Origin of the sequence: Neobacillus terrae, from assembly GCF_011393025.1 — a bacterium.
In the GTDB taxonomy this organism is placed as follows: domain Bacteria; phylum Bacillota; class Bacilli; order Bacillales; family Cytobacillaceae; genus Neobacillus_A; species Neobacillus_A terrae.
Window position 1 is genome coordinate 1 of the sequence record NZ_JAAOEO010000028.1, and the last position, 44,284, is coordinate 44,284.

The following is a 44,284-nucleotide window of genomic DNA, read 5'->3' on the forward strand; positions in this document are numbered from 1 at the left end:
TCAGACTAACGGATGGGCTCTAACGCACCATAGTTCATCGACCTTCCTCATCCAGCCGTAGAATCAGTATTGACGGATTGTGACCATTTTCATTCTCTGTGGTGAAGCGCCGATTTTTGCGCTTCATGGATGGCTAACGGGTGCTTTAGTTTAAGAAAGATAAACAATAATACTATAATTTAAACTGCCTAAAACCTCGTCGTATTATATTCCGGCGGGGCTTTCTTTTTTTATGGCTATAAAAATTCCTCTTGACTTTTCCTCAGAAATGGTTATGTTCCTTTTGCCGGTGGGTGAACTACCGAACATAAAAAAACAAATGGAGGAATAAACACCATGAAAACAACCACGAAAAAAAATCGTGAAAATAAGATCCGCAACAATACACAGGCTGCAATCCGGCGTCTGAGAGATAGGGGTATGCTTTCATGAGCGCCAACCACTCCCCCTTTATCAGCAAATTAAGAAGACCTTTGGAAAAAGGTACTCTTTCACCCTTTTTATATGAGGGCTTTAAAGAGTACCAGAATCAAAGGAGGCTTAGAAATGAAAAAACAGCAAATATCCAGTAACCCTTTCCCTGGCCGGAACCGTGGACTTATTACCGTTGTAATTAAAAAAGGCGGCCAGGAAGGGAGTGTCCAGCTCTCCTTTGACCTTTTCGAGGAGCACCTATTAAAAGAATAGCGGAATAATTTATGCCTCTGCCTGAGAAAGATAACGGGTGGAGGTGATTTAAATGAGACGACGAGTACAAATAAGCTCTATCCCCGAATCAAATCCGGTTTCAAAAGTGTGGATTCAACACTTGATAACACGCCTTCTAATTGGAGAGCTTAATATTCCACACAGAATGCAGGCAAAATTGCTTTATGAATTATCCAGAGAAAGAAAGGATGTACATTAGATGCAATCTATTGACACTCAGAAAAAACATGTTTTCTTCCGGCGAGTAAGTACAGCAGGACAAGATATCATAACACAGGAGGCAGCTGACCTCCCCTACCGAGAGAAATTGCCGGATGAGGAAATTATAATTATCAATGAAATAGCCACTTCCGCAAACAAAAAAGCCATCAATGAAAGGCCAGAGATGCAAAGGCTCATTTCTTTGATAAAGGATACTAAAGTCCACACTATCTATGCCTTTGACCGCAGCCGCTTGTTTCGTGATTTTTACGAAGGCATGGAGTTTAATGACTTACGTGCTAAGTATAATGTCCAGGTGATTTACACATCTGTGGGGAATGGAAACATGCCAGCAAGTGATGACGTTTTCGTAGAAGGATTACTGAGCATGTTTAGTGACATTGAGGGGAAAAACATCGCCCGCAGAAGCCGGGAGGCAAGATTAAGATATCCCGCGAAAAAATTTGGTTACCAAAAACAAAAAGAGACAAAGCATTTCTTACATGACTCCTCCAAAAAGGAAAGCGTACAACAATACTTTGCTGCTCTTAAGGAAATTGGTTCCCTTGATGATTTATATAAGATCACGAAGGAGTATCGGAAAAGATTCAAAAAAACAGATGAGCAATTAATCTCCATGGCTACAGATCCATTTTACGCAGCATATGACCTGGAAAGGGGAACAAACAAGCTCCATCATGTCACCTCTTATATTTCTATTGAAGAATTTTTACAACTCCAGAGAGCCAAAGGAGAATTTTTTAAATCTTTTCTTGAACGAAAAAAATCGCTTAAGGCCCAAAACGTTTACATTCCCTATTGCGGTTACTGCCGGAAGCCTCTTATTTACAAGATTGAAGAAGAATCTAACGGCGCACATTATATTTGTTCTTCCAAACTGCATCCCCATGTAAATATTTCATTTTCAGACCTATCTAAATTAGTTGGGTGCATTTTGAGTGAAATCATTCAAAACCTCGATGAAGAAAAACTTATCGACCACTCTATCCGTTGTTACAGAACAATTAAAAAGAAATTGAAAGCGGAAATGGATATCATTGACCTAAATCTTAGTGGGATTACGGAGAAAATAGTCCTTGAATCTGATGAGTATTCTGCCGACTGGAAGCAAGACCCTTTATATAAACGACAACAGCTTTTAAAACAGGAGTATTATAATTGCCTGGAACAAATCCAAGAATATCAAAGCGCACTCCAGAAAAACAAATCCGTAATAAAAATTATTGAAGGGACACTAAAAAACCAAACTAAAACCAATCCCTTAATGCTCTGTGACATGCTCATAAATGCAATTTATATTTATGGGGATAACATTCAAGTAGATGCTTTCTATTTTGATTACCTTGAGGATATGGGAAAGGCAATTGTTTTCGAAGGAGATGATACAGTATGACTTTAGCATTTGGTTATGTCCGCCGTTCCTCTTATAAACAGCAGGAAAACAATAGTGTTGAAATACAGAAAGCCCACATCCTGGAGTATGCACGGAGAAAAGGACTAAGTGTCCCGGATGAATTTATCATTATCGAAGATGTTACGAGCGCATATAACAAGCGAGCCAATCAGCGAAAAGAGCTGATGCGACTCAAGGAAATGATGATCGAAACAAAAATTCCTACCGTAATCTTTTATGAAGAATCCCGAATGGACCGGACAGCTTACACGTTTGTACTGGACTTTTATCGACCATTAAAGGAAGTTATTCCGGATATTTTAGTATATACAACCAATTCCGAAAATCCCTTTAATCCAGATAATGAACAAAACAAAATCGCTCTTTTACTTTACCGACAAGAGTCAGAAATTAAATCAAGCCGCGCTGTTGGAAACTTGATTGCCCATTTAGAAGCCGAGGAAAAGACACGGCCAGGCTCCAAAGTTCCCTTTGGATATAAGCAGGTTAATAAAACGCTTATTCCTAATGAAGATTCCGAGATTGTCACTTTTATCTATTACCTTCATAGCTGGGGTGTATCAATGGGAAAAATAGCAACCATTCTGAACGATTCTGAAGTTCCTTCACCATCTGGCAAAGCATGGAGATCAAGCACGATAGAAAACATTTTAAAGAACCCTGTCTACACCGGAACGCTAATATGGGATATTCAAAAATCAAAGACTGAAAGGAAATACGAATTCCAGGATTTCCATGAACCCTTAATTGATTGCCTTCTTAAACAAATTAGTGACATTAATATTCAGCTTCAAAGTAATTATGGCCGCCTGGATACACCTTTCCTCTTTTTAAATAAACTTAAATGCGCTGATTGTGGTGATAAACTAGCCACCCAAAACGGCTCAACTAAAAGAAACGGCATTGCATATCAATACCAATATTACGTATGTCGGACCTGTAATTACAAACTAGCCATCGATGAATTACACGAAAAGCTTTTACCTCAAACTTTCAAGCATGTGCAATCTTCTATAACTGCACAAACAATGAAAACAACATCAGAAGCATACCTTACACAATTCCAACAGACCATCAAAAAAAATATAGCCAATTTAAAAAACTCTATTGACAAAGCCCATTCAAAGGGTTGTATTGCAAAAGAACAAGGTGACAAGGAGCTCGAAGAAGCAGCAGCCTTCTTGCAGTTAAAGTACAAAACCTCAATTGATAACCTTGTTTCCTACTCAAAGTCAGTCGATGAATTGAAAGGAGCGCTCGATTCAGATTTCTTTTCCCATCGCTTCAATCAACTACTAGATGCTTCTCTGGCGATTACAGAGAAGCGGTTAATCATTCTTTACTTTGTCGATGAAATTTTAATATCGCCGGAAAAGCCACCAAAGCTTATCTTTTGCGAGAACTTCTTTGAACAATTACTTCCACTGGATAAACTCCCGAAACAACGAGGGCTACAAATGGATAAACTACCGAATCATATTCAAACCACCGGAATACAAAATACCGACATTTCTTAAGCGCCCTGTCTACAGGGCTTTCCTTTAAGAAATGTTCGGTAGTTCATCCGTATTGGTATACCAATATGGATGAAAAACAGAAACTGATATCCATAGTATGGACGAAAAACCGAAAAATAACCAACATAGAAAAAATACTGGGAGAGGGAAATAATGAAGGTAATAAGGTCATATGCAGGGCCTGAAAAAGCTGTTGATGTAAGGACGGTTCTGCAGCAACTTTTAACATTAGAAATAGAAAAAATGGTGAATACTAATTCTGTAAACTCACCAGCATCTCATGAAAAAATTACTCTAGGTGGTGATTGTGCATGAGATGTGTAATATATGCTCGTGTTTCAACAGAATTGGATTCCCAACGGACGTCTATTGAAAATCAGATCGATATTTTCCGGGACTACACTTCCAAGCAAGAAAATTGGGAGATTGTTAAAGTCTATACGGATAAGAAATCAGGGACTAAGGAAAATAGGCCCGGATTAAAAGCTTTGATTGAAGATGGAAAAAACGGATTGTATGATGTGATTTTATCCAAAGAGTTATCTCGTCTGGCGCGTAATGGTAAGCTTTCATACGAGTTACGGGATATGTGTAACGACCATGGAATTCACATCGTGTGCATGGACAATTCCATAAATACTATTGAAGGCAATACCAATAACTTTGGATTATATGCCTGGTTATATGAAAATGAATCAGCCAATAGCAGCCGGAGGAATAAGCAGGCCAAGCGCGTTAAAGCGCAAAGGGGAAAGTTTGTAGGTTCACATCCTCCTTATGGATATGGTTTGGAAAATGGAATGCTTAAAATAAAAAACGATGATACTCCCAATGTCGTCCGCCGTATATTTCAGGACTATTTAAGCGGAACGGGTATGGATACCATTGCAAAAAATTTAACAGCAGAACAAATCCCTACTCCCGCTCAGGCAGCAAACAAAGCCAATGCTTCGGACCTATGGCATTCTTCTACTATCAAAGGAATCTTAAGTAACCAGCACTATGTTGGTGACCTCGTCCAAAGAAGGTCTGAAACAATATCGGTAACCTCTTCTAAACGACGCCAAACAAGTGAGCAGGAATATATCATTACAGAAGATGCCCATGAAGCAATCATTGCCAAGGAACTTTTTAATACAGTACAAGCAATGATGGCAAATAGAACTAGAACTGGTACCGCTCCACAGAAGCATCTATTTACCAATGTCCTTTATTGTGAAGAATGCAATAAAGGAATGTGGTACAAAGCAAACCAAAAAGGCTATAGGTGCGGCGGCAACATTAAACATGGAGCTCATTTCTGCCAAAGTAAAGTCGCCATTCGGGAAAAGGAACTTAAGAATGTGATTTTGGAAGACCTAAAGGAACTGTTCACTACAATAAGCAACGGGACCTTTATGGAAACAATGCTTGGTAAACTAAATTCAAAAAAACAATCCGTTCAAAAAGAATTGAAATCCATCTTAAAAGAGATTGAAATGTCCCGGAATCAAAAGCTTAAGCATGTGACTCTGTATACCGAAGGCATCATAACGAAAGAAGATTTAATGGAATTAAAGCAAACACTTGATGCCAAAGTAGAATCCCTCCTGATTAAACAGGCGCAACTAAATGAAGACTTGATTGAGTGCGAAAATAAGGATTATATTGCGACCCTTAAAGAAAAGCTTAGTGACTTGCTTAACCTTAAGGATTTGACGCCTCAAATACTTAATTCATTAGTGGAAAAAGTAACCTGTCAATTAGATGGAACAATTCACATCAAATATAGTTTTGTAAATCCATTACAAGAAACATGAGAGGCAACTCCCATAAGGGTTAGTTGCCTTCTTTTAAAATGAGTTGCGAGACACACTCAACATGAGTAGTCTGCGGGAACATGTCTACCGGCTGCACTTCAATTGTCTTGTATCCTCCATCTTCAAGGATACGAAGATCCCTTGCAAGTGTAGCTGGATTGCAGGATACATAAACGACTTTTTTAGGCTTCATTTCAATGATGGTCTGGAGCAAAGCTTCATCACAGCCTTTGCGGGGCGGGTCGACGACGAGAACATCAGCTGTGTTTCCTTCTTTGTACCAATTAGGAATTACAACCTCGGCTTCTCCCACTGCAAATTCAGCGTTTTCAATTCCGTTCAATTCTGCGTTTCGGCGGGCGTCTTCTATAGCCTGTGGCACGATTTCAACTCCAAATACTTGCTTCGCTTTTTGGGCCAAAAACAACGAGATGGTTCCGATTCCGCAATAAGCATCAATTACATTTTCTTCGCCACTCAGCTCTGCATATTCAAGGGCTTTTTCATAAAGCACCTTCGTTTGGTCCGGGTTCACCTGATAAAAGGAACGTGCTGAAATAGCAAAGCGGACGTTTCCTATATAGTCATAGATAACTTCATTTCCCCAAAGAACGGTTGTTTTATCTCCCATAATGACATTGGTCCGCTTCGAGTTAACGTTATGAACGATGGATTTCACATGAGGGAGACGCTCAATGATTTGTTCCACCAGTTGATTCTTATGTGGAATATCCGGTGTTTTGGTAATCAGTACAACCATTAACTCACCAGTTTGTTTTCCGTAACGGGCCATAATATGGCGGAGTACACCTTTATGAGACTCTTCGTGATAAGCAGGAATACCAAGCTTATCAGCTATATTTTTTACAGCCTGAATGGCCTCATTCACTTCACGAATCTGAATTAAGCTTTCATCTGTATCAACGATTTCATGGCTCCTCGGTTTAAAAAATCCAGCAATCAGCTTTCCATCCTTCTCTCCGACTGGAACCTGCGCCTTGTTCCGATAATGCCAAGGATCTTCCATCCCCAATATAGGGTGGACCTTTACATCATCGAGCTTCCCGATTCGGGTAAGAACCTGTTTCACCATGTTCTCCTTATACTTCAGCTGTCCCTCATAGCTGATATGCTGAATTTGACAGCCTCCATATTTATGAGCATTCTCCCTTGAAATCTCTATGCGAAAATGGCTTCTCTCAAGGATTTCAATTAGCTTGCCTGCTGCATAGCCCTTATTAACTTTTATAATTTTAATTTTAGCCCTTTCTCCCGGCAGTCCTCCCGGAACGAAAACCGGATAGCCATCAACCTTGGCAACACCTGCACCATCGTGGGTCAAATCCTCAAAAACAGCTTCTATATAATCATTTTTTTGAACTGGAACGGTTCTAGTCATTTTCTACTTCCTTTTCCTGATTGGATAAAAGGATTTTAACATAAATAAAAGTACATTGCGAAACAGTGGATAGTCTATTGAAAACAAAAAGCTGACCCTTCTAGGCCAGCTCACTACTAATCTTCGCTTTTCATTGCATCTACTTTTTCTTTTACTTCTTCGATGTTGCGCATTTTGTTTTCCCAGCAGGTTTTACTAAGGTCAACTGGATATTCCTCTGGATTCATGGTCCTCTTGTATTCATCCCAAAGTGAATCTAAATTCGCCTTCAGGTATTCCCTTGATTCTTCAAGGCATGGATTTTCATAGACAAGCTCACCATTTTCGAAAATATTCTCATGCAATTCCCTTGCAGTGAAATTAGTAACAACCTTGTTAATATAAGTATGCGTTGGGTGGAACATTCTCAGACGCTTTTCAGGAAGCACTTCGTTTTCCAGCGCGATATAGTCCCCTTCTGCATGGTGATTTACGTTATTGATGATCCGGTAAATTTTCTTCAAGCCCGGTGTTGTTACTTTTTCAGGATTGGAGGAAATTTTAATCGTATCCTCCATTTCTCCCTTCTCACTTTCGATCGAAACTAATTTATAGACCGCCCCAAGAGCTGCCTGGTCATAAGCAGTGATTAGTTTCGTACCGACTCCCCAGCTGTCAATTTTAGCACCCTGGGCCTTAAGATTTAAGATGGTATACTCGTCCAAATCACTTGATGCTACGATCATAGCATCCTTGTATCCAGCAGCATCCAGTATTTTGCGTGATTCCTTTGAAAGATAGGCAAGGTCTCCACTATCAAGGCGGATTCCTTTAAAGTTGATTTTATCGCCCATTTCATTGGCTACTTTAATTGCATTTTCCACTCCGGAACGAAGAGTGTCATAGGTATCAACAAGGAAAACACAGTCCTTATGGCTTTCAGCATATTTTTTGAATGCCTGGTACTCATCCCTATAGGCCTGAACCATTGCATGTGCATGCGTACCGGCAACTGGAATATTGAAGAGCTTACCCGCCCTCACATTACTAGTTGCCTGAAAACCCGCAAGATAAGCAGCGCGTGTTCCCCAAATAGCTGCGTCCATTTCCTGAGCCCGGCGTGTTCCAAATTCCATTGCAACAGCGTCTCCAACAACCTGCTTAATGCGTGAGGCTTTGGTTGCAATCAATGTTTGGTAATTCACAATGTTTAGCAAAGCCGTTTCAACAAGCTGTGCCTCGGCAAGGGGAGCATCTACCCTAAGGATTGGCTCGTTTCCAAAAACAAGCTCGCCTTCCTTCATGGAGCGGATACTTCCGGTGAAGCGAAGATCCTTCAAATATTCTAAAAAATCTTCCTTGTAGCCGAGTTCATCTCTTAAATAATGAATATCATCTTCCGTAAAACGGAAATCTTTTATATATTGGATTACTCTTTCCAAGCCGGCAAACACAGCGTAGCCGTTTCCGAACGGCAGCTTGCGGAAAAAGAGTTCAAAGACTGATTTTCTATTATGGATTCCGTCTCTCCAATAGGTCTCTACCATATTGATTTGATATAAATCCGTATGTAAGGTAAAACTATCATCCGAGTATATATGTTTCATGACTGACCTCCAGAATGCTAACCAGGTTATTCAACATTTTAACCCATTTTAACATTAATTAGCCTATTTAACCACCGCGCCGAGCGATTGCTCGAAATGACCCAATGCCCAGTCATGTCCAGGAAGGTTAAAAGAAGCTACTGCTTCTTTATAGACAACAATTTTAAAACCTTTATTGTAAGCATCTACTGCTGTATGAAGAACACAAATATCGGTGCAGACTCCTACAAGATGGACCTCGGTAATTCCGCGTTCCCTCAGTTTGATTTCAAGGTCTGTACCGGCAAATGCAGAATATCGAGTCTTATCGATGTAATGGAGATTTGAAAGATGCTTGTTGGCATCATAAAGAGGCTGCAATTCCCCAAATAAATCCCGTCCGCTGGTACCGCGAATATTATGAGGCGGAAACAGTTTGGTTTCCGGATGGTACTCGTCACCTTTGTCATGAACATCAATTGCGAAAACCGTGTAATCTCCATTTTTAATAAACTCTTCAGTCAATTCTACTATCTTTTTTTCAATAGCCTGTCCGGGTTTGCCGCATGTAAGTTCCCCGGCATCTGCAACAAAATCAAAAGTATAATCAATATTGAATAAAGCCCGTTTTTCCAAACTAAATCCCCCTTATCCGCAGTAAATATGTACCCTGTCTTGAATGGTGTCATTATACCATTTAATTCTCTCTTTATAAGAATATTTCCTTTATAAAGAGAGATAAAGACACATCCAGATTCCCGGAGTTCTTCGGTTCTATCGATGACCTTTAAAGTCTATCCATTACTTTTTCCCATCTATCCAATATTACTGAAGATTTCTATATAAAAAGCCCGCTTCATCACGGAGCAGGCTTACTTTACATTTTATCAGCTATATCTTGTTCCCGGGACCCAGTCAGTCGGCTTATCGAGCGGCCTGATATCATCAATTGGAACATATACCTCCAAATGGCGGTATAGGTTTTCGAATTCTGATGGCAGAAATCCGCCAAACTCACCATCCAAATTAAGCTGAACAGATTCAGTTGTACTAACTTTAATTCGATTGGCCTGTGTGTAAATCACATTTTCATCATTAACATGCTCGCCACGAACGGCAAGAGAGGCAATGCGGATAAAATCGGCCAGATTTATTTTTTTCAAGATAAGCAAAGAGAAAAGTCCATCATTAATTGACGCATCCGGTGCCAATTTTTCAAACCCGCCGATTGAGTTGGTCAGTCCCACAAGGAAAAGCATCGCTTCACCTTCAAAAAGCTTTCCGTCGTATTCGATTCTGACGTGGGAGGCTTTAATTGAAGGGAGCATCTCCATGCCTTTTAAATAGTAGGCAAGCTGCCCAAGCATTGTTTTCAGTTTGCTCGGCACCTCATAGGTAAGCTCGGTAATTCGGCCGCCGCCGGCTATATTTATAAAATATTTTTCATTGATTTTTCCAATATCTACTGGAATCGTGTCGCCCTTAATAATGATGTCAACTGCTCCTTCAATATCCCTTGGAATTTGAAGGGCACGTGCAAAATCATTCGTTGTTCCCATTGGGATAATTCCGAGTCTTGGACGGTATTCCTGTTCTGCCAAACCATTTACTACCTCATGGATTGTTCCGTCTCCGCCAGCAGCAATGACAACATCGTATTGGCGTTCAACAGCTATTTTTGCTGCGCTCGTTGCGTCCCCAGCTCCGGTTGTAGCATGGCAGGAGGTTTCGTAGCCCGCTTCTTCAAGTCTTTGAAGCACCTCCGGAAGCTTACGCTTAAAAGCCTCCCGCCCCGATGTTGGATTATAAATAATTCTAGCTCTTTTCACATTTCATCATCCTATTATCGAAATAAATTTATTCTTCGGATGCCCTGTCAATTGCATATTCTTCCAATTATTATCTTATCTCAAAGGGAGCCTTCCCGCAATGCTCCACAGGCATAAATTATAGTGTTTACTTTTAAAATCCCGTTTACTATGATAACCTTTTTTTCTTTTTTTGCAAAAAAAGAAAATCCGCCGGCTGTATTCCGACGGAAGACTTTCTTGATCGTTTGGCTTAAGTTTATTCTTTTCCTGGTGAATTCAGGTGTAGAGGAGGCGGAATGAGCCATCCTTTTTCTTTATTCAGTCTTAAAAATTTTGCTCCAAGCATCGCTTTAGCGGTATGAAATTGGCCAAACATCATCGCAATGTCCTCGCGAATGGATTGTCCGATAATGGTACTGCAGGCTACAAGGCCGGCAGCAATATCCATGGAGACTCCGGCGCTAATTTCAGGATCCATAAACCTTGCTCCAACAGGAATGCTTTCCAGATCAGCTGCTGGACGGTCTGGCGGGGTTGGCGGAAGTCCCACGCCATTTTCTTTTAAAAGTCCTTCTGTCTGGCTGATCTCATGATTTAGCCCGCCAATTGCTTCCTCAATCAATTTTTTCAAGTCACCGTCACCAGCATGGTTGAGAGTGGTCTGGTAACCGGATCTTAATGCCTTTGCAGTGGACAGATAGCTCCAAACCCCAAATACCTCTCCGTAATGCAAAGGTTCATTTTGTGGATTTCCGCTTAAAATTCCCATAAATACACTCCTCAAACTATTTTTCATATGCAGCTCCTTAAGAAGGATTGAGAACCACACTTTATAGTTTGCATGCTTTATGAAAAAGATATGCAACTATCTGATATTCAGTATTTCTTGGGTTGACCTTACTTTTGCAAATTCGCCGTTAAGGATGGCAAGCTCTGTATCGTGAAGCGTTTGCGGATCCATCACTTTTCCATCGATCCCTTTTAATTCAAAAGCAGCTGTAGCATCCTCAACTAAATAAACATCATATCCATAATTCCCTGCCATTCTGGTGCTTGTGGAAACACAATGGGGAGTTGTAAGACCAGCTATAACCAGTGACTGTAGTCCGTTTGCATCCAGATGTTCCTTCAGGTTAGTGCCAATAAACGCACTGTTGACCGACTTTTGAAAGACTGGCTCACCAGCAATAGGTTCAAACCCTTCTTTAAAGCTGTGTCCGGGACCGTTTTTATAAAAAAGGGATTCCGGATTTTCTGAAGTGTGCTGAACATGCAAAACAGGCCAGCCTTTTTCCCGCCAATTTTTCAAAAGCTTTATGGCATTCTGTTCAGCTTCAGGATTATTCCTTTCTCCCCACCAGGGATTTAAAAAAGCGTTTTGAATATCTATTAACAAAAGACCTCTTTTCATTATCTACTTCCTCCTATTGAACAAAAATCATAAAGGTCAAGGCTTACGATCATCTTATGGAATCCATCAAACAAATTAATCAGTGCCAGCAGTTTGATAATCTGGGTTTCGGTAAAGTGCATCCCCAGCCAGGCGGTTTCTTCATCCGTTATCTCTTTAGGATCCCAGCGGTATTTTGTTATAAAGGAGAACAGCTTCCGATCAAACTCCATGAAACCTGAATAGTCACTGCTATTTACAGCCCTTTTAATTGGCCCGTTCCAGACTGGGTCACCTGTATAGGAAAGGCTCATACACGTCTGGCAGCCATTAATATTAGCAAGCAGAAGGCGAACTTTTTCCTTCACATCTTTTGGCAGGTCAACCTCTTCCCATAAAAAGTGATAAAGCCTGTCATAAAGGTCTTTTATTTCTGGTACAAGCGAAAGCGCAGTATCAAAGTTGGACATTTCTTTTTCTGGCAAAAAAATTCTTGGCATTTCATCCCATCCTTTCCCTTTTATAGTATAATGCTGGTAAAAGAAATAGTATTTCACGTGAAACAATTTTTCAGAAAATACTTTTAAAATAAAACGATAAATATGGCGGTGACCTTTCAAATGATTTTAGATGCTACCGACAAAAGGATTCTTGCTGAACTTTCGGCCAATAGCCGCCAGTCTATGCGCGAGCTGGCCAAGAAAGTTAATCTCTCCGCCCCTTCCGTTACAGAGCGTGTCCGAAAGATGGAAAGCGAAGGGATTATAAACGGTTACACCATTTCAATTGATTATGGAAAGATGGGTTATGGGGTGGATTGCTTTATGGAGGTAACACTGAGGCAGGGAGAATACGAAAAGTTCCGCCGTATTATTGCCGTTAATCCAAATGCCGAGTTTTGCTACCGTATAGCAGGACGGGCATGCTATATCGTTAAATTAAGGGTTAAGGCCCTGCAGGATCTTGAGACTTTTATTAATGAAATTACAGGATATGCAGAAACAGTTACTCATATTGCTCTCTCAAAGGTTGAAATTGAGAAAAGCCTATTAGATGAAAAGTAAAAATAGGGCCGCGGAGGACCCTCTCTTAATCTTTCATGTGGAGAACACAAATATTGCAATCATGGGGGATCATGTGAAGGTCCGTTTCTCCCCACTTTTTCCCGAGGGCTTCCTTAAGCGCTTCCAGAACTTGCTCTCGCTTCCGTTCAGGCAAATCAGCCAAATAGGAAAGCGAAGCCACTCTTTCCACCCATTCAGAATTTGAAAATTCCACATTATATAATAGTCTGTAAAAATCGCTTGTCTCCAGGCCGCTTTGGCGCCATTCCTCAAACCATTCAACAGGCATTCCATTAATCCGCTGTCTCGACTCAGCCTTTGACCCTGCCGGGTTAATCTCTTTGATAAATCCCTTCATAACAACGAAGGTCTTTTCCACGACAGGATGACCCGATAAAAATCCAGAGTCTATTACAATGAGCATGCCTTCTGGCTTAAGAATCCTTTTCATTTCCTTTATGGTATTCTCGCGGTCAAACCAATGCCAGGCCCGCATAACCGTGACAATATCATAGATTCCTGATTCAAGTCCTGTCTCTTCGGCACTTCCCTTTTTAAAAATGATTTCGCTGTTTTCTTTCTTTGCCAGTTCAAGCAGCTTTTCAGAAGGGTCCACTCCGGTTACAATCGCACCGCTCTTAGCCAGTTCCCTTGTTAGGACCCCTGTGCCACAGCCAATGTCCGCCACTTTTTTCCCTTCTAATTCAATCCCCCGGACATTAAGACTTCTTATCAGGTTATCCGGTAAATCATTTCTTGACTTTGCATAGCTTTTTGCAACCTCACCAAAGTTTGTCATCCCATTCGATCCTCTCTTTTTTAAAAAAGCATATTGTCCTACTACAAATGAATATATTTATTCTTGTCAGAGCTTGTTTTAGAAAGTGGGGAAAATAATGATGTTCCTAGGATTATTACTTGCCGCCTATTTGATTGGAAGTTTCCCGACGGCTCTTCTTGTTGGAAAAATAGCTTTTGATGTAGATATTCGTGAATTAGGGAGCCAAAACCCGGGTGCAACCAACTCGCTCCGGGTTCTTGGAAAAACAGCTGCGATAGTGGTGCTAATTTTTGACGTTGGAAAGGGAGTACTTGCCGCCAGCCTGCCCGCTCTTTTCCACCTCGAATATGAATCCCTATATTTTGGAATGGCATCGGTGGTTGGCCACTGCTTTCCGATTTTCGCCGGATTCCGTGGGGGAAAGGCGATTGCAACCACTGCGGGCACTCTAATTTTTATCAGCCTGCCGCTCTTTTCTGCTGCTTATCTTGCCTTTTTTGCAGTCATCTTTTTAACAAAGTATGTTTTTTTGGGATCCATTTCAGTTGGACTTTCCCTGCTGGCCTATTCTCTTTGGTCACAGAATATAGGGTTCGAAATACTATTCCTCCTTTTCTCCTTGTTACTTCTTTATTTACACCGATCCAATATTCGTAATCTCATTCTTGGCATTGAACCGAAAATTAATGATAAAAAGTTAAAAAAGGATAGAATTCCGCCTAAAAAATTGTAGAAATATTAAGACCCCGCTGACTTTCCATTCAACGGGGTCTTTTTTCATTTAGATAAGGTATTAATGATGCTTGCAGAGACTGCGCGCCAAATCGTTTCTTCTGTTAAGTAAGAGGACATAAGGCCTTTGTACATAGCCATCTGCTTTTCCTGAAAATCAGGTGCTTCTTTATCAGGAATCTCTGACCGGCCCTTATCAACCATTTCCTGCATCTGCGGTGCTCTGGGACCCCAAACGCCAGCTTCATTCCCTTCCTGATCGATGAAAATAAAAATAGGAATAGCCCTAGAAGTTCCGTTTGTTAAATATTGATCCATCAATTCTAGATTCTGGTCGCGCAGTAAAAAGCGCACCTCCATATTGGCTTCCTCTGCGACTTTCATCAGAATCGGATTATTTAGCAATGCATCCCCGCACCAATCCTCTGTTATTACGATTGTTCTTAAACCCTTGTCCCTTAAAGCTTGAAGCTTTCCCTTCTCCTCTTGGTTCACTTCAAACTGTCTGTAAATTGATTACATTTCTTCTTTATTTTTTGTCATTCCGTTGATGTATTCTTCTGCAGTCATACCTTTTTGAAACCATTCATTCAGACTCATTTTGCACTCCTCCTTTATTCACATGATATCGCTTTCTCTTCCTTTTTTACAATTATTTGCTGTCTTTAAAACATTTCACTTTCCAGATAGACTAATTACTATTCCGAGAAAATATTAAAATTGACAGAAAAATGAGTTTTCATATATAAATATAGAAGATGGATTATTTTTAGAAAATTAATATTATTTAAAACCTATTCCATCATGACAAAGGGGGAAAGTATATGTCAAATGAGGTTCTTCAAATGATCTCGATCGGGATCTACATGGCCGGAATGCTTTTTATCGGCTGGTATTCCTATCGAAAAACAAGCAATCTCACGGACTACATGCTTGGGGGACGTTCATTAGGCCCTGCCGTTACAGCATTGAGTGCAGGTGCGGCTGATATGAGCGGATGGCTGCTAATGGGATTGCCTGGAGCAATATTTTCAAAAGGTCTTGCCCAAGCCTGGATTGCTATTGGCCTTACTATCGGTGCTTATATTAACTGGCGATTGTTAGCACCTCGCTTACGGTCTTATACCCAGGTGGCCAATGATTCAATTACAATTCCAAGTTACCTTGAAAACCGTTTTAAAGATGATACAAAGCTTTTGCGAATTGTATCCGGTATTGTTATTCTTATTTTCTTTACTTTCTATGTTTCATCCGGTTTGGTTTCCGGAGCTGTATTTTTCAAAAGCTCCTTCGGCGTTGATTACCACACAGGACTTTATATTGTCGGTGGTGTCGTTGTCGCCTATACTTTGTTCGGCGGCTTTCTTGCCGTCAGCTACACCGACTTCATCCAGGGCTTAATGATGGTTATAGCGCTTATGCTCGTGCCTATCATCGGGATTTTTAAAACTGGCGGCCCCTCGGAAACCTTTGATACAATCCGTGCTATTGATCCCACACTTCTTGATTTGTTTAAAGGGACTAGTTTCCTGGGAATTGTTTCAGCAATGGCCTGGGGACTCGGGTATTTTGGCCAGCCGCATATCATTGTCCGCTTTATGGCTATTACTTCTATTAAGGAAACGAAAAGCGCCCGCCGCATCGGTATGGGCTGGATGATTTTTTCACTTTTAGGTACGATTTTCACAGCACTAATTGGGCTCGCTTTCTTCCACAACAACACCCATTATAAATTAGATAATGCTGAAGCTGTCTTTATCCAGCTTGGACAAATCTTCTTCCATCCACTTGTCGCCGGATTTGTACTGGCTGCTGTACTGGCTGCAATTATGAGTACTGTATCTTCCCAATTAATTGTTACTTCCAGTGCTTTGATAGAGGATTTGTACAAAGTGGTTGTAAAAAAGAATGCCGGTGACAAAGAACTGGTTACTCTTGGGCGCCTGGCAGTTTTCATTGTGGCTCTTATTGCTGCTGCACTAGCTTTTAAGCAAAACAATACCATTTTAGAACTTGTTGCCTATGCATGGGCAGGATTCGGGGCTTCCTTTGGTCCTGTCATCCTTCTAAGCTTATATTGGAAAAAGCTGACCAAATGGGGAGCGCTTTGGGGTATGGTAGTTGGCGCTATAACGGTTATTCTATGGAGCAATCTTGGCCTTGGAAAAACACTCTATGAAATTGTACCAGGCTTTGCATTTAACTTAATTGTTGCTGTGATTGTCAGCATGATCACCTACCAGAAAAATGATGCTATTGAAAAAGAATTCAATGAAAGCGTCAGATTACTAAAACACGAATAATATATTTGAGGCTGTGCCGATGTTACTGGCACAGTTTTTATTTTGGGGCAAGGTTAGTTACTATTCTTTTTTGGGACTTGATTAGGGGGGTCCTTTGGTCACCACCTTCCCTTTAACCCTTTAGGGGTAACGATCCTAGAGCGTTAGTTACCCCTTTTCCCTTTGGCAACCCATTTGGGGTAACGATACTGGACCTTTAGTTACCCCTTTTCTCTTTGGCGACCCATTTGGGGTAACGATACTGGACCTTTAGTTACCCCTTTTCCCTTTGGCGACCCATTTGGGGTAACGATACTGGACCTTTAGTTACCCCTTTTCCCTTTGGCGACCCATTTGGCGTAACGATACTGGACCTTTAGTTACCCCTTTTCTCTTTGGTGACCCATTTGGGGTAACGATACTAGATCTTTAGTTACCCCTTTTCCCTTTGGCGACCCAATTTGAGCACTAATTAAAATTCACTCTTACAAATTTATCTAGAAAGCTTTCTGAAATATCGTATAATTTCCTTAAGAGGAGTGATAAATTTGAAGATTATTAGTAAAACAGTGAAGGCTTCAATAGAGATTCCTTTTACTTTTTTCCAGCAAGAAAAAAAGGCGGATACATTAGCTATTATATTGCCTGGTGCTGGATATACAGCCCAGGCTCCGTTGCTGCACTACACTGCCGGAAGCTTTTTTACGAGAGGGATTGATGTTCTTCAGGTAAATTACAAGTATCCTAAAGCACTAAGCGATGAAACATTTACTGAAGATGTACAAACAGTGGTCAATTCAGTATTGTCCGAGCACCACTATGATTATTACTATATTGCAGCAAAATCGATTGGAACGATTGCTCTTTCTGGTCTTCTAAAAAATCCAATATTTGATTCTGCAAACCTAATATGGTTCACGCCGCTTATCAGCGAAGACTTTGTTTATCAAGCTTTAATGAAAGCAGGCAACAAGGGCCAGGTTTATATAGGTACGGAGGATCCCAATTATTCGCCTGAAAGATTTGATGTACTTAATAAAAAAGAGAATTTGGATTGTTATTTAATCGAAGATGTTAACCACTCGATTGAAAAGAGTAATGATGTTATTCAATCAATTGATATCCTTAAAGGAATTATGGAGAAAGTCTCAGCTTTTTAGTTTAGGAGATAAAGTGGTGGACTTAAAGTAGTTTTGAATTCCGAAAAAAATATTCACATACTATTTTTAAAAAGAAAAATTTGTATACCATCATAAAACAAAAAGGCACGGAACTCCGTGCCTTTTTATTCTTAATCTATCTCAGGCCAGTGCTGGTAAACCTCAAGGTTGATTAAATCCCCATTAAACTTTACTCCCTCGCTTTCAAGAGACATCTTTTGGATGAACTGGCCTTCCTCTTTCAAGCCAATTTCCCCTTTAGAGTTCACCACCCGATGCCAGGGCAGCTGATATTTCTGGCTCATTGAATGAAGAATCCGGACTACTTGTCTGGCTGCTCTTGGGCTTCCTGCAAAGTGAGCGACCTGCCCATAGGTCATTACTTTTCCTGAAGGGATTTCTTTGATGATTGCAATGGCCCTTTCTGTAAATCGTTCCAATATCAGTCACTCTCCTAAACTGCAAAAGGGTCCTTTCCTTAGCGGAAAGGACCCTCGTAAATCGGGATAACAGGAATTGAACCTGCGACCCCTAGCACCCCATGCTAGTGCTCTGCCAAGCTGAGCTATATCCCGCTGCAATTTAATTATACCACTGCCCAGCTTCCATTTTTAATACACTTTTGCAAGCAAAAGCTGACAATTTTCAGTCTAATCCCACATACACTAATTTAATCAAACGTTTGATTAAATTTTGATTTTAATTTGATCTAATCATTTATTTTCACGGGAAATAGAAAAAAAGCTGTCGAAATAAGTTCATCACTTTTCCGACAACTTTTTTATAGATTACCTTTTAGACAGTTCCTGATTTAACAGCTTGTTTACTAGCTGAGGATTTGCCTGGCCTTTTGTTGCTTTCATGATTTGACCAACCAGGAATCCTGCTGCTTTTCCCTTTCCGCTTTTAAAATCATCAACGGATTGCGGGTTAGCATCGATGATTTCCCCAATGATTTTAAGAAGTGCTCCTTCATCGGAAATCTGTACAAGTCCTTTGGATTTAACGATTTCCTCTGCACTTCCGCCTTCCTCCAATAGTTCTTTAAAGACCTGCTTAGCGATTTTACTGGAGATGGTGCCGTTTTCTATAAGCTTGATCATTTCCGCAAGACTTGCTGGCTTAAGCTTTATGTCCTGCAATTCTTTTTGTTCCGCGTTTAGATAGGCTGATAATTCGCCCATGATCCAGTTGGAGGCCTGCTTTGCCTCCGCTCCGGCATCAACTGAAGCTTCAAAGAAGTCCGCCATTTCTTTGGTAGCTGTGAGCACTCCTGCATCATAGCCTGGCAGTCCCAACTCATCCATATACCGCTTTTTGCGCTGATCCGGAAGCTCGGGGATTTCAGCCTGTATTCTTGCTTTCCATTCGTCGTCAATAAAGAGATCGAGTAAATCAGGTTCCGGAAAATAACGATAGTCATCGGATCCTTCTTTTACCCTCATGAGAATCGTGGAATTAGTCGCTTCATCATAGCGGCGGGTTTCCTGATCAATATCCCCACCGGAAAGAACAACCTCACGCTGTCTCTTTTCCTCGTATTCAAGACCTCTTCTTACAAAGTTAAAAGAGTTCAGGTTTTTCAATTCAGTCTTTGTACCGAATTCTTTTTGCCCAACTGGACGTATGGAAATATTCGCATCACAGCGAAGTGATCCCTCTTCCATTTTACAATCCGATACACCTGTGTATTGGATAATGGACTTTAATTTTTCAAGATAAGCGTACGCTTCCTCCGGGGTGCTGATATCCGGCTCAGACACTATCTCAATTAGTGGGGTTCCTTGTCTGTTGTAATCAACGAGCGAATACCCCTTGCCGTGTGTAAGCTTTCCTGCATCCTCTTCCAAATGGATTCTAGTGATCCCGATTCTCTTTTTCCCGCCGGCTTCTGTTTCAATCTCGATCCAGCCGTGTTCGCCAATCGGCTTATCAAATTGAGAAATCTGATAGGCTTTAGGGTTATCAGGATAAAAATAGTTTTTACGGTCAAATTTGGTGTGGGTGGCAACCTCACAATTCAGTGCCATTGATGCCTTCATTCCAAATTCAACTACCTTTTTATTCAAAACTGGCAGAACACCTGGATATCCAAGATCAATTACCGTAACATTTGTATTTGGCTCCGCCCCAAAGTGGTTTGGGCTGGCGGAGAATATCTTTGAGTCTGTTTTTAATTCAACGTGAACCTCAAGACCAATTACTGTTTCAAATTCCATTTCCTTCACCCCCTATAACACCGGTCTTTGTTTATGAAAGTCTGTTGCCTGTTCAAAAGCATGAGCAGTTCTGTAAACTGTAGCTTCATCGAAATGTTTTCCTATGATTTGTAATCCAAGAGGCAATCCTCCCGAAAAACCGCAAGGAACGGATATAGCAGGAACCCCTGCTAGGTTAACTGGTATTGTTAGAATATCATTCGCATACATGGTTAGAGGATCGTCCGTTTTTTCTCCAACCTTAAAAGCAGGAGTTGGAGTTGTTGGCCCAATAATGACATCATACTTGCTAAACACATCGTCAAAGTCTTTTTTTATTAAAGTCCTTACCTTTTGAGCTTTTTTATAGTAGGCATCATAATAACCTGAACTCAGAGCAAAGGTGCCCAGCATAATCCGCCGTTTTACTTCGTCACCGAAGCCTTCTGCCCTTGTATTTTTATATAAGTCCAGCAGATTATCTGCATTACTAGAACGATAACCGTAACGTACGCCGTCAAATCTCGCCAGGTTGGCGGACGCTTCGGACGATGACAGCAGATAATAAGTTGCCAGGGCATACTTCGAGTGAGGAAGAGAGACTTCCTCCCAAACAGCGCCCATTCCTTCAAGCACTTTTAAGGCATCCAGAACAGACTGTCTTGAAGCTTCACTTACGCCTTCACCAAGATATTCCTTAGGAACAGCAATTTTCAATCCTTTAATATCCCCCGTCAAAGCTGCAGAAAAATCAGGAACATCCACTGGCGCAGAGGTTGAATCCATTGGATCCAAGCCTGAAATTGCCTTTAACAGATATGCATTATCTTCAACTGTACGCGTAATTGGTCCAATTTGGTCAAGAGATGAAGCAAATGCTACAAGCCCAAAACGGGATACTCTTCCATAAGTAGGCTTCAACCCAACTACTCCGCAAAATGCAGCTGGCTGGCGGATTGATCCGCCTGTATCAGATCCAAGCGAAAAAGGTACTTCTCCAGCAGCCACAGCGGCAGCGGATCCACCAGATGATCCCCCAGGAACGGTTTCCAGGTTCCATGGGTTGCGTGTTTTTTGAAATGCTGAGTTTTCATTGGAAGATCCCATCGCAAACTCATCCATGTTCAATTTTCCGATCGTGATGGTGCCTGCCTTTTCGAGCTTTTCAACAACTGTTGCATTATATATTGGATCAAAGCTGCCAAGGATTTTACTTGCACAGGTTGTCCGAAGATCCCTCGTAACAATATTATCCTTAATGCCGATTGGCAAACCGGCCAGCAATCCTTGAGGTGCCTGTCCGTCCAGATTTTTTGCAGATGCTCTAGCCCGCTCTTCATCAAGTGTTAAAAATGCCTGTACCTTTGAGTCGACCTCGCTGATCCGTTTATAGGATTCATCCACTAGGTCTGAAACTCGGATTTCTTTTTTATGTAACAGTTCATGCAGATCAGTTGCACTTTGTTCAAATAAACCCACTACTTTCACTCCCTATTCTCCCATAATGGATGGGACCTTTATATAGCCGTCCTGATGCTCTGGAACATTCTTAAGGACCTCTTCCCTCGGAAGGCCTTTCTTCGGAACATCCTCACGAAGGACATTTTTCATATCGAGCACATGAGAGGTAGGCTCTACATTCTCTGTATCCAGCTCGTTTATCAGTTCTGCAAAATGAATAATTTCATCCATCTGTTTCCTGTACATCTCGGCTTCTTCCTCGGTTATTGCCAGCCGCGCCAGGTTAGCCACATGCTTTACTTCTTCAATTGTGATCCGGGACATTTTTCTCCCTCCTGTTCTGTCATTATTATTAATGATAATAACAGAGTTTTCCTCGCTACTGCAATGTAATTGGGATTTAAGGTGTCCAAAGAACATAATAAAAAAGGTATAATATGGAATGGGAGGCTGAGAGGAATGGAATTTTATCGATTTGATCGTGAAAAGCGCAGAGACATACCTGCATTTGGAAGTAAAAACGTAGGCATCACACCAATAATCCGTAAGGAAGGCTTTACCGCTGCAGGCTGCATGCATTTTGATGCTGGAAGTGTATTAGGTATGCACGAAGCACCTGGACCACAGCTATTTTTAGTCGTAGAAGGAGAAGGCTGGGTTCGAATTGACGGGGAAGAAAAGGTTCCTGTTTCGAAGGGAACTGCCGTGTTCTGGACAGCTGGTGAAAACCATGAATCCGGTTCTGAAACAGGGATGTCAGCCATCATAATCGAAGGTCCGGACATAAACCCAGAACAATATTTGAAAAAATAAAAGCTTGGGGATTTGTTCCTCAAGCTTTTACAACTTATTGTAAAAAATCCTCTGCAATAGTCTTAATATCAGGTTTTAATAATATTGTTGGAGCGTTTTGGTTATAATTCTTAGCCTGCTAATACGGCTAAGAATTATTTTTTGAATATCTTCCCAAAAAGCGAAAGAACGTTTTTCTTTTTAACCGGTTTTTGCGTAATCGACTCGACTTTTTTTATATAGATTTCTTCCTTATCAATAGCATGTTCCATCGCCAGAACAAGCCCAATATCGGTTTCGTGTTCTTTGTTCGCCACAATTTTGTATTTAATTTTATTCTTGTCTGCCATCTTTCTATATTTGGAAAACTCGTTGTAGTCCATGTTTCCATTTAGAAAAAGAAGGGCATTCGGATTGGTTTTCATCTGCTGCTCGACTTCCCCATACACACCAGGCTCCCTTACCTGACTTTGGGTAAGCACCAAAATAATTCTTTCCCTCAGCGTGCCCAAAAATTTGCGTCTTTCCTCGGGCTTAAATTCCTTTTGCCCCTGGATCCCCTGCTGCAAAATCTCATCAACCGTCTGCTTCCCCATCTCCTCAACTCCTTCACGGAACTACTACTATGTATGAATCTTCTTTATTAAGCGTGCACAAAAAGTATCGAGACATGCAGTGGAAAAGTGAGTCTTTTCCAACTGATTAATGAATTTACCAACCCGTTTGAGACATTTTTTCACGAACAAAAGGCGCAAGCGCCCTGGTTAGATGATGAAAGGCTAAAATCGCCACGTCCTGTGGCAACGCCTTCCTGACCCACATCCTGTGGGCCTCCAACAGGCATAAGACGAATCACGTAGTCATCCTCGGAAAAGCTAAAGCTTTTCCTTCGTGCGAGGCGGATGCTTCCGAAGGGTTCCTTTTCCTGATTTCTGAAGTGATTTGGCTTATGACCCCGAGGGGCTGGGCGCTGGAGCTGGATTACAATAACCTTGTTCGGAGTTTTCCACAAGGTGAAAATCTATAATTTCCTTACCGACGAAAAAGCCCTCTCCCTTAGGAGAAGGCCTAATTTATTTATATTACGCAGTAAACTGGGCTTCTTCGGTTGATCCCTTCAGTCCAGTTGTTGAAGATGTTCCTCCAGAGATGACCATAGAAACCTGGTCAAAGTAGCCTGTTCCCACTTCACGCTGGTGGCGGGTTGCTGTGTATCCGTGCTGCTCGCTGGTAAACTCAGCCTGCTGAAGCTCCGAGTAAGCAGCCATGCCACGCTCTTTGTAGCCGCGTGCAAGTTCAAACATGCTGTGGTTTAGTGCATGGAAGCCTGCAAGTGTAACGAATTGGAATTTGTAGCCCATTTTTCCTAGCTCCTGCTGGAATTGTGCGATGGTTTCTGCATCCAATTTCTTTTTCCAGTTAAAGGATGGAGAGCAGTTGTAAGCAAGCATTTTGCCAGGGAACTGTTCATGGATTACTTCTGCAAAACGGCGGGCTTCCTCAATGTTTGGCTCAGAAGTTTCACACCAGATTAAATCTGCATATGGAGCGTAGGCCAAGCCTCTTGCAATTGCCTGATCCAATCCTGCTTTTGTCCGGAAAAATCCTTCTGCTGTACGTTCTCCTGTAATGAATGAAGCATCTACAGGATCTATATCACTGGTAATCAAATCAGCAGCATTTGCATCTGTACGGGCAACAAGAACAGTTGGGACGCCCATTACGTCCGCAGCCAGGCGAGCAGCAATCAGGTTGCGCACGGCAGTTTGTGTAGGAAGCAGTACTTTTCCTCCAAGATGTCCGCACTTTTTCTCGGAAGAAAGCTGATCTTCAAAGTGAACACCTGATGCCCCTGCTTCAATCATGCCCTTCATTAGCTCAAAACAGTTTAATTGGCCGCCAAAACCTGCTTCTGCATCAGCAACAATTGGTGCAAACCAATCAACAGAGTTGTCACCTTCAGCATGGTGGATTTGGTCTGCACGCTGCAGTGCCTGATTAATTTTTTTAACGACATTTGGAACACTATTTGCTGGATATAAGCTTTGGTCAGGGTACATATGGCCAGATAGGTTAGCATCCGCAGCAACCTGCCACCCACTTAAGTATATAGCCTTTAGGCCAGCCTTTACCTGCTGAACGGCCTGGTTGCCAGTCAAAGCTCCAAGAGCATTGATGTAATCTTCCTCTTTAAGTAACTTCCAAAGCTTTTCGGATCCTTTGCGAGCCAATGTATGTTCGATATCAATGGAGCCACGGAGTTTGATAACATCCTCGGCAGTATAAGGACGGGTTACTCCCATCCAGCGCGCATCCATTTCCCAATTTTCCTGTAATTGCTGAGCTCTTGAATTTGTCATTTGATTTTCCTCCTAAAATATTAAATTATTAATTTTATTGGTCCAGCTTGGGGTCTGTTCTTGGTGGTGGTTTTTAAGTATAAGTAAGCAGATGTAAGGCCTCTGCCATCTTCAATCAGTTTTTTTCCATTATGGAAATAGGTCATTCCAAAATCTAAAAAACTGCCTGAAGTTGGTGATGATTTAAAGGAGATGTCTTCCTGAAGATGTACTGTTATAAAGTCTGTTCCTGTTATAAAAGTTTACAAGCTTGCTTTCTGTTTTGTAACAGCTCTCAGAGATTGTGCATTGCCCACTTTATATACTGGTTTCTTTGCTCCCCCCTTTTGTTATAATACAGATTGTTTAATATGTTTGTATTATATAACAGGTTTTTCAAAAAGGAAACTAATTTGAATAAAATTTTTAGAATTTTTTTATTAAGTTTTAAGGCATGCGTTCAATCGGGCGGCAGGGACAGGTATTTAGGGATATTTAGAACAATAGAAAAGGACGTGTGAGAGCCACACGTCCTTAGCTTTAATAATAAGTAGGATAAGAAACTCCCGGCGGCCTCCCATATGGAGTACCATAATAACCAGGGTAGCCCATTGGCTGCTTCATAGATGGGTTCATTGGATTGCAATTAAGCAGAGTGGTATGGGGAGGGTATCTTAGAGGTCAAATTATAAGGAGTAGAGTTCTTATAATACTTGGCTTGACAAGCACCCGATTGTCCATGATGCGGGCCTGTTACAATTGTATAAGTCATTTTTCCACCTCTCTCAAAGGTTTCTCTTTATCCTATAACCAAGCATATAATTCATTGCTTGCCTTTGAAAAGTTATAAAAAATGTGCTTAGGATAAATGACTCCTTGGGACTAAAAAACACTCTCCAATGAAGGTGAGTGCTATCTATATTGCTGATACAGTTTTTCAAAGTCTTCGTCTCTGCTAGTGCTGTTTAGGAATTCTCCCTCCGCCAGTGCTGCTAATAACTTCTTTTTGGCTGCTGGGTCTTTAATTTCTTTTATAATCTGCTGTCTGGCCTGAAAAAGAAAGTCAAGGTACGCCTCGTACCGTTCATCGTATTCGTCCGCCAGATGATCGCGAATCTTTTTTGCCAGAACAGGACTGGCCCCACCCGTTGAAACAGCCAGGCATAAATGTCCGCGCCTTACTGTTGCCGGGAGCTGAAAGTCGGAGTTTACGGGATCATCGGCGATCAACACAAGCTGTTCACTGCTCGCATAATGACCGACTAATTGATTAACCTCTCTATTATTTGTCGCAGCAAAAACAAGGAAGGCACCCTCAAGGTCTTCAGGTGAAAAAATTTTCGGAAACCAATTTATTTCAGCAGACTTGTGAAGTTCAGCGAGCCCCACTGTTATCTCAGGGCTCACGACTTTTATATGTGCGCCACAATCGAGAAGGCCTCTTACTTTGTTCTCAGCGACATTTCCGCCCCCAATCACAACTGCCTTTCTTTCTTTTAAATGGAGCATAATAGGATACTGTGAATTCATTTTCCCACCCAGCTTTTCTAAATGAAATAAGTCTATCATTAAATCCCACAGGATCATAAGTACTAATATTGAAGGCTATTAATCAAGCTATCCTTTGTCGGCTCCCCAGGTATAATGTCCATCTTCAATCCAGCCGCTTCAATTTCTTTCCTGGCTTCATTCCCAAGGCAGGCAACTTCCGCTCCAGCAAGCAATTCGTCTACATTGAGGCCTGCAGAATCAACCTCTTTAAGGAAAGGCTTGACGGATGCAGCGCTAGGAAACAATACTGTGTTTATTTCGGCTTCATCAAACATTCTTTTAAAAAGGACATTGTAGCTGCGGTCAATTTCTTTTTTTACTGTAATAAGAGGCTCAAAGATTCCATACTGGGTTGTATTCAAAATGGAAGCATCCCCAACAACAAGGAGATTTCCTGATTCAGGGACTTCTTCCCAAAGCTGTGCCTGAAATCCTCGGCTATTTAAAAATCTTTTCGTTTTTCCTGAGAGTACATAGAATTCAGCGGTAATCCTGCGTATATCTATTTCTTTTTCTATAAGCTGTTTAAAAAACTCTTCAGCACTTTCGGTGGAAGTAAATAATATATTGTCCGCAGCAATTGCTTTATCTAAATCGGCAGCAACCGATTCTCTTTTCCATTTAGGAAATTCGATAACATCGGCCCCCTGTTCCATCAGTTCTTTTACCAGGCTGCTTTGGCCTATACTCGTTCTGGCTAAAAGGATCTGCCGGCCATAAAGAGGTTTATTCTCAAACCATTTTAATTTTTCTCGTAGGGAAACTACCGCACCGACCAGAATGATCGAAGGATTACTGAACTGTTCTTTAACAGCTTTTTCAGCAATGTCTTCTAATGTTCCCTGGAGCGTTTTTTGACGCCCGAAAGTTCCCCACTGAATTAAAATAACAGGTGTCTCTGCTGGTTTTCCGTGCTGAGTCAGGTTCTCGCAAATAAAAGGAAGATTACCAACACCCATATAAAAAGCGATTGTATCTACTCCGCGGGCAAGTCCTTCCCAATCCAAAAGCGGCTTCCCAGCCTTAGATTTATCATGTGCAGTAACAACGGCAAAGGATTCAGCAAATTCTCTGTGTGTAACAGGGATGCCTGCATAAAGGGGAGCAGCAATGCCGGATGAAATACCAGGAACGATTTCAAATGGGATATTAAACTCAACAAGGGATTGTGCTTCTTCGCCAACCCGGCCAAAGACACCCGGATCTCCGCCTTTTAGGCGGACTACTGTTTTGCCTTCGAGTGCTTTTTCAACCAGCAGGCTGTTAATTCCTTCCTGGCGTAAAATATGGCGGTCCGGCAATTTACCGCAATAAATGAGTTCGCAGTCTGCAGGAGCAAAATCCAAAAGCTTTGGATTTGCCAGCCTGTCATATAAAATGACTTCTGCCTGCTTGATTGACTCCATTCCTTTTACGGTAATCAGTGATACATCCCCTGGTCCTGCCCCCACTAAAAATACTTTTCCTGTTTTCATCCTGATAGCACTCCTGCCTGGTGTTTATTTTATAGCAATATATAAACTTGATTATCTTCTATCAATACCTCATATGTTTTAACCTGTCCAGTATCCGGTGCCTGAACTTTACCATCAATCAAAGAGATTTTCCAGTCATAGACCGGGCAAAAGACATATTCGCCGCTAACAAGACCTTCTGAAAGAACCCCGCCCTTTGGATGCGGGCTTTGGTTTTCAATCACTCTAACATCGCCGTTTGTCAGTTTAAAAAGAGCAATTCTTTTGTCACCGATCCGAACTTCTTTTCCGGAGCGGGCTGCAAGTTCAGAATACCTCGCAGCTGCTACTCTTGTCATTGTTTCTATCATACTAGCCACTCCTGTCTATTAATTTTTCTCAGTAACCTTATAATACTTTTCAAGTATTTGTTCGTGCTCGATGGCATCATTCCATGGCTCGATGTATTTTTGAAGTGTTTTATCCATTCGTTCATTCAGGGATTTACGTGTTTGTTCGTCTGCAAGTACCTCTTGTACTTTCTTGAGTCCTACCCGGTCCAGCCATTTGGAAGTTCTTTCCATGTATCTTGCGGTTTCACGATAATATTGGAGATAGGCACCGGCCATTTCCATCACTTCATCTTCATTTTTCACGGTACACAAGAGATCTCCTGCTCTCAGGTCGACACCGCCATTTCCCGCAACATACATTTCCCAGCCGCCATCAATACCAACAACACCGATATCTTTAATACCAGCCTCTGCACAGTTTCTTGGACAGGCAGATACACCCATTTTTACTTTATGTGGGGTATCAAGGCGTTCAAATTTTTTCTCCAGCCTGATTCCAAGTGACATGGAGTCCTGCGTGCCGTATCGGCAGAATTGAGCACCCACGCAGGTCTTAACGGTACGAAGTGTTTTGCCGTAAGCATAGCCAGAAGGCATTCCTAATTCTTCCCAAATGGCTGGAAGGTCTTCTTTTTTTACACCAAATAGCCCTATTCTCTGTCCGCCAGTTAATTTTACAAGCGGAACATTATATTTCTCCGCAACCACGCCAATCTTTTTCAAATCTTCGGCAGTAGTCACACCGCCATACATTCTTGGAACAACAGAATATGTTCCATCCTTTTGAATATTAGCGTGCATTTTTTCATTAACAAGACGGGAATCACGGTCATCCTTGTACTCATCCATATAAATCATGCCCAAGTAATAGTTAAGGGCAGGACGGCATTTTGTACAGCCCTCTTCATTTTTCCACTCTAGGACATTCATGACTTCTCTAATGTTTGTTAAGCCTTTTTCTTTGATCTCCGCTACTACCTCATCCCGGGATAAAGTTGTACAGCTGCAAAGGCTGATTTTTTGAAGATCTGCTTTAAAGGATTCTCCTAAGGTATGGGAAAGAATCCTTCCAACCATCCCTTTGCATCTTCCACAGGAGCGTCCGGCATTCGTACAACAGCTTACCTGATCGACCGAGGTCAAGCCTTGAGTGTGTATGGCTTCTACAATTGTACCTTTGGTTACGCCGTTACAGCCGCAAACCAACTCATCATCTGGCATCGCTGCTATATTTTCTCCCTCTTCACCACTATTTTCTGACTGAAGAAGAGAAACGCTTGTCATACCGCTGATATCTTCTTTTTTGGAAAGAATCCTAAACAGCTTGGTGCTGTCGTTTGTATCACCGTAAAGTACTATGCCGACAATCTTGTTGTCCCTAATTAAAATTTTCTTATATACACCATCAAATTCATTGTGGACCTTAATTGCTTTAGTCGTTTCATCATCCTGGATTTCACCAGCAGAGTAAAGATCAACACCTGAAACCTTTAATCCTGTTCCAGTTACAGATCCCTGATATGATGCATTTTCCTTTCCGCAAAGACGGGCCGCAAGTACCTTTCCCTGTTCATATAAAGGAGCGACGAGCCCATAAACAATTTCACGGTGTTCGGCACATTCCCCCACAGCGTATACGTTCGGTATATTTGTTTCCATGAAGTCATTCACAACAATGCCGCGATTGATATAAATGCCATTTTCTTTGGCTACAGCATTGTTTGCCCTGATTCCAATAGCCATAACCACAAGGTCGGCATCTATTTCGGATCCATCTTTAAAGCGAAGCCCTGTTACACGGTCATCCCCAAGGATTTCAATCGTTTGTTTTTCCATTAAAAATTCCATTCCCTGAGCTTCCAGTTCCTTTTTCAGCATACCGGAAGCAGTTGGGTCTAACTGCCGTTCCATTAGGTCGGCCATTAAGTGAATCACTTTAACTTCCATTCCTAGGTTTAACAGCCCTCTAGCTGCCTCAAGACCTAAAAGTCCTCCGCCGATAACCGCTGCCTTTTTATAGCTGCCAGAGACTTTGATCATCTTTTCACAATCATCTATATCTCGAAAACCAGTTACTCCCTCTTTCTCAGCTCCCTGAATAGGTAAGATAATAGAATTTGAGCCAGTGGCAATAATAAGCTCATCATATTCTACTTTTCGTCCTCTATCTGTAAAAACAGTTTTGTCTTCTTTATTAATTTCAGTTACCGCTTCGCCAGTATATAGATTAATATTATTTTTCTCGTACCAATCAAGCGGGTTCATAATAATGTCATTAAAATTTGTGTCCCCCTGAAGAAGAGTGGACAATTTAATTCTATTGTAGTTTGGATGTGGTTCTTTTCCAAAAATCGTAATGTCAAACTGTTCTGGAGCCAGCTTTAGGATTTCTTCAACGGTTCTTACACCTGCCATGCCGTTGCCAATCATGACTAACTTTTTCTTATTCATAACGGGTCTCTCCCTGTCATTTTTTTATATTTAATTTCTTCATGTCTACATTGTAAACGGGAGACCGGCTAAAAATTGTGACGAAGTTCACATCGATAACACTATGTGTGATTGGTTTCACAGGATTGTCATAAAACAGAAGCGACTAGTTTTCGGACAAAAATTTGACATGGGAGGCTAGTTTGCAGAAAATTGTTATAGGAAGGCACGAATTTGACATAAAAAAATGAGGGAATTACTTATGAATCCAAATACACAAGCCCTTTATGAATATTTAATCGAACATGCATCTGAGGTTACTAAAGACTGGGCAAGCTATAGAGAGGTCAAAGAAGGATCTGATTACTCTGCTGATGCCCCTCCTGAGGTAGCAAATAAAGTAACTGACCAAAACACTGGATATGTGAAGGTTGTTGCTCAATGCTTGCTCCAGACTACAGAGGAAATGAAAGACAGCATTTCAAAATGGACCAAACAAACAGCCGCAGACCGTGTAAAATCTAATACCTCCTTAACGGAAGTTGCCAAGAATTCGGGAATTTTCCGCGAAGTATATTGGAAAAAAATCAGAAAATTTATAAAAGAGACCGATTTAAAAATAACCATCGATGATCTCCTTGAATGGGAAAGAAAAATTAACTATACACTTGATTACGTCCTTGAGACATTTACCAGTGTGTTTATGGATATCTTGTTAGACAGACTGAAAGCCCAATCCAATTTAATCATGGAATTAAGCTCACCTATCATTCCTATTTCCGATCATATAGGGCTTTTGCCGCTTATCGGGGACATTGATACAGCAAGGGCCAAATGGATAATGGAATCAACACTGGAACAAAGTGTTAATTTAAAAATAACTCAATTAATAATTGATTTTTCTGGTGTTGCTGCCGTCGACACTATGGTTACCCACAAACTGATCCAGGTTGTTCAATCCTTAAAACTAGTCGGTGTGACTACTACATTCCTCGGCATCCGTCCGGAGGTCGCACAAACTGCAGTTAACCTGGGATTCAACTTAAACAACATACGTGCAGAAAATTCATTGAAAAACGTACTGAAAAACTTACAATTAGAATCTTAAAGACAGGATCGGCAGACGCCGGTCCTGTTTTACGTTCTTTAAGAGGAAGTCGCAGCTTTTTCAGTAAGCTTGCTTCCCCTTATTTGTGAAGAACCTCTACTCATTTCCTCGAAACTTCTACCTCTTTCTCCAAAGCTTCTACCTCTTTCTCCAAAACTTCTACTCCTTTTCGTAAAACTTCACCCTCCTTTTTCAGAATTTCTACTTTTCCGATTAAAAGGCCTTTGCCCCATCCAGCCCTCTAACTTGGACTTCTTCCTTTTCGCGTAGACTTTCTACTCATTTCTTCGAAACTTCTACTCCTTCTCGTTAAACTTCACCCTCCTTTTCCAAAACTTCTACTTTTTTATATTAAACAGGATGCCGAGCTACCTTTTCTGTGAAAAAAGAAGAGGCATCCAGCCTTAAGCAGGATGCCTCTTCAATTTATTGTTAGTACGATTCAGAAGTTGTTTTAGCCTGCATGTGAAGAAGCAGATAGTCCGGGCCTCCGGCTTTGGAGTCAGTTCCTGACATATTGAATCCGCCAAATGGCTGGTAGCCAACGATCGCGCCAGTACAGCCGCGGTTAAAGTAAAGGTTTCCTACATGGAAATCTTCACGTGCCTGCTCCATGTGCGCACGATTTGAAGTGATAACTGCACCTGTCAAACCATACTCAGTGTTGTTTGCAATCTCGATTGCTTCGTTGAAGTCTTTAGCTTTTGAGAAGCCAACAACTGGACCAAAGATTTCTTCCTGCATGATGCGGGATTTTGGATCAAGGTCAGCAAAGATAGTTGGCTTGATGAAGAAGCCTTTGGAATCATCGCCTTCGCCACCAGCCATCAGCTTGCCTTCGCCTTTTCCAATTTCAACATATTCCATGATCTTGCGGAATGCACTTCCGTCAATAACAGGGCCAGTGAAAATCCTCTGTTCTTCTGGATTGCCTACTGTAAGATCTTTTGTTAATTCAACCACACGGTTAAGGACTTGGTCATAAACGTCTTCTACGACAACAGCACGTGAACATGCTGAACACTTCTGGCCGGAGAATCCGAAAGCTGAAGCTACAATAGATTGAGCAGCAAGCTCAAGGTCCGCTTCGCTGTCTACTACGATCGTGTCCTTCCCACCCATTTCTGCAATCAGGCGCTTCATCCATAAGTGGCCTTCGCCTACTTTAGAGGAGCGTTCGAATATACGAAGTCCTACTTCTCGGGAACCAGTAAAGCTGACGAAACGAGTATCCTTGTGGTCTACAAGGTAGTCACCCACTTCAGCACCACTGCCTGGAACAAAGTTTAATACGCCTGCAGGCAGGCCTGCTTCTTCCATAATTTCGACAAACTTAGCTGCTACAACGGGAGTAGTAGAAGCCGGTTTTAATAGAACTGTATTTCCTGTTACAATTGCCGCAACAGTAGTTCCAGCCATAATAGCAAGCGGGAAATTCCAAGGAGAAATGATAATTCCTACTCCAAGTGGAATATAATCATATCGATTATGTTCATTTGGACGGCTTTGAACTGGGATACCATCTTTTAATCTCAACATCTGACGGCCATAGAATTCAAGAAAATCAATTGCTTCTGCTGTATCAGCATCTGCTTCTCTCCATGGCTTCCCTGCTTCTTTTGTTAAAAGAGCAGAAAACTCATGCTTGCGGCGGCGCAGGATAGTCGCTGCCTTGAAAAGAACATCAGAACGAACTTCAGCTTTGGTCTTTTTCCATGTTTTAAAAGCTTCAACCGCAGCCTGCATTGCATTTTCAGCAAGCTCTTGGTTTGCTTTGGACACGCGTCCGATTACTTCTTCTTTATTGGATGGATTGTAAGAAATAATTTTATCTTCGGTAGAAACTTTCTCTCCGCCAATGACTAGATCATAATCCTGGCCAAGATATCCTTCCACTGTTTTCAGTGCCTCAAGATAGGCATTGCGCTCTTTCTCGTTTGTAAAATCTGTGAAAGGCTCATGCTTGTACGGCTGTACCATATTCTAACCCCTCCTATGTAATAAAACGTTTACACTCACTTTTCCATTTTATCACGTTTCTTTTCAGCCTTCCAACGATTGCGAAAAGACTGATTTTTCAATCATTTACCTCTTCTTCCATTACCCTCAATTTTTAGTTTTCCATCTGTTATTGCACCGACAAAGTTTAGCGGCTTGATATCCGGGCTACACTAACTTCCAACTTTACCAGTTATACCAGTAACCTCAGCTGCATCAACTGAATCAGGTGAATTTGGCACTTGATAGTTCAAGGAAATAAGAGGTTTTACTTTTTTATTTTCCATGTAAAAAAGAGCCTGGAGAGAATCTCCAGGCCTGCTGTTAATAAATATGAACATATGGTTCGTTCTGGTCTGCTTTCCGGTCAATAAGAGCTTCAGGACCATCAACAGATGTAACATTTACAGAAACAGAAATGTATTTAGGGAAATGCTCCATAACAAGGCCCGCTACATATTGGGTAAATCCAATTGATTCTGCCTTGCCATAAAACTGAATTGGAATGGTAATATTCAATTCCTGTAACTGATCGCCTTCATAAAAAGCTTTGCCAATTACCCCATTAAAGTTTGGAAAATACTCTTCTACATCCTGCTTAAAGTTAAGAAAAGCAGTTGCATCATCACGGTGATCTTCCATTGCCTGGTTTGAAGGGAATAAATAATACTTTTCATCTACCTTCTCCCAGCTGTCAATGCTGGAACTTCCGCTGTCTACATCCGTATATTCAAGGAATGTTCCCGGGATAACCGATGTACGGCTTTCCTGCCCGAACAGCGCAATGGTAATCGGAACATCACTTAGGTCTTTCATTGCTCTTAGCCGTTTGAGCACCTCTTCCGCGATTTTACGCCCTTCGCGTACCATTTCATCCTTTGGGATTTTTTTCTCGAAAGTGTCTCCAAAAGGAACTGGCTGATAATAGTAGATAGAATTTAAAGCAAGACCAATGGTTACTCCGCCAAGTTTAACTGTATCATTGTCACCCTTAATCATATAATCATGCTCAAGGATATGTGACAGATAGATCGGGTGATTGGCCAGGCTGTTTTTTAAATCACCTTTCCCCTCGTTAAGCGGGTTAAGGCCAATATTCTGAGATTCCTTTAATCCCTCTTTAGCCAGCTGATCCTTTGTATATTTACGATTAAGCCAGAGCTTGACCGTTTTGCGATCCAGCTCCTGGCCTTCCCGAAAAACATACTTATCAGGATCGAAACTATGCTGAGCAATTCGCATTAAGCCCATTTCAAACTCATTAATATCATATCTTGTATTTAAATTATTTACGATCAAGCCTCGTGCCTCTCCCGGTTTAAACGGAAGGAGTGTCTGGTAGTACTTGTCGGAAATTTTGTATTTTGGAATAATCGCTTTTTCCTTTGCTTTTTCCTTTGTTTGGACAACTTCATCTTTCTTTTGAAAGTTAGGTGCACATCCGCTTAAAAGAAGAAGAAAGGCAAGAGCAATTATTGAAAGCTTTTTCACTCTGTTCCCACCTCTTACTTATTTAATTCCTCCAGAAGTCTCTCCTCGTTCCAGGTCTCAATACCAAGCTCCTGGGCTTTTGAAAGCTTCGAACCCGCATCTTCCCCGGCAATCAGCAGATCAGTCTTCTTGCTGACACTGCCCGAAATATTTCCGCCAAGAGCTTCAATTTTTTCCTTAGCCTCATTTCTTGTCAATACTTCCAGCTTTCCAGTCAGAACAATCGTTTTTCCTGCAAAGAAGGAATCCGATTCTTCCGCACTGACTGGCTTAGCGCCAAGGTATTCCATGTTAAGGCCTGCTTCTTTCAGCTCGTTCAGAAGCTCCTTCACTTCCTCCTGCTCAAAAAAAGTAACAATGGAATCCGCCATCTTATCGCCTATCTCATTAATGGCTGTGAGTTCTTCCTTTGAAACTTCTGCCAAACGGTCCATACTGCTAAATTCCTGGGCAAGAGTCTTTGCTGCTTTGGAACCAACAAGACGAATTCCAAGTCCAAAAAGCAGCCTCTCCAGTGAATTACCCTTTGAAGCTTCAATTGCCTCAAGAAGATTGGTGACTGATTTTTCTCCCATTCTTTCAAGTGCCAATAGCTGCTCACGGGTTAGCTTATAAATATCGGCTACATCCTCAATCAGTTTTTCCGCAAAAAGCTGGCTAATAACTTTTTCGCCCAGTCCGTCAATATTCATTGCGTTTCTTGAAACGAAATGGATTAGCCCTTCCCTGATTTGAGCTGGGCACTTAGGATTAATACAGCGCAAAGCTACCTCACCTTCAAGGCGAACGAGTTCGCTGCTGCATTCTGGGCAGTGAGTTGGCATAAGGAATTCCGTTTCGTCACCAGTCCGCTGTTCAGCAAGGACATTGACTACTTCAGGAATAATATCGCCTGCTTTTTTCACCACTACCTTATCGCCAATTTTGATATCCTTTTCACGAATTAAATCTTCATTGTGAAGCGAAGCTCTTTGTACGGTTGTACCTGCAACTCTTACAGGTTCTAGTATCGCAGTAGGTGTAACAACCCCAGTCCGGCCCACACTCAGTTCAATATTTAAAAGTTTTGTAACGACTTCTTCCGCAGGAAACTTGAAGGCAATTGCCCAGCGAGGGCTCTTTGCAGTTGTGCCAAGCTGTTCCTGCTGTTCATACGAATCAACCTTAACAACGATACCATCAATGTCATAAGCTAGATTAGGGCGTTCTTCGACCCAGCCGTTGATATATTCAATCACTTCATCTATATTGGCGCATTTTTTTCGTTCCTTATTTGTTTTAAGGCCTATTTTATCAAGGTAATCCAGACCTTCACTATGAGAACGGATGCCAGTTGTCCCGATATCACCTATTCCATAGAGAAAGACATCGAGCTTTCTTGATGCAGCAATTTTTGGATCGAGCTGCCGGAGTGAACCTGCCGCCGCATTACGAGGATTGGCAAAAAGCTCCTCACCTCTTTCTTCTCTTCCTTTATTTAAAGCTTCAAAGGAACGCTTTGGCATATATGCTTCACCGCGGACTTCGAGTGTGACATTTTCTTTTAAGCGAAGCGGGATGGAATTAATAGTCCTCAGGTTTGAAGTAATATCTTCCCCGATGGTGCCGTCACCGCGGGTAGCTCCCTGAATGAAAGCACCATTTTCATATTTCAGGCTGACTGCCAGCCCGTCAATTTTCAGTTCAGCGACATATGAAAAATCATCTCCGACAACCTGGCGGATGCGACGGTCAAAATCCCGCAAATCCTGATCATTAAAGGCATTCCCCAAACTAAGCATTGGTGTCCTGTGTTCTACTTTTTCAAACATTTCAAGGACCGCTGCACCCACGCGCTGTGTTGGGGAGTCCGAAGATTGCAGTTCAGGGAACTGCTCCTCCAGTTCAATAAGCTCCCGAATCAGGCGGTCATATTCAGCATCAGGAACAGAAGGTTGGTCTAGAACATAATATTCATATCCGTATTGATTTAAAAGATTTCTCAAATCATTGATTTTAGCTTCAGCTGTCTTAAAGTCCATATATCCAGCCCTTTCTTAAAAGAAAAATCGACATCGTTAAGCTTTGTTAATAGGAGCAAATTTTGCCAAAAGGCGTTTAACACCTATAGGGCTTGGGAACGCAATATCCAATTCAGTGCCTTCTCCCTCACCTTTCACACTTACGACCGTTCCTGTACCCCATTTGCCATGCGCAGCTTTATCGCCAACCTTCCAGCCAATTTCATCTCCTCCAGTGGATGAGATCATTGGGCGGCTGACAGGCTTTCTAACTGCAGGTCTAGAAAGGGTTCCAGTACCGTTTCCTGAAGATGCTCCGGCTTTGCTGAATCCGCTGCCGAAACCGAATGAAGAACCGCGGCTTCCAAATGGTGAACCACTTTGCTCAGGTTCTGCACCATCAAGCAGCTCTTCCGGTATTTCCTTAATAAAACGGGAAGCTGGATTCATGTTGGTGCGTCCAAACAATGTTCTCATTTGAGCATTAGTCAGGAAAAGATGCTGCTCGGCCCTTGTGATACCTACATACGCCAGACGGCGCTCTTCTTCCATCTCCACCTCTTCCATGAGAGAACGACTGTGAGGGAAGACTCCTTCCTCCATACCAATCAGGAAGACAACCGGGAATTCAAGTCCTTTTGCTGAGTGAAGTGTCATGAGGACCACTCCGTCTGCCTTTTCGCCATCGTCATCCATTGAATCGATATCGGCTACAAGAGCAAGGTCAGTCAAAAAGGCAACCAGGCTTTTATCTTCGTTTGTTTCTTCAAAGTTTTTGGTTACAGATAATAATTCTTCAAGGTTCTCAAGTCTGCTCTGGGCTTCCAGAGATTTTTCCGCCTTGAGCATTTCCGTGTAGCCGGATTTCTCGAGAATTTCCTCCACCAATTCGGTTACAGATAAGAACTCCTGCATTTTGGAATAATTCTTAATCAAATCCCGGAACTCAGCAGCTGCTTTCGCTGTTTTCGGGCTAATTCCAACCAATTCAACAGATTCAAGTGCATCAAATAAAGACAAATCATGCATTCCTGCAAAGTCACCAATTTTATCAACAGAGGTAGAACCAATTCCCCTCTTTGGCACATTAATAACACGCTGTAAGCTAATATCGTCATCGGGATTGGAGATAAGACGCAAATAGGCAAGCATGTCCTTAATTTCTTTTCTGTCATAGAACTTGGTTCCGCCGACAATTGAGTAGTCGATGTTCGACTTAAGGAGTACTTCCTCCATTACACGGGACTGTGCATTCGTTCTATAAAGAATAGCAATATCGGATAATCTTTTTCCGTTTTGCTGCATCTCTTTTATTTTTCCGGCAACAAATTGGGCCTCTCCCTGCTCGCTGTCAGCACGATAATAGATAATCTTATTACCCGAGGGGTTTTCCGTCCAAAGATTCTTTGCCTTACGGTTCATGTTTTTTGCAATAACTCCGTTAGCGGCGTTAAGAATCGTTTGTGTGGAACGATAGTTTTGTTCGAGTAAAATGACATTCGCATTTGGATAGTCTTTTTCAAAGGATAGGATATTGGCAATATCCGCACCGCGCCAGCGGTAAATAGACTGGTCAGAGTCCCCAACTACGCAAAGATTTTTAAAACGGGAAGCCAAAAGCTTAACGAGCAGGTACTGTGCTCTGTTTGTATCCTGATATTCATCAACATGTATATACTGGAATTTTCTCTGATAGTATTCAAGAACTTCAGGAACACGGGTAAATAGCTGGATTGTTGCCATGATTAAATCATCAAAATCAAGCGCCTGGTTTTTGCGGAGTCTGCGCTGATATTCTGTGTAAATCTCACTTACAGTGTTTGAAAAATAATCACCTGCTGATTTTGCATATTCCTCTGGCTCAATAAGCTCATTTTTTGCGGAACTAATCGAACCAAGGATGGCACGCGGATCAAATTTTTTCGGATCAAGGTTTTTGTCCTTTAAAATCCCTTTAATCACTGATTGCTGGTCCGTTGTGTCCAGGATGGTAAAATTCCGATTAAAGCCAAGGCGATCGATATCCCTGCGCAAAATCCTTACACACATAGAGTGGAAGGTAGATATCCAGATTTGATCTGCCGCCCCGCCCATCATCTTTGAAATCCTGTCTCTCATTTCACGGGCAGCCTTATTTGTAAACGTAATTGCAAGAATATTATAAGGATTTACACCCTTTTCTACCATTAAATAACCGATTCGATGTGTTAATACACGTGTTTTTCCAGATCCGGCCCCCGCCATAATTAAAAGAGGTCCATCCGTTGCCTTAACTGCCTTTTGCTGTTCTGGGTTCAAGCCGTTTAAAAGCTTGTCTGTTAAAAATTGCATCCTCTCACCACCATACAAACATTTGTTCTTGCTTTTATTTTATCTGGAGCTCCTCTATCCTGCAAGGCTGGCTCCCACATTTTTTCAACTACATTAACTAACAGCTTTTACTGTTTTTAAAGCTTCTTCCAAGTTCTCATATATAGCGTTTCCTACCACTATAACGTCTGCATGAGAAGCCATTTCTGCTGCCTGTCCAGCTGTTTTGATCCCGCCTCCGTAAAAAAGAACGGTTTTTTGCAAGACCTTTTTCACATCTTCAACAATACTTATATCACCATAAGTACCGCTGTACTCCATGTAAAAGATTGGGAGATGGAACATTTTTTCTGCCATCATTGCATAAGCTTTGACGTCTTCTTTCGAGAGTGAGGTTTGGGCAGAAGTCACCACTGAAGCCTTGCATTCTTCATTAAGGATACAGTAGCCCTCCATTACAATCTCATCCCAATCCATAATTTCCCCAAACTCCCTGACTGCTTCTGCATGAAGGCCGGTTATCCAACGGGGATCTCTGCTGTTCAAAACAGTTGGAATAAAATACAGATCAAACCCTGGGGTGACAGTTTCCGCACTGGATACTTCCAGAACACATGGTACTGTGTAACGGCGTATCCTGGCCATTAAATCAAGAACATTTTCAAGCGTTACGCCATCTGTTCCTCCGACCATTATCGCATCCGTTCCCGACTCACAAATTCTCTCTAAATCTTCGTCAGTTATCTCTTTATTGGGGTCGAGTTTAAACACATGCTTCCACTCGCGAAAATCATACATCCCAAAATCCTCCCATTCATTATTCCATTTCACCATTATAGCACTAGGAGCACGATTCAAAAAGAAAATGGGGGATTAGAAATGATAACCAGAATATAGAATACCTAGATTAAAAAAGTTCTGGGGACAAGGGGCATAATTTTTCTTTTTTGAGATTACGGTTCACCCCTTTGGTGATGAACTTCTACCCTTTTTCTTAAAACATCACCCTCTTTCCCTAAAACTTCTACCCCATTTCAAAATCTTCACCTTTCACTATAAAAAAACACTGAAAAAAAAGCCGAAGATTGGCATCTTCGGCTTTCCTGATTACTTTTCTTCTACTGGCGCCTGATCGAGTTCTTTAATTCGCTCTAGGGCCATTTCATATGCGTCATTTCCATAGTTCAAACAACGTTTTACACGGGAAATGGTAGCAGTACTTGCTCCCGTTTCAGTTTCAATCTTGTGGTAGGTCTTCCCTTCCTTCAGCATTCTTGCAACTTCAAGACGCTGAGCCAGTGATTGAATTTCATTCACTGTACATAAATCATCGAAAAAGCGATAGCATTCTTCCATGTCGTTTAAGGACAGAACTGCATTAAAAAGCTGATCTAGCTCTTTACCCCTAAGTTTATCTATTTGCATACTCGTTCTCCTTTATATCTAATCTGTGTTAAATGTTACACTTTTTGATAGACCGGGATCAGCAGGAACAATATTTACCCAGGTTTTCCCCTGGACAAGAGGGGACTGGTTTCCATTGACAAAAGGAACAATTCTTCCTTCAACATTCTTCCATTCAATCTCATTTACTTTTCCTTTTTGTAATAGATAGCCTTTCCCTCCGGACTGTAGATCAATATCACGGTGCCCGGCACTATCCACTACTTTGTGTACCATTTCAAGTATAAGAATATTATCGAGCAATACAGGTTCTTTGGACTCAAGATCAGCTGTTTGTTCACCATCTGAAAAACGCTTATACTTACCTGACGCTGAATCGTAAACATACTTCGAATCAAACTGAGGGTTTGAAGAATAGGATACTTTTACTGAAACAGCGTCTTTTCCGGTAATCTTAGCGCTTTCTTTTTTACTCATGTAAGTGAATGGTGCAGGCGGAGCGTCCATTCTGTATTTTTCCATTGCCGCGCCCTTTAAAATATTCTCATAGGTAATATATGAGTTATGAGGCGCTTTTCTGAAACTCGCCCTTTTAAATAAAGATCCATCATAAACCATGCCATTTAGATTATCAATATAACCTGATTCCAGCATTTTTTTTGCTTCCGGACTATATCCGTGTGCAATATAAAGACTGTTGAAACTCTTAGCTAGTTTGACAAAATAACTTCTCGCACTTCGGACAGGCCCAACCTTTTCTGGCTTCTCACTTTGAAACACAGCCAGGAACCTGGTTATATCTCCCTCTGCAAGTAATTCGTACACAATATCGGCCTTATTAAGACCCGATTGCTGCCTTGCTTTTGGGTGATTGTTAATCATTACTGCAACTGCTCTGTCCTCTGGTTTTGTTTCAGTACCAATACCTGTAAGCGGAAAGTGATATTGGTCATCCTTATCCGCTGTTTTTACAACCGGAGCCTTTTCTTGTGGTTTCTTTATTGGCTCTTTCGCAAGCTTTGCTTGACTGCAGCCTGAAAGCAGCAAAACGAATGCAGCTGCCGCCGCGGTCCATTTTCTAATCATTCTATGCACCCCTATTTAAACTCTCTGGCTGCATACCTCTTGCTGTTTCTCGCTCTTTACTATTTTAACGCATTATTGACGGAAAGAGTATCATTTTATTCATTACATCATACATTCCCTGCTGGGTAATCCGAATATACGGTAAATGTGTAGATGAAAAGAACAGCAGGCTGTATACAGGATCTATAAATCCATAACCTCTTTCTTTGAGCACCTTAAACAGCTGTTTTTCCTCTTTTATTAAAGCTTCAACCGGCAAGTCTGTCATGATTCCACCTACATTCAATGGAATTGCACATACAACCTGCCCTTCTTCAGCAACAACAATCCCGCCGCCAAGCTCGCGCATTCTATTAAAGGCATTAAGCATATCGTTTTTACTTTTACCTATGAGTATGATATCTCCTGTATTGGAAAAAGAACTTGCCAGTCCGCCTAAATCCGTAGCGAAGCCTTTTAATAGTGTATTAATTCTCCACTTTCCATTTCTGTCGATCAGCATAAAGAAACATTCATCATGATTCTTTGATAATTCCTCTGATGATACATCTATGGAAATGGAGTATGGCTTAGTAATAACAGCATTCATCATCTGGATTCCAAATGGCATGGAAAACTGCATATCATCAGATGTAAGCTCCCAGTCAAGATCCATTGGTTTTAGCCCGTGATCCTTCCATTGAATAGGTAGGAATTCATTTACCGGTTTCCCATCTCGTTTAACCCACTTGCCTTTAGCAAGGACAGAGACAGGAGTTGGGTTCGACTTATCCGATAAAAAGTTAATGCTCGCAACCCTGCCAGTAGCAATGTTACCGTGCAGATGTTCAATATTGTAATAACGGGCAACATTAATTGTCCCCATATTATATGCGTCAATCTCAGGAATGCCTTTTTCTATGGCAATTCTGATCATATGGTCTATAAGTCCCTGCTCGTAAAAACTTGATGATGATCCGTCCGTATTGAACATCATTCTATCGTATGCCTGGATACCAAGCTCCTTCATTTCATCAAGTAAAGCTGGCAGGTCTGGACGTATTGATGAATAGCGTAGTGAGACCATATATCCCTGCATTAAACGGTTGTAGATTTCCTGACCAGTCATGGCTTCATGATCACAATCTGCACCAAGGAGCATCATTTTTGCAAGCGTTTTCTCGGAGGCTCCAGGGAAATGCCCCTCAATTTGTTTCCTCATCCGCTTTGCTTCCTGAATCCAGTGAAGCATCATATCGTCTCCGTCCAGCAGCTTCGGCCAGCCAGTCAGTTCTCCTCCCTGGAGAACAGAGTCCAGCTCCAGCCAGGATTTGATTGTGCTGTTTGAAAATACTTCACTTTCATTTAAAATTTCCGTCTGAGCATCAAATCGGCACCACCAGAACATGCTGACAGGCATCCTCTGAAGCTCACTCAATAACGAAAAGGATTGTTCCGTTTTTAAATGAAGAACTAGCGCCATATTATCGTTTATCAGTGTTGTTGTTCCAAATTGTGACGCATAAGCAGCTAATGAGTGGGGATTATATAATTGAAAAGGATGGGCGTGCGGTTCTATATAGCCGGGCACCAATATTTCGTTGGTACAATCAATAATTTCGCAGTTTTCCAGCACTTCAGGTAATTTTTGACCCACATAAACCATTCGGTCACCTGAAATCCAGATATTAGCCTTCATCCACTGCCGAAATGTTTGATTTAAATATGTTGCATTTTTCAATAGGATATCCGGCGGCTTTGTTCCATTCAAAACAGCCAGATGTTCGTTTAAATGTTTACTTTTCCAACGGTAACGCTGTTCGAGCATGACAGATCCCTCCCCAGTAATTCCTTTATCTATAAAAAAAGAGTATTTTTTCCGAATAAAGAAAGCGATTACAAAATTGTTTGTTTCTATCCTACCATAATTCGCAAATTACCGCATTAAAGAATTGGCGATAAATAATAAAATTTTGTGAAGGAGTGAACAAATTGAAAATTAAGCCTAATATAGGCATAATCAATGCCTTAATTCGGATTACTCTCGGCTTTACTTTTCTTGCGTGGGCTACTGCCAAACTAACTAAGAGGCCAAGGAAGAATTCAACCCTGCTTGTTGCCATGATGGCTGGTATGAAAATTGCCGAGGGTATTGTACGTTACTGTCCGCTCACCGCTTTACTTGATCGGGCCGGTGATAATGACCATGCAAGCCATAATGTGGGAAACCATAAAGAGCAGGGAACCTACAAAGAGCAGGGAATGGATGCAAAGAGTTTAATGACTGAGTTTGCAAAAATGGCAGAACCTACTGGCGCTTTAAAATCAGGTCCTGCTCCTACAGGCAATCAGGCCAAAAGTAAAACAACTCCAGCCCAAGGAATGGATGCAAAAAGTTTAATGACTGAATTTGCAAAAATGGCAGAACCTACTGGCGCTTTAAAATCAGGTCCTGCTCCTACAGGCAATCAGGCCAAAAGTAAAAC

The 44,284-nt window shown here is 41.5% G+C and carries 40 protein-coding genes and 1 tRNA gene; 13 read left to right on the forward strand and 28 right to left on the reverse strand.

Annotated features, from left to right (window positions below):
• Positions 1–546 precede the first annotated feature (546 nt).
• The 6 genes from G8761_RS23475 (at position 547) to G8761_RS23500 (ending at position 5,660) form a co-directional block, all read left to right on the forward strand.
• Positions 547–687 carry a hypothetical protein gene (locus G8761_RS23475; protein WP_166030375.1) on the forward strand — a complete coding sequence of 47 codons (141 nt, stop codon included), beginning with the start codon at positions 547–549 and terminating at the stop codon, positions 685–687.
• A 52-nt stretch (positions 688–739) separates the two neighbouring features.
• Positions 740–907 carry a hypothetical protein gene (locus G8761_RS23480; RefSeq protein WP_166030376.1) on the forward strand — a complete coding sequence of 56 codons (168 nt, stop codon included), beginning with the start codon at positions 740–742 and terminating at the stop codon, positions 905–907.
• Entirely contained in the window at positions 908–2,323 is a 1,416-nt protein-coding gene (locus G8761_RS23485; protein WP_166030377.1) for a recombinase family protein, read from the forward strand. It begins immediately after the preceding gene.
• Positions 2,320–3,861: a recombinase family protein gene (locus tag G8761_RS23490; RefSeq protein ID WP_166030378.1), complete on the forward strand. Its 1,542-nt coding sequence runs from the start codon at positions 2,320–2,322 to the stop codon at positions 3,859–3,861. The genes G8761_RS23485 and G8761_RS23490 overlap by 4 nt, the downstream gene beginning before the upstream one ends.
• Positions 3,862–4,014: 153 nt before the next feature.
• Positions 4,015–4,176: a hypothetical protein gene (locus tag G8761_RS23495; protein WP_166030379.1), complete on the forward strand. Its 162-nt coding sequence runs from the start codon at positions 4,015–4,017 to the stop codon at positions 4,174–4,176.
• Positions 4,173–5,660 (forward strand): recombinase family protein, encoded by a 1,488-nt coding sequence (locus G8761_RS23500; RefSeq protein ID WP_166030380.1) that lies wholly within the window; start codon positions 4,173–4,175, stop codon positions 5,658–5,660. Before G8761_RS23495 ends, G8761_RS23500 begins: the two co-directional genes overlap by 4 nt.
• 19 nt (positions 5,661–5,679) lie before the next feature.
• Here the strand turns inward: G8761_RS23500 and rlmD are convergent, their stop codons facing one another.
• The 7 genes from rlmD to G8761_RS23535 form a co-directional block, all read right to left on the reverse strand.
• Complete coding sequence (gene rlmD, locus G8761_RS23505; RefSeq protein ID WP_166030381.1) at positions 5,680–7,059, reverse strand: 23S rRNA (uracil(1939)-C(5))-methyltransferase RlmD; 1,380 nt, start codon at positions 7,057–7,059, stop codon at positions 5,680–5,682.
• 116 nt (positions 7,060–7,175) lie between these two features.
• Positions 7,176–8,645, reverse strand: a complete 1,470-nt coding sequence (locus tag G8761_RS23510; protein WP_166030382.1) for a nicotinate phosphoribosyltransferase — start codon at positions 8,643–8,645, stop codon at positions 7,176–7,178.
• A gap of 63 nt (positions 8,646–8,708) precedes the next feature.
• Positions 8,709–9,260: a cysteine hydrolase family protein gene (locus G8761_RS23515; RefSeq protein WP_166030383.1), complete on the reverse strand. Its 552-nt coding sequence runs from the start codon at positions 9,258–9,260 to the stop codon at positions 8,709–8,711.
• A 251-nt stretch (positions 9,261–9,511) separates the two neighbouring features.
• Complete coding sequence (locus G8761_RS23520; protein ID WP_166030384.1) at positions 9,512–10,453, reverse strand: diacylglycerol kinase; 942 nt, start codon at positions 10,451–10,453, stop codon at positions 9,512–9,514.
• A 238-nt stretch (positions 10,454–10,691) separates the two neighbouring features.
• A complete protein-coding gene (locus tag G8761_RS23525) occupies positions 10,692–11,204 on the reverse strand; it encodes a DUF3231 family protein (RefSeq protein WP_166030412.1) in 513 nt (170 codons plus the stop codon).
• A 96-nt stretch (positions 11,205–11,300) separates the two neighbouring features.
• Positions 11,301–11,846 (reverse strand): cysteine hydrolase family protein, encoded by a 546-nt coding sequence (locus G8761_RS23530; RefSeq protein WP_166030385.1) that lies wholly within the window; start codon positions 11,844–11,846, stop codon positions 11,301–11,303.
• Positions 11,846–12,325, reverse strand: coding sequence for a hypothetical protein (locus G8761_RS23535; protein ID WP_166030386.1), 480 nt, complete (start codon positions 12,323–12,325; stop codon positions 11,846–11,848). The genes G8761_RS23530 and G8761_RS23535 overlap by 1 nt, the downstream gene beginning before the upstream one ends.
• Positions 12,326–12,445: 120 nt before the next feature.
• Here G8761_RS23535 and G8761_RS23540 point away from each other — a divergent pair, with 120 nt between their 5' ends.
• On the forward strand, positions 12,446–12,889 hold the full coding sequence (locus G8761_RS23540; RefSeq protein WP_166030387.1) for an Lrp/AsnC family transcriptional regulator: 444 nt from the start codon (positions 12,446–12,448) through the stop codon (positions 12,887–12,889).
• A 25-nt stretch (positions 12,890–12,914) separates the two neighbouring features.
• Here G8761_RS23540 and G8761_RS23545 read toward each other — a convergent pair whose 3' ends face one another.
• Positions 12,915–13,688 carry a class I SAM-dependent methyltransferase gene (locus G8761_RS23545; protein WP_166030388.1) on the reverse strand — a complete coding sequence of 258 codons (774 nt, stop codon included), beginning with the start codon at positions 13,686–13,688 and terminating at the stop codon, positions 12,915–12,917.
• Positions 13,689–13,785: 97 nt separating this feature from the next.
• On the opposite strand from G8761_RS23545, the gene plsY reads away from it, so the two are divergent.
• Positions 13,786–14,403 (forward strand): glycerol-3-phosphate 1-O-acyltransferase PlsY, encoded by a 618-nt coding sequence (gene plsY / locus G8761_RS23550; protein WP_166030389.1) that lies wholly within the window; start codon positions 13,786–13,788, stop codon positions 14,401–14,403.
• A gap of 44 nt (positions 14,404–14,447) precedes the next feature.
• Here plsY and G8761_RS23555 read toward each other — a convergent pair whose 3' ends face one another.
• Complete coding sequence (locus G8761_RS23555) at positions 14,448–14,915, reverse strand: thioredoxin family protein (protein ID WP_338001023.1); 468 nt, start codon at positions 14,913–14,915, stop codon at positions 14,448–14,450.
• Positions 14,916–15,226: 311 nt separating this feature from the next.
• On the opposite strand from G8761_RS23555, the gene putP reads away from it, so the two are divergent.
• On the forward strand, positions 15,227–16,705 hold the full coding sequence (putP, locus tag G8761_RS23560; protein WP_166030390.1) for a sodium/proline symporter PutP: 1,479 nt from the start codon (positions 15,227–15,229) through the stop codon (positions 16,703–16,705).
• Between the two features lie 527 nt (positions 16,706–17,232).
• Positions 17,233–17,844 carry an alpha/beta hydrolase gene (locus G8761_RS23565; protein ID WP_166030391.1) on the forward strand — a complete coding sequence of 204 codons (612 nt, stop codon included), beginning with the start codon at positions 17,233–17,235 and terminating at the stop codon, positions 17,842–17,844.
• Positions 17,845–17,975: 131 nt separating this feature from the next.
• Here G8761_RS23565 and G8761_RS23570 read toward each other — a convergent pair whose 3' ends face one another.
• The 5 genes from G8761_RS23570 to gatC all read right to left on the reverse strand — a co-directional run bounded on the left by G8761_RS23570 (position 17,976) and on the right by gatC (position 21,827).
• Positions 17,976–18,284 carry an MGMT family protein gene (locus G8761_RS23570; RefSeq protein WP_166030392.1) on the reverse strand — a complete coding sequence of 103 codons (309 nt, stop codon included), beginning with the start codon at positions 18,282–18,284 and terminating at the stop codon, positions 17,976–17,978.
• Positions 18,285–18,345: 61 nt separating this feature from the next.
• Positions 18,346–18,419 (reverse strand) — tRNA-Pro (locus G8761_RS23575).
• 213 nt (positions 18,420–18,632) lie between these two features.
• Entirely contained in the window at positions 18,633–20,063 is a 1,431-nt protein-coding gene (gatB, locus tag G8761_RS23580; RefSeq protein WP_166030393.1) for an Asp-tRNA(Asn)/Glu-tRNA(Gln) amidotransferase subunit GatB, read from the reverse strand.
• Positions 20,064–20,075: 12 nt separating this feature from the next.
• The gene (gene gatA, locus G8761_RS23585) at positions 20,076–21,521 is read right to left on the reverse strand and encodes an Asp-tRNA(Asn)/Glu-tRNA(Gln) amidotransferase subunit GatA (RefSeq protein ID WP_166030413.1); all 1,446 of its coding nucleotides are present in this window, start codon (positions 21,519–21,521) and stop codon (positions 20,076–20,078) included.
• A gap of 12 nt (positions 21,522–21,533) precedes the next feature.
• Complete coding sequence (gene gatC, locus G8761_RS23590; protein ID WP_166030394.1) at positions 21,534–21,827, reverse strand: Asp-tRNA(Asn)/Glu-tRNA(Gln) amidotransferase subunit GatC; 294 nt, start codon at positions 21,825–21,827, stop codon at positions 21,534–21,536.
• 135 nt (positions 21,828–21,962) lie between these two features.
• Here gatC and G8761_RS23595 point away from each other — a divergent pair, with 135 nt between their 5' ends.
• Positions 21,963–22,316, forward strand: coding sequence for a cupin domain-containing protein (locus G8761_RS23595; RefSeq protein WP_166030395.1), 354 nt, complete (start codon positions 21,963–21,965; stop codon positions 22,314–22,316).
• Positions 22,317–22,450: 134 nt separating this feature from the next.
• Here the strand turns inward: G8761_RS23595 and G8761_RS23600 are convergent, their stop codons facing one another.
• The 6 genes from G8761_RS23600 to nirB all read right to left on the reverse strand — a co-directional run bounded on the left by G8761_RS23600 (position 22,451) and on the right by nirB (position 30,443).
• Positions 22,451–22,891: a YueI family protein gene (locus G8761_RS23600; protein ID WP_166030396.1), complete on the reverse strand. Its 441-nt coding sequence runs from the start codon at positions 22,889–22,891 to the stop codon at positions 22,451–22,453.
• Between the two features lie 486 nt (positions 22,892–23,377).
• A complete protein-coding gene (gene aceA, locus G8761_RS23605) occupies positions 23,378–24,655 on the reverse strand; it encodes an isocitrate lyase (RefSeq protein ID WP_166030397.1) in 1,278 nt (425 codons plus the stop codon).
• Between the two features lie 891 nt (positions 24,656–25,546).
• Complete coding sequence (locus G8761_RS23610; RefSeq protein ID WP_166030398.1) at positions 25,547–26,164, reverse strand: precorrin-2 dehydrogenase/sirohydrochlorin ferrochelatase family protein; 618 nt, start codon at positions 26,162–26,164, stop codon at positions 25,547–25,549.
• 62 nt (positions 26,165–26,226) lie between these two features.
• Positions 26,227–27,660, reverse strand: a complete 1,434-nt coding sequence (gene cobA / locus G8761_RS23615; protein ID WP_166030399.1) for a uroporphyrinogen-III C-methyltransferase — start codon at positions 27,658–27,660, stop codon at positions 26,227–26,229.
• 29 nt (positions 27,661–27,689) lie between these two features.
• Positions 27,690–28,010, reverse strand: coding sequence for a nitrite reductase small subunit NirD (nirD, locus tag G8761_RS23620; RefSeq protein ID WP_166030400.1), 321 nt, complete (start codon positions 28,008–28,010; stop codon positions 27,690–27,692).
• 18 nt (positions 28,011–28,028) lie between these two features.
• Positions 28,029–30,443, reverse strand: a complete 2,415-nt coding sequence (gene nirB / locus G8761_RS23625) for a nitrite reductase large subunit NirB (protein ID WP_166030401.1) — start codon at positions 30,441–30,443, stop codon at positions 28,029–28,031.
• A 241-nt stretch (positions 30,444–30,684) separates the two neighbouring features.
• Between nirB and G8761_RS23630 the strand changes: the two genes are divergently transcribed.
• Positions 30,685–31,530: an STAS domain-containing protein gene (locus G8761_RS23630; protein ID WP_166030402.1), complete on the forward strand. Its 846-nt coding sequence runs from the start codon at positions 30,685–30,687 to the stop codon at positions 31,528–31,530.
• Positions 31,531–31,962: 432 nt separating this feature from the next.
• Here the strand turns inward: G8761_RS23630 and pruA are convergent, their stop codons facing one another.
• The 8 genes from pruA to G8761_RS23670 all read right to left on the reverse strand — a co-directional run bounded on the left by pruA (position 31,963) and on the right by G8761_RS23670 (position 43,626).
• On the reverse strand, positions 31,963–33,510 hold the full coding sequence (gene pruA, locus G8761_RS23635; RefSeq protein WP_166030403.1) for an L-glutamate gamma-semialdehyde dehydrogenase: 1,548 nt from the start codon (positions 33,508–33,510) through the stop codon (positions 31,963–31,965).
• A gap of 342 nt (positions 33,511–33,852) precedes the next feature.
• The gene (locus G8761_RS23640) at positions 33,853–35,019 is read right to left on the reverse strand and encodes a CamS family sex pheromone protein (protein ID WP_166030404.1); all 1,167 of its coding nucleotides are present in this window, start codon (positions 35,017–35,019) and stop codon (positions 33,853–33,855) included.
• Between the two features lie 14 nt (positions 35,020–35,033).
• Positions 35,034–37,040: an NAD-dependent DNA ligase LigA gene (ligA, locus tag G8761_RS23645; RefSeq protein WP_166030405.1), complete on the reverse strand. Its 2,007-nt coding sequence runs from the start codon at positions 37,038–37,040 to the stop codon at positions 35,034–35,036.
• Positions 37,041–37,076: 36 nt separating this feature from the next.
• A complete protein-coding gene (pcrA, locus tag G8761_RS23650) occupies positions 37,077–39,350 on the reverse strand; it encodes a DNA helicase PcrA (RefSeq protein ID WP_166030406.1) in 2,274 nt (757 codons plus the stop codon).
• A gap of 93 nt (positions 39,351–39,443) precedes the next feature.
• Entirely contained in the window at positions 39,444–40,127 is a 684-nt protein-coding gene (gene pcrB / locus G8761_RS23655) for a heptaprenylglyceryl phosphate synthase (RefSeq protein ID WP_166030407.1), read from the reverse strand.
• Positions 40,128–40,436: 309 nt separating this feature from the next.
• On the reverse strand, positions 40,437–40,754 hold the full coding sequence (locus tag G8761_RS23660; RefSeq protein WP_166030408.1) for a YerC/YecD family TrpR-related protein: 318 nt from the start codon (positions 40,752–40,754) through the stop codon (positions 40,437–40,439).
• Between the two features lie 18 nt (positions 40,755–40,772).
• Complete coding sequence (locus G8761_RS23665; RefSeq protein WP_166030409.1) at positions 40,773–41,819, reverse strand: DUF3048 domain-containing protein; 1,047 nt, start codon at positions 41,817–41,819, stop codon at positions 40,773–40,775.
• 64 nt (positions 41,820–41,883) lie between these two features.
• A complete protein-coding gene (locus tag G8761_RS23670) occupies positions 41,884–43,626 on the reverse strand; it encodes an adenine deaminase C-terminal domain-containing protein (protein ID WP_166030410.1) in 1,743 nt (580 codons plus the stop codon).
• Between the two features lie 164 nt (positions 43,627–43,790).
• On the opposite strand from G8761_RS23670, the gene G8761_RS28170 reads away from it, so the two are divergent.
• Positions 43,791–44,284: YgaP family membrane protein (locus G8761_RS28170; RefSeq protein ID WP_166030411.1), on the forward strand; the 494-nt coding region annotated here is incomplete at its 3' end.

Bases quoted from the DNA above. Each gene is read 5' to 3' on its own strand.
- G8761_RS23545 (WP_166030388.1), bottom strand. From the start codon at position 13,688: ATGACAAACTTTGGTGAGGTTGCAAAAAGCTATGCAAAGTCAAGAAAT.
- G8761_RS23535 (WP_166030386.1), bottom strand. From the start codon at position 12,325: ATGCCAAGAATTTTTTTGCCAGAAAAAGAAATGTCCAACTTTGATACT.
- cobA (WP_166030399.1), bottom strand. From the start codon at position 27,660: ATGAAAACAGGAAAAGTATTTTTAGTGGGGGCAGGACCAGGGGATGTA.
- G8761_RS23475 (WP_166030375.1), top strand. From the start codon at position 547: ATGAAAAAACAGCAAATATCCAGTAACCCTTTCCCTGGCCGGAACCGT.
- nirB (WP_166030401.1), bottom strand. From the start codon at position 30,443: ATGAATAAGAAAAAGTTAGTCATGATTGGCAACGGCATGGCAGGTGTA.
- G8761_RS23530 (WP_166030385.1), bottom strand. From the start codon at position 11,846: ATGAAAAGAGGTCTTTTGTTAATAGATATTCAAAACGCTTTTTTAAAT.
- G8761_RS23630 (WP_166030402.1), top strand. From the start codon at position 30,685: ATGAATCCAAATACACAAGCCCTTTATGAATATTTAATCGAACATGCA.
- pruA (WP_166030403.1), bottom strand. From the start codon at position 33,510: ATGGTACAGCCGTACAAGCATGAGCCTTTCACAGATTTTACAAACGAG.
- G8761_RS23480 (WP_166030376.1), top strand. From the start codon at position 740: ATGAGACGACGAGTACAAATAAGCTCTATCCCCGAATCAAATCCGGTT.
- pcrB (WP_166030407.1), bottom strand. From the start codon at position 40,127: ATGTATGATTTTCGCGAGTGGAAGCATGTGTTTAAACTCGACCCCAAT.
- ligA (WP_166030405.1), bottom strand. From the start codon at position 37,040: ATGGACTTTAAGACAGCTGAAGCTAAAATCAATGATTTGAGAAATCTT.
- gatB (WP_166030393.1), bottom strand. From the start codon at position 20,063: ATGGAATTTGAAACAGTAATTGGTCTTGAGGTTCACGTTGAATTAAAA.
- G8761_RS23670 (WP_166030410.1), bottom strand. From the start codon at position 43,626: ATGCTCGAACAGCGTTACCGTTGGAAAAGTAAACATTTAAACGAACAT.
- G8761_RS23610 (WP_166030398.1), bottom strand. From the start codon at position 26,164: ATGAATTCACAGTATCCTATTATGCTCCATTTAAAAGAAAGAAAGGCA.
- G8761_RS23510 (WP_166030382.1), bottom strand. From the start codon at position 8,645: ATGAAACATATATACTCGGATGATAGTTTTACCTTACATACGGATTTA.
- G8761_RS23500 (WP_166030380.1), top strand. From the start codon at position 4,173: ATGAGATGTGTAATATATGCTCGTGTTTCAACAGAATTGGATTCCCAA.
- G8761_RS23495 (WP_166030379.1), top strand. From the start codon at position 4,015: ATGAAGGTAATAAGGTCATATGCAGGGCCTGAAAAAGCTGTTGATGTA.
- putP (WP_166030390.1), top strand. From the start codon at position 15,227: ATGTCAAATGAGGTTCTTCAAATGATCTCGATCGGGATCTACATGGCC.
- G8761_RS23660 (WP_166030408.1), bottom strand. From the start codon at position 40,754: ATGCAAATAGATAAACTTAGGGGTAAAGAGCTAGATCAGCTTTTTAAT.
- G8761_RS23485 (WP_166030377.1), top strand. From the start codon at position 908: ATGCAATCTATTGACACTCAGAAAAAACATGTTTTCTTCCGGCGAGTA.
- pcrA (WP_166030406.1), bottom strand. From the start codon at position 39,350: ATGCAATTTTTAACAGACAAGCTTTTAAACGGCTTGAACCCAGAACAG.
- plsY (WP_166030389.1), top strand. From the start codon at position 13,786: ATGATGTTCCTAGGATTATTACTTGCCGCCTATTTGATTGGAAGTTTC.
- G8761_RS23490 (WP_166030378.1), top strand. From the start codon at position 2,320: ATGACTTTAGCATTTGGTTATGTCCGCCGTTCCTCTTATAAACAGCAG.
- rlmD (WP_166030381.1), bottom strand. From the start codon at position 7,059: ATGACTAGAACCGTTCCAGTTCAAAAAAATGATTATATAGAAGCTGTT.
- G8761_RS23600 (WP_166030396.1), bottom strand. From the start codon at position 22,891: ATGGGGAAGCAGACGGTTGATGAGATTTTGCAGCAGGGGATCCAGGGG.
- G8761_RS23595 (WP_166030395.1), top strand. From the start codon at position 21,963: ATGGAATTTTATCGATTTGATCGTGAAAAGCGCAGAGACATACCTGCA.
- aceA (WP_166030397.1), bottom strand. From the start codon at position 24,655: ATGACAAATTCAAGAGCTCAGCAATTACAGGAAAATTGGGAAATGGAT.
- G8761_RS23540 (WP_166030387.1), top strand. From the start codon at position 12,446: ATGATTTTAGATGCTACCGACAAAAGGATTCTTGCTGAACTTTCGGCC.
- G8761_RS23665 (WP_166030409.1), bottom strand. From the start codon at position 41,819: ATGATTAGAAAATGGACCGCGGCGGCAGCTGCATTCGTTTTGCTGCTT.
- gatC (WP_166030394.1), bottom strand. From the start codon at position 21,827: ATGTCCCGGATCACAATTGAAGAAGTAAAGCATGTGGCTAACCTGGCG.
- G8761_RS23525 (WP_166030412.1), bottom strand. From the start codon at position 11,204: ATGGGAATTTTAAGCGGAAATCCACAAAATGAACCTTTGCATTACGGA.
- nirD (WP_166030400.1), bottom strand. From the start codon at position 28,010: ATGATAGAAACAATGACAAGAGTAGCAGCTGCGAGGTATTCTGAACTT.